Annotated in this window: 50 protein-coding genes and 2 tRNA genes (2 of these 52 cut by a window edge); 19 read left to right on the forward strand and 33 right to left on the reverse strand. The window is 45.3% G+C overall.

Annotated elements, in window-relative coordinates:
• The 9 genes from GC130_RS05900 to rpsA all read right to left on the reverse strand — a co-directional run.
• Positions 1 to 1,088: the 5' portion of a cytochrome c oxidase subunit II gene (locus GC130_RS05900; RefSeq protein WP_151997354.1), read on the reverse strand. The gene continues 7 nt to the left of window position 1, outside the view; the window shows 1,088 of its 1,095 coding nt (coding positions 1–1,088); the start codon lies at positions 1,086 to 1,088; the stop codon falls past the left edge of the window.
• A 23-nt stretch (positions 1,089 to 1,111) separates the two neighbouring features.
• A complete protein-coding gene (locus GC130_RS05905; RefSeq protein ID WP_151997355.1) occupies positions 1,112 to 2,404 on the reverse strand; it encodes a quinol:cytochrome C oxidoreductase in 1,293 nt (430 codons plus the stop codon).
• Positions 2,405 to 2,426: 22 nt separating this feature from the next.
• The gene (locus GC130_RS05910) at positions 2,427 to 3,056 is read right to left on the reverse strand and encodes a cytochrome c (RefSeq protein WP_151997356.1); all 630 of its coding nucleotides are present in this window, start codon (positions 3,054 to 3,056) and stop codon (positions 2,427 to 2,429) included.
• 13 nt (positions 3,057 to 3,069) lie between these two features.
• The gene (locus GC130_RS05915) at positions 3,070 to 3,594 is read right to left on the reverse strand and encodes a DUF3341 domain-containing protein (protein ID WP_151997357.1); all 525 of its coding nucleotides are present in this window, start codon (positions 3,592 to 3,594) and stop codon (positions 3,070 to 3,072) included.
• A gap of 4 nt (positions 3,595 to 3,598) precedes the next feature.
• Positions 3,599 to 4,966 (reverse strand): NrfD/PsrC family molybdoenzyme membrane anchor subunit, encoded by a 1,368-nt coding sequence (gene nrfD / locus GC130_RS05920; RefSeq protein WP_151997358.1) that lies wholly within the window; start codon positions 4,964 to 4,966, stop codon positions 3,599 to 3,601.
• Between the two features lie 10 nt (positions 4,967 to 4,976).
• A complete protein-coding gene (locus GC130_RS05925; RefSeq protein WP_151997359.1) occupies positions 4,977 to 8,090 on the reverse strand; it encodes a TAT-variant-translocated molybdopterin oxidoreductase in 3,114 nt (1,037 codons plus the stop codon).
• Between the two features lie 25 nt (positions 8,091 to 8,115).
• Positions 8,116 to 9,432, reverse strand: coding sequence for a c-type cytochrome (locus GC130_RS05930; RefSeq protein ID WP_151997360.1), 1,317 nt, complete (start codon positions 9,430 to 9,432; stop codon positions 8,116 to 8,118).
• A gap of 260 nt (positions 9,433 to 9,692) precedes the next feature.
• Positions 9,693 to 9,763 (reverse strand) — tRNA-Cys (locus GC130_RS05935).
• Between the two features lie 108 nt (positions 9,764 to 9,871).
• Entirely contained in the window at positions 9,872 to 11,827 is a 1,956-nt protein-coding gene (rpsA, locus tag GC130_RS05940; RefSeq protein WP_151997361.1) for a 30S ribosomal protein S1, read from the reverse strand.
• 253 nt (positions 11,828 to 12,080) lie between these two features.
• Between rpsA and GC130_RS05945 the strand changes: the two genes are divergently transcribed.
• Entirely contained in the window at positions 12,081 to 13,766 is a 1,686-nt protein-coding gene (locus GC130_RS05945; protein WP_151997362.1) for an amidohydrolase, read from the forward strand.
• A gap of 64 nt (positions 13,767 to 13,830) precedes the next feature.
• Here the strand turns inward: GC130_RS05945 and GC130_RS05950 are convergent, their stop codons facing one another.
• Complete coding sequence (locus tag GC130_RS05950) at positions 13,831 to 15,480, reverse strand: FAD-dependent oxidoreductase (protein ID WP_151997363.1); 1,650 nt, start codon at positions 15,478 to 15,480, stop codon at positions 13,831 to 13,833.
• A gap of 23 nt (positions 15,481 to 15,503) precedes the next feature.
• Positions 15,504 to 17,177 carry an FAD-dependent oxidoreductase gene (locus tag GC130_RS05955; protein WP_151997364.1) on the reverse strand — a complete coding sequence of 558 codons (1,674 nt, stop codon included), beginning with the start codon at positions 17,175 to 17,177 and terminating at the stop codon, positions 15,504 to 15,506.
• 166 nt (positions 17,178 to 17,343) lie between these two features.
• Here GC130_RS05955 and murB point away from each other — a divergent pair, with 166 nt between their 5' ends.
• On the forward strand, positions 17,344 to 18,360 hold the full coding sequence (murB, locus tag GC130_RS05960; protein ID WP_151997365.1) for a UDP-N-acetylmuramate dehydrogenase: 1,017 nt from the start codon (positions 17,344 to 17,346) through the stop codon (positions 18,358 to 18,360).
• Between the two features lie 6 nt (positions 18,361 to 18,366).
• On the opposite strand, the gene GC130_RS05965 is transcribed toward murB, so the two are convergent.
• The 4 genes from GC130_RS05965 to GC130_RS05980 all read right to left on the reverse strand — a co-directional run bounded on the left by GC130_RS05965 (position 18,367) and on the right by GC130_RS05980 (position 22,336).
• Entirely contained in the window at positions 18,367 to 19,257 is an 891-nt protein-coding gene (locus GC130_RS05965; RefSeq protein ID WP_151997366.1) for a carbon-nitrogen hydrolase, read from the reverse strand.
• A gap of 20 nt (positions 19,258 to 19,277) precedes the next feature.
• Positions 19,278 to 20,297, reverse strand: a complete 1,020-nt coding sequence (locus GC130_RS05970; protein WP_151997367.1) for an agmatine/peptidylarginine deiminase — start codon at positions 20,295 to 20,297, stop codon at positions 19,278 to 19,280.
• Between the two features lie 213 nt (positions 20,298 to 20,510).
• Positions 20,511 to 20,993 carry a dCMP deaminase family protein gene (locus GC130_RS05975; protein ID WP_151997368.1) on the reverse strand — a complete coding sequence of 161 codons (483 nt, stop codon included), beginning with the start codon at positions 20,991 to 20,993 and terminating at the stop codon, positions 20,511 to 20,513.
• A gap of 164 nt (positions 20,994 to 21,157) precedes the next feature.
• Entirely contained in the window at positions 21,158 to 22,336 is a 1,179-nt protein-coding gene (locus GC130_RS05980) for a sorbosone dehydrogenase family protein (protein ID WP_151997369.1), read from the reverse strand.
• 125 nt (positions 22,337 to 22,461) lie between these two features.
• Here GC130_RS05980 and GC130_RS05985 point away from each other — a divergent pair, with 125 nt between their 5' ends.
• Positions 22,462 to 24,393: an ABC-F family ATP-binding cassette domain-containing protein gene (locus GC130_RS05985; protein ID WP_151997370.1), complete on the forward strand. Its 1,932-nt coding sequence runs from the start codon at positions 22,462 to 22,464 to the stop codon at positions 24,391 to 24,393.
• Position 24,394: 1 nt separating this feature from the next.
• On the opposite strand, the gene GC130_RS05990 is transcribed toward GC130_RS05985, so the two are convergent.
• On the reverse strand, positions 24,395 to 25,195 hold the full coding sequence (locus GC130_RS05990; protein WP_151997371.1) for an ion transporter: 801 nt from the start codon (positions 25,193 to 25,195) through the stop codon (positions 24,395 to 24,397).
• Between the two features lie 146 nt (positions 25,196 to 25,341).
• On the opposite strand from GC130_RS05990, the gene GC130_RS05995 reads away from it, so the two are divergent.
• Positions 25,342 to 25,926: a toxin-antitoxin system YwqK family antitoxin gene (locus tag GC130_RS05995; protein ID WP_151997372.1), complete on the forward strand. Its 585-nt coding sequence runs from the start codon at positions 25,342 to 25,344 to the stop codon at positions 25,924 to 25,926.
• A 4-nt stretch (positions 25,927 to 25,930) separates the two neighbouring features.
• On the opposite strand, the gene GC130_RS06000 is transcribed toward GC130_RS05995, so the two are convergent.
• The 4 genes from GC130_RS06000 to GC130_RS06015 all read right to left on the reverse strand — a co-directional run bounded on the left by GC130_RS06000 (position 25,931) and on the right by GC130_RS06015 (position 30,212).
• Positions 25,931 to 26,704, reverse strand: a complete 774-nt coding sequence (locus GC130_RS06000; protein WP_151997373.1) for a hypothetical protein — start codon at positions 26,702 to 26,704, stop codon at positions 25,931 to 25,933.
• 8 nt (positions 26,705 to 26,712) lie between these two features.
• Positions 26,713 to 28,062: an LVIVD repeat-containing protein gene (locus GC130_RS06005; RefSeq protein ID WP_151997374.1), complete on the reverse strand. Its 1,350-nt coding sequence runs from the start codon at positions 28,060 to 28,062 to the stop codon at positions 26,713 to 26,715.
• 178 nt (positions 28,063 to 28,240) lie between these two features.
• Positions 28,241 to 29,677: a hypothetical protein gene (locus GC130_RS06010; RefSeq protein ID WP_151997375.1), complete on the reverse strand. Its 1,437-nt coding sequence runs from the start codon at positions 29,675 to 29,677 to the stop codon at positions 28,241 to 28,243.
• Positions 29,661 to 30,212: an RNA polymerase sigma factor gene (locus GC130_RS06015; RefSeq protein WP_151997376.1), complete on the reverse strand. Its 552-nt coding sequence runs from the start codon at positions 30,210 to 30,212 to the stop codon at positions 29,661 to 29,663. The genes GC130_RS06010 and GC130_RS06015 overlap by 17 nt, the downstream gene beginning before the upstream one ends.
• Before the next feature lie 112 nt (positions 30,213 to 30,324).
• Between GC130_RS06015 and GC130_RS06020 the strand changes: the two genes are divergently transcribed.
• Positions 30,325 to 31,635 (forward strand): type IX secretion system plug protein domain-containing protein, encoded by a 1,311-nt coding sequence (locus GC130_RS06020; protein ID WP_151997377.1) that lies wholly within the window; start codon positions 30,325 to 30,327, stop codon positions 31,633 to 31,635.
• Here GC130_RS06020 and GC130_RS06025 read toward each other — a convergent pair whose 3' ends face one another.
• The 4 genes from GC130_RS06025 to GC130_RS06040 form a co-directional block, all read right to left on the reverse strand.
• Positions 31,636 to 32,349 carry a CRISPR-associated endoribonuclease Cas6 gene (locus GC130_RS06025; protein WP_226940389.1) on the reverse strand — a complete coding sequence of 238 codons (714 nt, stop codon included), beginning with the start codon at positions 32,347 to 32,349 and terminating at the stop codon, positions 31,636 to 31,638. It lies immediately after the preceding gene.
• A gap of 214 nt (positions 32,350 to 32,563) precedes the next feature.
• The gene (gene ychF / locus GC130_RS06030; protein WP_151997379.1) at positions 32,564 to 33,661 is read right to left on the reverse strand and encodes a redox-regulated ATPase YchF; all 1,098 of its coding nucleotides are present in this window, start codon (positions 33,659 to 33,661) and stop codon (positions 32,564 to 32,566) included.
• Between the two features lie 16 nt (positions 33,662 to 33,677).
• Positions 33,678 to 34,766, reverse strand: a complete 1,089-nt coding sequence (locus tag GC130_RS06035) for an AI-2E family transporter (RefSeq protein WP_151997380.1) — start codon at positions 34,764 to 34,766, stop codon at positions 33,678 to 33,680.
• Positions 34,767 to 34,834: 68 nt separating this feature from the next.
• On the reverse strand, positions 34,835 to 35,182 hold the full coding sequence (locus tag GC130_RS06040; protein ID WP_151997381.1) for a DUF3276 family protein: 348 nt from the start codon (positions 35,180 to 35,182) through the stop codon (positions 34,835 to 34,837).
• A 241-nt stretch (positions 35,183 to 35,423) separates the two neighbouring features.
• Here GC130_RS06040 and GC130_RS06045 point away from each other — a divergent pair, with 241 nt between their 5' ends.
• Complete coding sequence (locus GC130_RS06045) at positions 35,424 to 36,329, forward strand: DUF58 domain-containing protein (protein ID WP_193217778.1); 906 nt, start codon at positions 35,424 to 35,426, stop codon at positions 36,327 to 36,329.
• 62 nt (positions 36,330 to 36,391) lie between these two features.
• On the opposite strand, the gene GC130_RS06050 is transcribed toward GC130_RS06045, so the two are convergent.
• Complete coding sequence (locus GC130_RS06050; RefSeq protein WP_151997383.1) at positions 36,392 to 36,739, reverse strand: 4Fe-4S binding protein; 348 nt, start codon at positions 36,737 to 36,739, stop codon at positions 36,392 to 36,394.
• 101 nt (positions 36,740 to 36,840) lie between these two features.
• Between GC130_RS06050 and GC130_RS06055 the strand changes: the two genes are divergently transcribed.
• Both GC130_RS06055 and acnA read left to right on the forward strand, forming a co-directional pair.
• Positions 36,841 to 37,851, forward strand: a complete 1,011-nt coding sequence (locus GC130_RS06055) for an acyl-CoA reductase (RefSeq protein WP_151997384.1) — start codon at positions 36,841 to 36,843, stop codon at positions 37,849 to 37,851.
• A gap of 165 nt (positions 37,852 to 38,016) precedes the next feature.
• Positions 38,017 to 40,755, forward strand: a complete 2,739-nt coding sequence (gene acnA / locus GC130_RS06060; RefSeq protein WP_151997385.1) for an aconitate hydratase AcnA — start codon at positions 38,017 to 38,019, stop codon at positions 40,753 to 40,755.
• A 41-nt stretch (positions 40,756 to 40,796) separates the two neighbouring features.
• Here the strand turns inward: acnA and GC130_RS06065 are convergent, their stop codons facing one another.
• Positions 40,797 to 41,435, reverse strand: a complete 639-nt coding sequence (locus GC130_RS06065; RefSeq protein WP_193217779.1) for an FMN-binding negative transcriptional regulator — start codon at positions 41,433 to 41,435, stop codon at positions 40,797 to 40,799.
• A 35-nt stretch (positions 41,436 to 41,470) separates the two neighbouring features.
• Between GC130_RS06065 and GC130_RS06070 the strand changes: the two genes are divergently transcribed.
• On the forward strand, positions 41,471 to 41,863 hold the full coding sequence (locus tag GC130_RS06070) for a DUF2784 domain-containing protein (RefSeq protein WP_151997387.1): 393 nt from the start codon (positions 41,471 to 41,473) through the stop codon (positions 41,861 to 41,863).
• Positions 41,864 to 41,944: 81 nt separating this feature from the next.
• Here the strand turns inward: GC130_RS06070 and GC130_RS06075 are convergent, their stop codons facing one another.
• From GC130_RS06075 to GC130_RS06085, 3 genes are all read right to left on the reverse strand, one after another.
• Positions 41,945 to 42,886: a DUF3078 domain-containing protein gene (locus GC130_RS06075; RefSeq protein WP_193217780.1), complete on the reverse strand. Its 942-nt coding sequence runs from the start codon at positions 42,884 to 42,886 to the stop codon at positions 41,945 to 41,947.
• 101 nt (positions 42,887 to 42,987) lie between these two features.
• Positions 42,988 to 44,676, reverse strand: a complete 1,689-nt coding sequence (locus GC130_RS06080; protein ID WP_151997389.1) for an AMP-binding protein — start codon at positions 44,674 to 44,676, stop codon at positions 42,988 to 42,990.
• A gap of 213 nt (positions 44,677 to 44,889) precedes the next feature.
• A tRNA-OTHER gene (locus tag GC130_RS06085) sits at positions 44,890 to 45,014 on the reverse strand.
• A 154-nt stretch (positions 45,015 to 45,168) separates the two neighbouring features.
• Between GC130_RS06085 and GC130_RS06090 the strand changes: the two genes are divergently transcribed.
• From GC130_RS06090 to GC130_RS06125, 8 genes are all read left to right on the forward strand, one after another.
• Positions 45,169 to 45,630 (forward strand): Lrp/AsnC ligand binding domain-containing protein, encoded by a 462-nt coding sequence (locus GC130_RS06090; RefSeq protein ID WP_151997390.1) that lies wholly within the window; start codon positions 45,169 to 45,171, stop codon positions 45,628 to 45,630.
• Positions 45,631 to 45,809: 179 nt separating this feature from the next.
• On the forward strand, positions 45,810 to 47,255 hold the full coding sequence (gene sufB / locus GC130_RS06095; RefSeq protein ID WP_151997391.1) for a Fe-S cluster assembly protein SufB: 1,446 nt from the start codon (positions 45,810 to 45,812) through the stop codon (positions 47,253 to 47,255).
• Positions 47,256 to 47,338: 83 nt separating this feature from the next.
• Entirely contained in the window at positions 47,339 to 48,100 is a 762-nt protein-coding gene (sufC, locus tag GC130_RS06100; RefSeq protein ID WP_151997392.1) for a Fe-S cluster assembly ATPase SufC, read from the forward strand.
• A 27-nt stretch (positions 48,101 to 48,127) separates the two neighbouring features.
• Positions 48,128 to 49,438, forward strand: coding sequence for a Fe-S cluster assembly protein SufD (gene sufD / locus GC130_RS06105; protein WP_151997393.1), 1,311 nt, complete (start codon positions 48,128 to 48,130; stop codon positions 49,436 to 49,438).
• Positions 49,439 to 49,440: 2 nt separating this feature from the next.
• A complete protein-coding gene (locus GC130_RS06110; protein WP_151997394.1) occupies positions 49,441 to 50,688 on the forward strand; it encodes a cysteine desulfurase in 1,248 nt (415 codons plus the stop codon).
• Position 50,689: 1 nt separating this feature from the next.
• A complete protein-coding gene (locus GC130_RS06115) occupies positions 50,690 to 51,133 on the forward strand; it encodes a SufE family protein (protein WP_151997395.1) in 444 nt (147 codons plus the stop codon).
• An 18-nt stretch (positions 51,134 to 51,151) separates the two neighbouring features.
• Positions 51,152 to 51,478, forward strand: coding sequence for an SUF system Fe-S cluster assembly protein (locus tag GC130_RS06120; protein WP_151997396.1), 327 nt, complete (start codon positions 51,152 to 51,154; stop codon positions 51,476 to 51,478).
• Positions 51,479 to 51,549: 71 nt separating this feature from the next.
• Positions 51,550 to 51,966 carry a BrxA/BrxB family bacilliredoxin gene (locus tag GC130_RS06125; RefSeq protein WP_151997397.1) on the forward strand — a complete coding sequence of 139 codons (417 nt, stop codon included), beginning with the start codon at positions 51,550 to 51,552 and terminating at the stop codon, positions 51,964 to 51,966.
• A 56-nt stretch (positions 51,967 to 52,022) separates the two neighbouring features.
• Here GC130_RS06125 and GC130_RS06130 read toward each other — a convergent pair whose 3' ends face one another.
• From GC130_RS06130 to GC130_RS06145, 4 genes are all read right to left on the reverse strand, one after another.
• Complete coding sequence (locus GC130_RS06130; RefSeq protein WP_151997398.1) at positions 52,023 to 53,648, reverse strand: PKD domain-containing protein; 1,626 nt, start codon at positions 53,646 to 53,648, stop codon at positions 52,023 to 52,025.
• A gap of 316 nt (positions 53,649 to 53,964) precedes the next feature.
• Positions 53,965 to 54,888, reverse strand: coding sequence for an NAD(P)-dependent oxidoreductase (locus GC130_RS06135; RefSeq protein WP_151997399.1), 924 nt, complete (start codon positions 54,886 to 54,888; stop codon positions 53,965 to 53,967).
• Positions 54,889 to 55,545, reverse strand: coding sequence for a phosphoadenylyl-sulfate reductase (locus GC130_RS06140; RefSeq protein ID WP_151997400.1), 657 nt, complete (start codon positions 55,543 to 55,545; stop codon positions 54,889 to 54,891). It lies immediately after the preceding gene.
• Between the two features lie 102 nt (positions 55,546 to 55,647).
• Positions 55,648 to 57,099 carry an NAD(P)/FAD-dependent oxidoreductase gene (locus GC130_RS06145; RefSeq protein ID WP_193217782.1) on the reverse strand — a complete coding sequence of 484 codons (1,452 nt, stop codon included), beginning with the start codon at positions 57,097 to 57,099 and terminating at the stop codon, positions 55,648 to 55,650.
• A 143-nt stretch (positions 57,100 to 57,242) separates the two neighbouring features.
• Between GC130_RS06145 and GC130_RS06150 the strand changes: the two genes are divergently transcribed.
• A complete protein-coding gene (locus GC130_RS06150) occupies positions 57,243 to 57,650 on the forward strand; it encodes a 6-carboxytetrahydropterin synthase (RefSeq protein ID WP_151997401.1) in 408 nt (135 codons plus the stop codon).
• A protein-coding gene (gene folE / locus GC130_RS06155) for a GTP cyclohydrolase I FolE (protein ID WP_151997402.1) crosses the window boundary here: on the forward strand, positions 57,613 to 57,671 show its beginning. Its footprint extends 652 nt past the window's final position; only the first 59 of its 711 coding nucleotides appear in the window; the start codon lies at positions 57,613 to 57,615; its stop codon lies beyond the right edge, outside the window. The genes GC130_RS06150 and folE overlap by 38 nt, the downstream gene beginning before the upstream one ends.

Raw genomic sequence — 57,671 nt, forward strand, 5'->3', positions numbered from 1 at the left:
GCTCCTACCATTTCTTCCTCTTCTTCAAGGCCAGTAACAGCCTGTACTTCTGGATTGTTTTCCATTCCAGAAGAAATTATAGCCACCTCTTTCAAGTGTTGAGGAACGCTCGAAAGATACGATGGATTTTTAGCCAGCCACGCCTGCTGCTCATTATACCACTTATAGTAATCGGCAGGCTCGTCAACAACGATGAGGTACCTCATCGCAAAGTGACCCTTTCCACAAATTTTATTACAAACCAACTCATAGTTGAATTCCGGGTTCCCAGTTTCCTCCCTCATATCTTGAGTGCTCTTTGTTGGCGTAAACCAAAAAGTAGTCGGCATACCGGGTACTGCGTTCATCTGCAGCCTGAAATGAGGAGCATACACACTGTGTATCACGTCTCTCGCTCTGATATTAAACTTCACCGGCTTTCCTTTAGGAACGTGAATTTCTCTCGGAATAAAGTCATCAAAAGATGCTTTGTCCTTGAAATCCATTCCCATAGCATTTTCAGCATCTATAAGACGGAAATCGAAATCCCCAAGCTGCTTGTCTTTGCCAGGGTAGCGAACAGACCAGGCAAACTGATACCCCATGACTTCAACAACTTCTGCCTCGTCGGGAGCCTTATCGGTAATGCTCACCCATGCTCTCCAGCCAGAAAAAATAAGTAGCGTCAAAACAATTGCGGGAACAATAGTCCACATCATCTCCAGCTTATTATTATCCGGATAAAACAAGGCCTGGTTACCCTCCTTATATCTGTACTTCCAGCCGAAACCGAAAAGTAAAATTTGGGTGATAACGAAAACAATTCCTGTTATCGCCATTGTAACCCAGAAAAGCTGATCTGTTACAGCGCCATGCTCCGACGCCAACGGCAGATTGTATCTGTCGAACTCCGTATATGAATAAATGAAGAACAGCAGTAACCCACCAATCAGGAATACGATACCCAGCCCTGCATTTACCCCGTTACTTTTTGTAACCTTTTTCTTAGAGTTACCTTTTAGCACATCAACAAGTGTGCTGACCCTGAACAATGTGAACAGGATGATCGCCACTAAGATTAAACCTATAATTACTACCGCATTGAACATAGCAGATGTTTTTACCTTTCCAGTTAAATATGATGATGTAAGCTTTCCTGCAACATAGGGTGATTCTTACCAACTAATGGTGCTTTAGAAAGGTTTGAAAGAACTACATATAAGAAAGCAGCGACGAAAACGGTCAGCATCCCTACTTCCACTAATCCAAAGCCACCATTATCCTTCAGTGTCCCTGGAGTAACCATCAAATAGAAGTCCATCCAGTGACCGAAAACCACTGCCGGGCAAACTATCTTAAGTATTCTCGAATGCCTCTTAGAGTCCCTGGTCATTAACACCAGAAATGGGAAGAAGAAGTTGATCGCAAGATTGAAGTAAAAGAACGGTGCGTAGTGACCGCTTTTCCACCTTTCCACAAAATATATCGATTCCTCAGGAATATTAGAGTAGTAAATCAGGAAGAACTGCGAAAACCAGATATAAGTCCAGAAAATACTGAAAGCAAACACAAACTTACCGAGGTCATGTAAATGATTGGCATCTACTATCTTCAGGTACCCTTTGTCTTTCAGCAACACAACTACAAAAGTAATAAGGGCCAGGCCACTCACCCACCAACTGGCAAATGCATACCATCCCATCATCGTGCTGAACCAGTGGGGGTCAATAGACATAACCCAGTCCCACGCAGCAATTGAAGAAGAGAAAGCAAAGAATACCAGAAATATGGCTGAAAGCTTGCGAAGTCTGAACCAGTAGGAGTCTCCACCCATTTCGTCCTCCTGAAACATAAGAGAACGGATCTTAGTGAAAATAAAATACCAAACACCAAAGAAAAACACGAGGCGAAACAACCAGAATACTGGCACCGACGGGTGTTCACTCATAGGCCAGTAAAAGAACCCCTTTTTGCCATCGAGAATAGGGTCAAAATCAGGAGATGCTGGATCGTACAAATCGTGGTGAGCCCAATGGAAGATATCATGTCCACCTAAAAAGTAGGTAACTAACATCAACACAAATGCAATAGGCAACCAGCCACCAAATGCCAATGGTATTCTTACGATACCGGCTGACCAGCCTGCTTGCGCTGCATATTGAATCGCCACAAAGAAAACGCCAATGAGAGCAAGTCCACCAAAGAAGACGTTGTTGATCCACAAATTAGCCCAAATTCTTTGCATCCAATTAAAAGCGTGATGCCCCCCTTCAGCTGCCTCAGCCGTCTCTGCACCGTGTGCATCATGTCCCCCACCTGAGCTCATCATAACGATGCCTAGCGCAAGTACTGCTAGCCCTACAACGAGGGTAATGATAAGCCTCTTCTTAGCAGTGGATGTAAATTCGTATCTTTCTTCAGTCATGGATATTGGCTTAAAGAATTAATTATTGTCTTTGAAGAGTTTGTACATACCTAACTATTTTCCACCTGTCTTCCACACTTACCTGAGAACCGTGCGCATACATTCTTCCTTTTCCGTGGGTAATTACGTGGAAAATGCGTCCGGCAGGTGCATCTTTTACCGCTGCAGAGTTATAAGCAAGCACCCCCTTGTACACTTTCCCTACAGGTCCATCACCTTGTCCGGTGTCTCCATGACAATGGCGGCAATAACGCAGGAAAAGCGCCTTACCGTCACTGATAACAGATGCAGTTGAATCCAAAGGATTCTTCATTACCCTGCCAGCAAGTGCGAATGAATCTTTAGGAATCCTGTAGGGAAGGTAACCGTTAGCATTTCTCTTCACCGTTCCTTCGACTGGCATTCTCATTGTCATGCCACTCGGGTTAAGTGGGTTAGAATTATAAAACTCAGCCGGACCTTCGTCGAGCGATGTCAACCATCTACCCGCCTCCTCGTCCTGCACTTGCGAAAGCTGCTCGTAAGGTACCGAATGATACATCTGAGGGGCGTATTCGACACCAGGGTAATCTCCCTTAGCGGCACATCCGGCCAACAATACCAACCCAGACAGTTGAAATAGTTTCTTAACAATATGATTATTTCCTATCATCTCCTGTGTCTTTTTAAAATACCTTCTCGTTTACCTCAGAAGCACCACTGTCCTTCAGACTTTTCTTAATATCAGCTTCTGAAAGCTTGTTTTTTGACAAATCGATGGCCATAATATGCTTATCGTCTGTACTTCTGATATCAAATATCTTCGGCTTTCCCCAGGGTTTGAGGTTACTTACCACAAAGAAAGTCCCAACCATGCCAAATGAAGCCAGAAGCACTGTAAGCTCAAAAGTTACCGGGATGAAGGATGGCAATGGAAGATAGTCTTTACCACCAATGATCATTGGCCAATCAACTGTCATCATGCCGATCTGCATTGTAAGGGCAAGGCTGGTGCCCAACAAACCGAAAAGAAAAGCAGCTATCGGAAGTCTTGACATCCTATAGCCAAGGGCGATATCCAACCCATGTACAGGAAAAGGTGTGAAAACCTCGTGGATTTTAACTCCCCCCTTCCTCACGGCTTTAACCGCATTCAACAGGGTCACCTCATTGTCATAAACCCCAAGTATGTATTTACTATCTGATGACATCGGATTATTTTTTTGCTTTTTCAGAATCAGAAATAATAATGCTCTTCACTTCAGCAATGTTGATCACCGGGAAATACTTAGCAAACAATAAGAACGCTGTGAAGAAAAATCCAAACGAGAACATATACATACCCACATCATACCTGGTTGGGTAAAACATGGCCCAGCTAGAGGGAAGATAGTCACGATGGATAGAAGTAACGATGATGACAAACCGCTCGAACCACATACCTATGTTCACAACAATAGAAAGCACAAATGTGGAAGCCAGGTTGGTACGAATCTTCTTGAACCAGAAAAGCTGCGGAGAAATAACGTTACAGGTCATCATGGAAGCATATGCCCACCAGTAAGGGCCAGACACCCTGTTGATAAAGGCATATTGTTCGTACTCAACACCTGAATACCAGGCAATGAAAAGTTCAGTAATGTATGCCACACCTACAATAGAACCCGTGATGATAATAACGATGTTCATCAATTCGATGTGCTCAATGGTAATATAATCCTCCAGCTTATACACCTTTCTGGTCACCAGAAGAAGCGTTAACACCATAGCAAAACCAGAAAAAATAGCACCTGCAACGAAGTAGGGAGGAAAAATCGTGGTATGCCAGCCAGGTATTACGGAGGTAGCAAAGTCAAACGATACAATAGTGTGAACCGAAAGTACCAGTGGTGTAGCCAATCCCGCAAGGATCAGTGCTACAGACTCATATCTGGACCATGTTTTGGCGGCGCCATCCCAGGCAAAACTCAAGGCACCATAAACGGCCTTCGCTATTGGCCCTGTTGCTCTGTCTCTTATAGTAGCAAAATCGGGAATTAGACCTATGTACCAGAAAACGAGGGATACAGAGAAATATGTACTAATAGCGAAAAAGTCCCATAGCAGCGGTGAGTTAAAATTCACCCAAAGCGATCCGAAAGTGTTCGGGAGTGGAATAGCCCAGTACATTCCCAACCACGGACGGCCCATGTGCAAAATAGGGAACATCAAGGCGCAGATTACAGCGAAAATAGTCATCGCCTCTGCCGCTCTGTTGATCGACATTCTCCACTTCTGACGGAAAAGCAAAAGGATGGCAGAAATCAGCGTTCCTGCGTGACCAATACCCACCCACCATACGAAGTTTGTGATATCCCAAGCCCAACCAACGGTCTTGTTAAGACCCCACATGCCTATACCATCCCAAACGGTGCGGTAAACAGCATATCCGCCAACGATGAGAAGTGCCAAAGCAAACGTAAAGGCCACCATCCACGTTTTGGTTGGCTTCTGCTCTACCCTGGAGCAAATGTCTTCGGTAACATCATGGACGGTCTTTCCATTGGTTACCAGAGGTTTTCTTACTGATGCTACTGCTTGCATAGTATCGATCTTAGGCTTGATTATCAGTTAATTCTTTATTTCTAATCTTGGTGAAATACCAAACATTTGGTTTCACGCCGATTTCCTCGAGCACATTGTAAGCTCTTTCTTCTTTCACTTCAGTGTCTCCTTCTTCAGTAGCAGAAAGGCGAAGTAGCTGAGAAATTCTGCTGTTAGAGTCTTTCATATCACCAAATACGATGGCTTCCGTAGGACATGCAGTAGCGCAAGCTGTTGAAATCTCTCCATCAACAGGGCGTCGGCCTTGCTTTTTGGCATTTAGCTTACCAGTCTGAATTCTTTGCACGCAGAAAGAACATTTTTCCATTACACCACGTGCTCTAACCACCACGTCAGGGTTCAACACCATTTTACCAAGCTCATTGTTCATGGCTGTGTTGTCAGGAAACTGACGGTTGTCGTGGTATTTGAACCAGTTAAAGCGACGTACTTTGAAAGGACAGTTGTTGGCGCAATATCTTGTGCCGATACAACGGTTATAGGTCATTTGGTTAAGACCTTCTGTGCTGTGGGTGGTGGCAGCAACCGGGCAAACAGTCTCACAGGGAGCGTTGTTACACTGCTGACACATCATTGGCTGGAAGGTTACTTCAGGGTTTTCAGATGCTTTTTCCAGCATGCTCAAGCCTTCCATCGACTTGTCTTCTTTGTTTCCCTGGCTGCTGTAGTACCTGTCGATTCTCAACCATGCCATTTCACGACGGTTGACAACTTCTTCTTTTCCTACAACCGGAATATTGTTCTCTACCTGGCAAGCCACTGAACAAGCAGCGCAACCAGTACAGGAGTTGAGGTCAATCACCATGCCCCAATGGTGGTTGTTGTATTCATGGCCTTTCCAAAGAGATACCGCATTAGGTTTCTTAGGGCCTGAATAGCTCGATATCATTGGCTTGTAACGGCCGGCAGATGCATCCGCTTTGTATTCAGCAAGTGTAGCCTCCTGAATAACTGTCTCACGCCCCATAAAAGTCTGGTGCGTTTGTGTCTGCGCAATTCTATAGCTTTCTCCTGTTGGCTCGATGGTTACGCCAGCAACAGAATAAACGATTCCTTCACTATTTGAGCTCAACAATGCAAAGGCATTCACCCCAACACCATCAGCTACTTTGCCTGCTTTCGTACGGCCGTAGCCAAGGGCTAATCCAACAGTGCCAGCTGCCTGGCCTGGCTGAACCACTACTGGCAATGTGACGGTTCCAATACCGGCCTTAACATTCACCTTGGTAGTAAAGCCTTCCTTCATCTCAATGCCCAGTTCGTTGGCAGTGGATTGAGACATGCTGATGTAGTTTTCCCAACAAACCTTAGAAAGTGGATCGGGCATTTCCTGCAACCATGGGTTGTTAGCCTGCTCCCCTGCTCCTATCGCTATACTCTCATAAGTTACCAGCTCTAAACCAGTACCTTTCTTGTATTTACCAGCTATTTTAGTACCAGCAGCATTTACATCGCCTGAAAACTCTACAGCACTCATCGTAGAGGTTGCATCACCCTCAAACACGCCGTTGTATAGACACTGATCCCAAAATGTCTGGAAGTCAGCAATCTCAGTTTGGCTGGCAAAATGCGTCTCTTTCCAATTTTCCTTGATGAAATCAAGATATGAAGTGGACACATTGCCCCAGGTTAAGAAAGACTGTTGTGCCTGGCGTGTATTAAATATATTGCTGATGGCAGGCTGCGAAAGGCTATACTGCCCTTTGGCTGGCTCAGCATCGTTCCATGATTCCAAATAGTGATTATCAGGAGCTACATAAGTCACCTGAGAGGTGGTTTCATCTACTCTATCGGAAGTTGATAGTGTAAATTTGGCCTTAGCAAGGCTCGAACCAATTACTGCACCTTTAGGGTGGTCGTATACCGGGTTACAGTTGAAGAAGATAACGCCGCTCACCAATCCCTGAGACAGGTCGGTGACGAAAACGTCCATCATAGCGTCGTCTCCCTGTTTCGTCATCACAGGAGCATCCCAGCTAAGCGTGCTTCCGTAGTTACCAAGCAGGTTATTAATTGCATTGACAACAGTTTGAACACTGATGTCATTTTCACCCGACACCACAATCGATGATCCCTTGCTGGCCCAAAGATCATTAGCTGCCTTGGTCAAAGTGGCAGTATCATCAACTTTGGCCACTGAAATGGCCGGTGCTCCTGCCTTAGCGGCAATGAGGTTGTATAAGTTGCCTACATAAAGACCAACCTCTGAAGGACGGATAGGCGACCTGTAGTCAGCGTTTGCTCCCGTAAGGGAAAGGTTGGATTCAAAGCTATAAAGCCTTGACATTTCTTTCTTCTTAGGCCCAAGTTTCCTGGTCTCAGCAAATTGCTTCGAAAAAGCCACCGGGTTCAACCATGTTCCCAGGAAATCAGCTCCAAAGGAAACAGTGGTCTTTGATTTATTGAAGTTGTAAGATGGTAAAGCACGAATACCAAATGATGAAAGATTAGCATTCAACGCTCCGCTATATGACGACGCATCGTAAGTAATTACCTGAGTGCTTGGGTAAGCTGCTATGAATTTAGCAATGGCCTTCTTTGTTGAAGGGCTTACGATACTATGGGTAACGATTTTGATTTGTCCGCCAGCCGCTGCAATCTCTCCTAGCTTGGACTTTACCTCAGCATCAAGCGCATCCCAGGTGACAGCCGCACCAGACTTCATCGGGTTTTGCAGCCTTTGCTTGTCGTAAAGAGAAAGCACACTTGCTTCTACCTGAGCAGTTGTTCCCCCGCCTGAGAATTTCGAAAGCTTATTACCTTCAATTTTGATAGGCCTACCCTCTCTTGTTTTAACTACCACACTACAGTAGTCGCTACCATTGATGTAGGTAGAAGCATAGTAGTTGGCAACACTAGGGTCGACATCCACTGGCTTATTAAGGTAGGGTATCGCCTTCCTTATCGGAGCCTCGCAAGCTGCCAAAGAAACGGCGGCGACTCCAAATCCCATCAATTTCAGGAAATCACGACGTGAGTTTCCATTTTCATTTTCACTAATTGGGAGATATTCTGGAAATTCTTTGTCAGCATTCTTAACGAACTCAGGGTCGTTCTTCAGTTGCTCAATTCCCTTCCAATATATTTTAGTATTTTCTTTCATGTTGTCCCAGGAGATGATTTTTCAATTAATAATGACACTTAGCACACTCCAAACCACCGTTGTCTTCGACGGTCATTGGCTTTTTGCTCTTCTTTTCGTGGAGCTCCACTAGTTTGTCATAATAAGCGTTATCCTTGGTATTTATTTGTGTTTCTCTGTGGCAGTTGATACACCAGCCCATTGTTAACGGAGCGAACTGGTACACTACGTCCATTTCCTGAATCTCTCCATGGCAAGTCTGGCATTCAAGCCCTCCTACCTTCACGTGCTGCGAATGATTGAAATATGCCAGGTCGGGCAGGTTGTGCACCCTCACCCATTCGATTGGTTGATTGTTATCAATAGCATTGTATATTTTTTGAATTTCTGGAGACATGCCTGTTTGACCTCCCACGTTTTGAATAACTGTATGGCAATTCATACAAATATTGGGCGATGGGATGTTGGCTGACTTGCTGGTTCTCACCCCCGTGTGGCAATAGTTACAGTCAATTTCCATTTGACCGGCGTGCAGCTTGTGGGAGAATGCTATGGGCTGCGCAGGCTGGTATCCTTGCTGCACTCCCACAGTGAACAGACCGTCGATAACACTCTTAAGCACAATGGCTGTGAAAATAAATACAGCAAAGCCCATGAAGGTGTTTCCTTTGAGGGTCTTACCCAGGTCGAACCTGTTCTGAACGACATCTTTGTCCGCTTCATCCAGGTCATCCTTTTGAGCAAGGTATTTTGTTAAAACTGAAACTATCAGTACAAGCACCAATAGGATCAAGGCCAATACTATCAGAAGGCCTATCAATATAATGTTGATATACTCTGATGGAACGCCTGAACCACCTCCCTGAGCCACCTGACCATCGGTCGTAGTAGTGGTAGGGTCAGCCGTTTCAGCCGGTTTTGTAGATTCCGCCTTCAAATAAGCAACAACTGATAAGATTTCTTCGTTTGAGAAATCAAACGAGGTCATTTGAGTCTTGTTGTACTCATTGTAAAGCTTAACGGCATAGTCGTCGCCGCTTTGGATTACCTTTTGGGAGTTCTGTACGAAGCTGATAATCCATGGCAAAGGTCTGCGAGTGTGAATATCACGCAAGGCCGGGCCCACAACCCGATCATTTATTGCGTGGCACACTGTACAGTTTTGTTTGAATAATGCTTCTCCGGCTGAGATAACCGCCGGGTCAGAAGGAATGCCGTCGTCCGCTCCGCCTGATGCAGCTTCACCGTCCTGAGCAAACGCTACAGTAGCGGAGAATATTAATGCAACGAGGGATAGACAAAAGGTGCGGGTTAGGTGTCTGCTTTTTTCCTTGAAAGGAGAGAATTTTACAGGTTTTAGCATCTTTTGTGTTGTACCTTTTAGAGTCCTTGCAAATCTAATATGGGAGTCAATCTTTTCAAAAACTTATTTAGAGGTAAATTTTTGTCCGATTTTGAACTACTGTGCAATAATATCTAAAACCTTTGAATACCAATTAATTAAAAGGCCTTATCAATGAAAAAATGATCTATTTAGAATAATTTTAAATTAGGCCGGGATTGAACATTTTGAGGAGGGGTTAAAATAAGAAAAGAGAGGCAAATAGCCTCTCTTTTTTATTGAGGTCGAGAGCGGATTCGAACCGCTGTAGGAGCTTTTGCAGAGCTCTGCCTAGCCACTCGGCCACTCGACCATTTTTGGGACTGCAAATCTAGAAATTATCTATATCAGTCCAAATGTTTCAATGGTAAAACAATCAAAATAAAAAAAGGTGCCGAAGCACCTTTTTTCTATTGTTCAGTTATTCTGATTTCTCATCAGCGGCGTCGGCTTCATCAGCCTTGGCTTTTTTTGCTTTTGGCTTGGCTGCTTCAGCTGCGGGCTTTTCTTCAGCCTTCGCTTTCGCCGCTGGCTTTTCTTCCTCAGCCTTTGCTGCTGCCTTTGGCTTTGCTGCCTCTTTCTTAGGTGCAGTAGCCTTGCTTTCCATCTGCTCTTTCAATGCTGAAAGTGCTTCAAGATCACCAAGGGTTGTTTTCTCAGCATCTTTGTTGATTCTGTCAACAGCCTTCGACTTTCCTTTCACATCTTTCTTAGCAGGAGCCGCCTTTGGTCTTTCCTGAGGCTGTGGCTCGCTAAAGATAGCAGTATGAGAAAGAGCAATGCGCTTCTCATCTTTAGAAAACTCCATTACCATGAAGTCAAGTGTTTCTCCGGCTTCAGCAACTGATCCGTCTTCCTTAGTAAGGTTTTTGGTAGTTGAAAATCCTTCAAGACCGTAAGGCAATTCAAGGATCGCTCCTTTTTCGCTCTTATTGATGATCGTACACTTGTGAACAGATCCTCTGGTGAATACAGTTTCGAAAGTATCCCAAGGGTTTTCTTCAAGGTGCTTGTGGCTTAGCGCCAGTCTTCTGTTGTCAACGTCAAGTTCAAGAACAACTACTTCAAGCTCGTCTCCTACTTTAACGAATTCAGATGGGTGCTTGATCTTCTTGGTCCATGACAAGTCAGACACGTGCACAAGACCGTCGATGCCTTCTTCAAGCTCAATGAACAAGCCGAAGTTAGTCAGGTTACGAACCACGCCTTTGTGCTTGGTACCTACTGCATAGCTAACAATAAGGTCTTGCTTGGTCCATGGATCTTCAGAAAGCTGCTTGATACCAAGTGACATTTTGCGCTCGTCTCTGTCGATAGTCAACACAACCGCTTCGATTTCATCGCCAATGCTGATGAAGTCTTGAGGGTTGCGCAGGTGCTGAGACCATGACATTTCAGATACGTGGATCAAACCTTCAACGCCAGGAAGCAATTCAAGGAATGCACCGTAATCTGCTACGTTCACAATCTTGCCTTTCACTTTAGAGCCAATTTCGATCTCTTTGCCAAGTGAATCCCAAGGATGTGACGTAAGTTGTTTCATACCCAGAGAAATACGCTTCTTCTCATCATCGAAGTCAAGTACAACCACGTTGACTTTTGCGTCAAGCTGAAGTACTTCTTCCGGATGATTGATACGTCCCCAGGAGATATCAGTAATGTGCAACAGGCCGTCAACACCACCAAGGTCGATGAACACACCAAAGTTGGTCATGTTCTTGATCACACCTTCGAGTACCTGACCTTTTTCAAGGTTGTTCAGGATTTCAGCCTTTTGCTTCTCAAGATCTTTTTCGATCAATACTTTGTGAGATACTACCACGTTGTCGTTGGTGTAGTTGATCTTCACAACTTTCACTTCCATTTTCTTGCCAACGAACACATCGAAGTCACGAATTGGCTTCACATCAATTTGTGAGCCTGGAAGGAATGCCTCAACACCATAGATGTCGACGATAAGACCACCTTTGGTACGGCGTTTCACCATACCTTCGATTACTTCATCGTGCTCATAAGCGTGTTGGATCGTTTCCCATGCCTTAACGATTTTAGCTTTTCTTCTTGAAAGAACAAGCTGCCCGTTGGCATTTTCCTGCTCCTCAATATACACCTGTACTTCGTCACCAACTTTCAACTCAGGTCTGTCACGAAATTCAGACAGGGCCACAAGTCCGTCGGATTTGAAACCGATGTTAACGATTACGTCACGGTCAGTAATACCTACAACCGTTCCGTTGATCACTTCTTTTTCAGTGATCGAGTTAAGAGTGCCTTCATAGAGTTTCTCCATTTCGGCACGCTTTGATTTTGAATAGCCTTCGCCAAATCCTTTGGCTGACAAGCCTTCCCAATCAAATTCTACTGCTGTTTCTCCCATAAAAATAAAGGTCCAAAATTACACTGTTGCAGCAGGACCAGCCCACAACAATATTTAGTTTAAACTCATCCAGAATGCCCGGAAGCCCATTCACCCGAATGGGAGCGCAAAATTAGACATTTTTCACTAAGATTAAAAATAGGTGTATTAATAATGCCTTAGTGCCTCCACGCCAGGAATAATTCTTCTTTGAAAAGAGAAACATAAGTAAGTATTTCGAGCTTACTCAGTTTTAACCCATTTGTAAAAGTATATGAAACCAACCATTCTACTCATTGTTATCGGCCTGGCCTTTACAGCGTGCCAGGAAACCCCCAAGGCCGACATGGTCATTTGGGGAGGTAATATTTACACCGCCGTGGGCGGACAGAAGGCAGATGCTGTGGCTGTAACCGGCGACTCTATTATATATGTGGGTAGCAAAGATGGCGCTGAAGATATGGTGGGGCCGGAAACTCAGGTGATTAATCTTGAAGGCAAAACGATGACACCGGGTTTTATTGAATCTCATGCGCATATTATGGGCGTGGGTTACAACCTGATGAACGTGGATTTGATGGCCACAACCAGTTACGAGGAGCTTGTGGCACAGGTGAAAAAAGCTGCAGACGAAACCCCGGAGGGTGAGTGGATACTTGGCAGAGGCTGGCACCAGGACAAATGGATAAAGCCAGCGGAGAGAATGGTCGACGGCTTTCAAACACACCATTTGCTAAGTGAAGCGGTTCCGAATCACCCGGTGTTTCTTTCGCATGCGAGCGGACACGCTGGTTTTGCCAATGCCAAAGCCATGGAACTTGCCGGCATCACCAAAGACACGAAGACACCAGACGGCGGTGATATCTTCCGTGACATCAACGGCGAGCCTACGGGACTGTTTAACGAGACGGCTCAGGGGCTCATTAGGGCTGCTATTCCTGAAACCACTATCGAAAAACAGCAAAGGGCGCTTGAGCTAGCTGTTGAGGCGTGTTTAGAATTGGGCATTACCAGTTTCCAAAACGCTGGAGCGGGCAAAGATGATATTGAGCTTTTCAAGCAGTTTGCTGAAGAAGGAAAACTCAAAATAAGGCTCTACACAATGTTGAGCGGGCATGACCAGGCTCTGCTGGAGGAATACTACGACAAGGGGCCTGAAATCGGGCTTGGCGACAATCACCTGACGGTTCGTTCGATCAAGCTGTACTCAGATGGTGCGCTCGGTTCAAGAGGTGCCTGGCTGCTGGAAGAATACAGCGACATGCCGGGGGTGTTTGGCCACAATGTGACGCCAATGGAAGAAATAGAGAAAGTGACCAACGAAGGGCTGGCCGCTGGCTTCCAGATTTGCACGCACGCCATTGGTGATCGGGGTAATCAGGAGGTACTGGATATCTATGAAGCCGCTCTGAGGAACAACCCTGAAAACGCCAAAGATTCACGGTTCAGGATTGAACATGCACAACACCTCGACCTGGCCGATATCCCAAGGTTTGCGGAACTGGGCGTGATTGCAGCTATGCAAGCCATTCACATGTCGAGCGACAGACCCTGGGCCATAAACAGGCTGGGCGAAAAAAGAATTGTGGATGGCGCCTACGTGTGGCAAAAGCTTTTGCAAAGTGGTGCTAAAGTGATCAATGGAACCGATGCGCCGGTGGAACCGCTTGCCCCACTCCCCTCCTTTTATGCATCGGTGACTCGCAAGACACTGAAAGGAACCCCTGAAGGCGGTTATGAAGCTGACCAGAAAATGACCCGGGAGCAGGCCCTGGTTTCTTACACGCTGGATGCTGCTTATGGCGCTTTTGAGGAGGACATCAAAGGGTCTATTGAAGTGGGCAAACTCGCTGATTTCACTGTCTTTGATAAGGATATCATGACTATCGACGAAAAAAACATTCTTGACACTCAGGTGATGATGACCATTGTGGGTGGAGAGGTGCTATTTGAAAGATAAAAATTAACCCCGGCCAAAAGCCGGGGTTTAACTCTCCACCTACCAAACTACTGAAACTTACTTTTCAATTTTGTGGCGTGCTATGGGTCAATCGCTGACCATCCTCAAGCAATTGCTTTTTCAAAGCGTCGTAATTGACAGCCTGCACGCTTTGACTGTTGTCGATGGCCAATGCAGCTGCTGTGGCTGCCGACTGGCCCAGTACCATGAACACAGGCTCCATTCTGATTGAGCCAAAAGCGATATGGCTGGCAGAAAGCGCCACAGGTACCAGCAGGTTGGTAGCCTGGTCTTTCTTCGGCACAATGGAACGGTAGGATATTGGATATGGAGGAAAACCTCCCACCTCTACATTGCCTTCATTTTTCACCATGCCATCCACTACTATGCGCTGACAGTTGTGGGAGTCCATGGTGTATGCAGCTAATCCTATGGGGTCAGTTATCACTTCCTCCCCAACACAGTTGGCTTGCGTCATGACATATTCTCCGATCATGCGGCGTACTTCCCTCACATACAACTGCGGCGACCAATTGCCGTTGCTGGTGTATTCATCTTTGGGGTAGCCCCAGGTTTTCATTTCTTCCCGAAGTTCCGCTGGCACCCGTGGATCAGAAGCGTAGAAATAAAGCAACCCCTTTGTGTAGTCCACATGCTCTTTCACGATGGCCTCCCTCTCCTCGTAGCTAGCCTCTGGATAGGCATGACTCATACCGATCATGTCAGTAGAAAACGCACCCCTGTTGTTAATGTCTGTCTTCTCATTGGGCATGTGGCTCCAGATAAAGTGGTTGTTCAGCTTTCTCCTGTCTGGCAAGGCCTCCAGAAGTCTCAACAGCAGTTCATATCTGGCAGGGTCGTAGTTGTCAGGCTCGGTGATTGGCACCATATTGTCCTGATTAGTCGTAAGGCAAATCCTGAAGTTGTATGTCTGCACCAAATCGTCGCCGCTGCCTTGTTCTTTCAACTCTGCGTCGGTTATGCCCCATAGCAGGCCGCTGGTTGGGTCACCTTTTTTAACGTAGGGGTCGATACCGTCGGGAAATTGATGCCCATCCAATAACTGCACTCCATTATAGGTCTCACCATAAACACTGTTAGCCTCACGGCCTACATGGTAGCTCACTCCTGCATCGGCCATCAGATCCCCTTCGTAGGTGGCATCAATAAACATTTTGGCTTCGTAGACTGTGCCGTCTTCCATCACAATTTGCTCAATGACCGCACCATCCATTGTGACGCCGGTCTCTCTATTTAGTCTTTTGTACACCAGCTCAATCTTCTCTTTTGCTATCATCTGTTCATAAACCTTCATTGCTGCCGAAGGCTCAAAAGTCCACATAGTAGGCTCACCTTCCACTGTGCGGGTTTGCCCACCATCCATATAGGCGGATGGCTCCTGCCATTTCCAGTTGGCGGGGTCGTTGTAATGGGTGCGGATATTGGCATAAAACTCCCGTGCTATGCCGCCGATGGCTTGTTTGTTGCCAATATCTGTTTGCCCCAGTCCGCCAGTAGTTAAGCCGCCAATGTGTTTTGATGGTTCGATAAGTAGTACCTTTTTGCCCATTCTGGACGCCTGAATAGCCGCTGCAATGCCGCCGGAGGTTCCTCCGTACACAACAATGTCGTATCCTGACGACTGTTCCTCGCTGGTGGAAGAAGAACAAGAAAAAATGAAAACTAAGGCAAGTAATAAGATGATATTTTTCATAAAGATTGTAGTTAGTCGGTTGTTTAGATGTCTTCCATTGTAAGCTTCTGAGTGTCTTTAATAAGTTGCGCCTTGAGCTTCTCATAGTCTACTCCCTGCACTGGTACATTGTCAGCTATTGCCTGCACAGCAGCAGTGGCAGCACTCTGCCCCAGGATCATGAAAACTGGTTCCATTCTGATAGAGCCGAAGGCAATATGCGTGCTTGATACACAAACAGGCACCAGCAGGTTTTCACATTCATTGGCCTTTGGTACGATAGCGCCATATGAAATACTGTAAGGCTGTGGTGCATGGACTCCAATGTCGCCTTCGTTTTGGACAAAGCCGTCTGCAGTTACGTACCTTTGAGAGTTGTGAGCATCCAGGGTGTAAGAGCCCATCCCCACTGGCTTAGGCACTACATTGTGGTTCAGCACGTCGTGCTCAGTCATTACGTGGTCTCCTATCATGCGTCTTGCCTCCCGCACGTAGATTTGATGAGGCCAGTTGCCATTGTCGGTAAATTCATCCTTTGCGAGGCCCCATTGGCTCATCTCCTTACGAACCTCTTCAGGTACATTGGGATCATTCGCCAGGTAATACATCAAGCCCTTTTGATATTTCTCGTGCTCAGCAATGATCTCCCTTCTTCTTGCGTAGCTGGCCTCGGGGTAGTCGTAGTTCATACCAATAAAATCTGTGCTGAAAGGGCCATGATTATTGGTGTCGGTCTTCCTATTAGGGATGGGGTCGAATTTCTGAAATGTTTCGCCCCAGCCGGCAGCATACACCCTGGCCAGCAATTCGTATTTTGACGGGTCATAGCCTTCCGGTTTGGCAAAAGGCACACGGCTGTCGGGGTGGTTGCTCAGGCACATACGAAAGCAATAAGCCTGTATCTTGTGGTCGCCAGAACTATTAGGGCCAGGCTTGTCACTTGAAATGTAGGGAAGAAGCCCGCTTGATGGGTCTCCTGGTACCACATAAGGGTCAATATTTTCTTTAAAATAGTGGCCATGATGAAATACACCAGCCTGCACACCATTCCACTCTTCGCCATACGCACTATTGGCCTCACGGCCTACGTGAAAGCTTACACCAGCACTAGCCATGAGGTCGCCCTCATAGGTGGCGTCGATGAACATCTTCCCGGTAAATGCTTTACCGCTAAGCGTTTTGAAAGAAATAATCCTACTATTTTCCTTCACCAAGCCGCCTTCCCGGTCAAGCCATTCGTCTCTGTAAATTTCGATTTCATTTTCAGCGATAAAATCCTCAAATACATTCTCGGCAGCATGAGGTTCAAATATCCACATGGTTCTTGAGTTGCCATCGATGGCTGGCGTTCCCTGCCCTTTGTTGCCATACTCCGACTGCAGCTGCCATTGCCAGGAGTCGGGTTTTTGGTAGTGCTGGTAGAGCCGGTGGTAAAATTCTCTTGACAAGCCTCCTATCACTTCTTTTCTGCCAGTGTCAGTGAAGCCCAGACCACCAGACGACAGTCCTCCGAGGTGGATATCGGGAGACACAATAATGACCGTCTTTCCCATTTTCTTGGCCTGTACGGCGGCGGTTACGGCTGCGGAGGTGCCGCCGTAAATGATAATATCAGCCTTGTACACTCCGGTTGGGGTATCACATGCACTTACTAGCAGGGCAGTGATCAAAAAAACACTGCGTGTTAGGCATAATTTGCGGCTTAGGAATACTGTCATTTTAAAAATGTTTGATGTGACGAAGTATGCATGAGGGAATGATCCTGGAATAAACCCAATTTCAAGTTTTTTCAGACTTACACCAATGGTTCTGCTGCAAGTGGTAAAAACTTATCCCTTCTATAGATGCGGATGATAGTTAAGCTTTCCTAATTTTAGGTTCGCTATGAAAATCGAAGAAAATAAGAGTTTACATCCCTATCACACGTTTCACCTTGATATCAGAGTCAAATATTTCACTGAAGCCAAATCGGTTGACGAGCTAAAGGAAATCATCAATTCAGAGATTTTCAAAAGTAATTCTCACCTAATTCTTGGTGGCGGCAGCAACGTTCTGTTCACGAAAGATTTTGAGGGTCTGGTAGTAAAACTTTCGTTGCCAGGTGTTCAGGTGCGAGAAGAAAGTCAGGATGAGGTAATTATAAAAGTAGGAGCTGGCGTGGTGTGGCATGAGTTGGTGATGCAATGCGTGGCGAAGGGCTGGGGAGGCATCGAAAATCTATCGCTGATCCCGGGGACGGTAGGTGCGGCGCCCATGCAAAACATTGGGGCTTATGGCGTGGAGATCAAAGATGTATTTCATAGCCTCGAAGCTTTGGAGGTTGAATCTGGCAAAACCAGAACGTTCAATAACAATGAATGTGAGTTTGGCTACCGGGAGAGCGTTTTCAAAAAGGGCCTAAAGGACAAGTTCATCATTACATCGGTCACTTTTGTGCTTCAAAAAGAGGCTAAAGTCAACACGACGTACGGTGCCATTAATGAGACGCTGGCAAGCTGGAATATCGAACACCCTACTATAGCCGATGTGAGCAGGGCGGTCATTCACATCCGCCAATCAAAGCTTCCCAACCCTGATGAAATTGGCAACGCAGGAAGCTTTTTTAAAAATCCCACTATATCAGGAGAGACTTATGAGCGGCTCAGAAATGAGTATTCGGACATGCCAGGCTATCCGCAGGAAGACGGCGCCATGAAAGTACCTGCTGGATGGTTGATAGAAAAAGACGGATGGAAGGGAAAAACTATCGGGCAAATTGGCGTACATAAAAACCAGGCACTGGTGCTGGTGAACTATGGCAACGGCAGTGGGCACGACATCTGGGAGCTGGCCCAGCAAATACAGGCTTCTGTAAAAAAGCGATTTGGTATTGAACTGTCGGCCGAAGTGAATATTGTATAGGCTAATCTATTTGCCCCACCGCTTCACAATGTCTCCATAAGCATCAATTCTTCTGTCTCTGAAGAAAGGCCAAATCCTACGAACATCCTCTGCCCTGCCTAAATCAACATCCAGCACGACATTCTCAGCCAGATCTGAGGGGCTTATATACAAAAACTCTCCCTGTGGGCCGGCTACGAAGCTATGCCCCCAGAACCGACTACCGCTACCCACACCGCTAAAGTCGGGTTCAAAGCCTACTCTGTTCACACTTACCACAGGCAAGCCATTGGCGACAGCGTGCCCTCGTTGGGAAATGATCCAGGCGTCTTGTTGGCGTTTTTGCTCTTCTTTGGTGTCGTGCGGATCCCAGCCAATAGCTGTCGGGTAGATCAGCAAGTCAGCACCCGCCATCGCCATCAGTCTCGCTCCTTCAGGATACCACTGATCCCAACAAACCAATACTCCCAGCTTTCCAACAGAAGTTTCCACTGGATTGAAGCCCATGTCTCCTGGAGTGAAGTAGAATTTTTCGTAGTAACCGGGGTCGTCAGGAATGTGCATTTTGCGGTAGGTTCCAGCAATAGTTCCGTCTTTTTCCAGCACCACGGCAGTGTTGTGATACAACCCAGGCGCCCTTTTTTCAAATAGGGATGTCACTAACACAATGCCCAGCTCTTTAGCAATGACACCGAACTCTTCTGTGGAGGGGCCCGGAATGCTTTCGGCCATATCGAACCGGTTGACGTCCTCCGCCTGGCAAAAGTAGACGCCTGTATGGAGTTCTTGCAACACCACTAATTGTGCACCTCTTCTGGCACATTCCCTTATGCCGGCAATGCTCTTAGCCACATTGTCTTTTCTCACTTCGGAGCAAGATTGCTGCACGTAGCCAACTTTCAGTATTTTCTCTGCCATAGTTTTTCTGGTTTTGAAATCTATACAACTACTCCCACAGGGTATTGCATGGTTACACAATGTAAGGAGCCATGCTGGAGGATCAAAGGCCTGCAATCGATCCCCACAATTTCGTGCTGAGGAAAGGCCTTTTGAATGATGGCTGCCGCCTCCTGATCTTTAGGCGAACGGTAAAACGGAACCAAAACAGCCCCATTGATGATGAGATAGTTAGCGTACGTAGCAGGTAGACGGTTACCATCATCGTCAAATGCCACATCGGCCATCGGCAGTGGAATCAGCTCATAAGTGATTCCGTTCGAATTGGTCAGGTTTTGCAACTCTGCCTCCATTTTTTTCAACGCCTGGTAGTGCTCATCGGCGGTGTCATCGCATTTCACATACAGTATTTTATTGCCAGGCACGAGCCTCGCCAGTGTGTCAATATGTGAGTCGGTATCGTCGCCTGCCAGGTACCCATTATTCAGCCAAAGTACTTTTTTAACTCCAAACAACTCTTTCAACTTGTCTTCCACTTCCTGCTTCGACAGGTGTGGGTTTCTGTTGGGAGAAAGTAAGCATTCAGTAGTTGTGAGCAGCGTCCCTTCTCCATCAGATTCAAAAGAGCCTCCTTCGAAAGCCAAACCCGCATGCCGCATGGGCACTTTTCCAAAGATTCCTCTTTCGTGAAGTCGCCCGGAAATCAGATTGTCTTTGTCAGCAGCAAATTTCAATCCCCAGCCATTGAAAACGAAATCCAGCAAAACCGGTTTTCCGTCCTCCTCAATGCTGATAGCACCATGGTCTCTGGCCCAGGTATCGTTGGTCGGCAACTCTACCAAAATCAGGCCCGCTGACTCCGAACCAATCTGCTTTCGCACAGCCTCGCTGTCCTTGCACACCACCACCAGCTTTTGCCGTTCCAATATCTCTCTGGCTATCGCTACAAAACATGGCACCACAATGTCCATGTCCTCAGCCCAATCGCTCTCTTCATGTGGCCATGTTAGCTGCACCGCACTTTGCTGTTCCCATTCTGCCGGAAGGCGTCTGTTTATCATGGTGCAAATATAGATTTCTGGAAATTAAATGAAGAATAAACAAGGGAGCTCAAATAACAAATAGCAAGCATCAAAACTCAAATAAAAACGGAGCGAAGAAACACGAAACTCCAAAAAGCACTGCACAACCATGCTTACTACGGCAGGCTTATATTTGCCATTTGGAGCCTTGGTGCTTAATTGAAATTTGAGTTTTGGTTCTTGGGATTTCCACTAAATCATGTGCGTCACATTGGTCAATGTGCCTTCGTACTTCACGGCCTCCACACCAAACTTCCTGAGGAAGTCGATTCCTTCGTCGTTGGGAATACCCTTGTGTTCGGCGTACGACTTGAGGTAAATCACTTTCGAAATGCCCATGGTGTAGATAATCCTGGCGCAGGAAAGACATGGGGACAGCGTGACGTAAATGGTGGCACCGTCAACCGTCGCCTTATTTTTCACTGCGTATAGTATTGCATTCTGCTCGGCATGAATCGCCAATGAGCAGCCGCCTTTCGAATCCCGGGGGCAGCCTACCTCCGGCCACTCCAGATCGCAGTTGTGCGTGCCCGCTGGCGGCCCATTGTAACCTATAGAAATGATCCTGGTTTCCTTGGTAAGCACAGCCCCCACATGCCGCTTGATACAATGAGACCGCTTGGCAAGGTTCACTGCCAATTCCATATAAATGTCGTCAAATGCGGGTTTTTCCATCAGGATGAGGGGCCTTGCCAGGTTTTGAACTTTTACCGGAGATATTTGGTTTAATTAACACTGATTGAACACCTTACATTTCTGTGAGGTCAAATCTTTTGGTTTAGGTTAGGTGGTGAAAGGAGGTACTTAGTACCTCCTTTTCATTTTACTTTCTTTGCCGCTCAGGCCTTATAGGTAACTCTGTAAATCACCCCAGCCTTGTCATCAGATATAAGCAATGAACCGTCAGGCATTACCTGTACGTCTACCGGACGCCCCCAGGCTTCCTGCTCTTCTTCATCAAGCCAGCCATCTGCAAAAGTTGAATAATTAACGGCTTTGCCGTTTTCTACTTTCACCAACCCTATTCTGTAACCAGACTTCTTGCTCCTGTTCCATGAACCGTGCTGTGCAATGAATATGCTGCCCTTGTATTCTGCAGGGAACATATCGCCATTATAGAATCTAAGACCGAGCGGCGCTACGTGAGCACCAAGCTTTTGAGCTGGAGCTACGAAGTCAGAACAAGAAAATTTGGATCCGAACTCCGGGTCAGAGATATCTCCGGCGTGGCAGTAAGGGTAGCCAAAGTGCATCCCAGCCTCCGTGGCTTTGTTTAGTTCGCAGTCGGGCATGTCATCACCCAGCATGTCTCTACCATTGTCGGTAAACCACATATTGCCTTCAGCATCCCAGGTCATGCCTACAGTGTTTCTCACACCTCTGGCAAAAATCTCACGGCCCGTACCATCCGGGTTCATTCTGGTGATGGTGGCGTAAATTTCTTTCTCGCTTTCGCAAATGTTGCAAGGAGCGCCAACTGGAACATATAGCTTGCCGTCAGGGCCAAAAGTGATGTATTTCCAGCCATGATGCTCGTCGGTCGGGTAGTCGTCATAAACAACAACCGGCTCACCTACGGCTTCAAGATTTGCCTCCACATTTGGGTATTTCAAAAGTCTGCTGATCTCACCAACGTACAAATCACCATCTTTGAAAGCTACCCCGTTAGGTGTCTTCAGGCCAGAAGCGACAACAATTGTCTTATCCGCTTTGCCGTCCTTGTCGGTGTCCTGAATGGCGTATATTTTATCTCCACCCCGGTTACCTACATATATCGTCCCACTCGGGCTGATCGCCATGGACCTGGCATTATCTATGCCACTGGCATAAATTGAAATTTCAAAGCCCTCAGGTAGATTGATTGTACTAAGGCTATCGCCATCATTGGTCGTTGCGCTATCAACAACCTCCTCCTCTGATGTAGCGGCCTCCTTAGATGACTCCCCACAGGAAGAAATTGCAACTGACAATACACCTGCTACAAGGTAAAAAGCTAGTCGAATTGGTTTCAATATCATGATTACGGTTATTTTTTCAATCTGAACACATAGTTAGCCAATTTGGTTGAGAAATAACCTGAAAATTGACAAAAGGTCTTTGTCAAAACTTTCGTTATTCGTCGTAAGGGCTCTAAATTTGCCGAATGATCTCAATCAATAATTTGAACTACAATATTGGCTCAAGAGTGCTTTACGACGGAGCCAACCTGCATATAAAACCCAAAGACAAAATAGGGCTTATCGGTCTTAACGGAACGGGTAAGTCTACACTGCTCAAAATGATTGTTGGTGACCTTACTATCGACGGTGGGGACATCAGCCAGAGTAAGGACTGCACCGTAGGCTTTCTTAACCAGGATCTCCTCTCTTACCAATCTGCTGAACCCATTTTGGACGTGGCAATGAAAGCCTTCGCCGAGGCTGTGGACATTCACCACAAAATAGACAAGGTGCTGGCAGAAATGGAAGCCAACTACAGCGACGATCTGGTAACGAAGCTTACCAAACTTCAGGAAAGATTCGAGGCACTGGATGGCTATGCTATTCAATCAAAGGCTGAAGAGATATTGGAAGGTATCGGCTTTAGCACCAAAGACCTTACCAGACCGCTAAAGGAGTTTTCTGGTGGATGGAGAATGCGGGTGATGCTGGCAAAGCTGCTGCTTGAAAAGCCTTCCCTGCTCATGCTCGATGAACCTACTAACCACCTTGACCTTCCGTCCATTCAATGGGTAGAAAGCTACCTGAAAACCTATGAAGGAGCGGTGATAGTGGTTTCTCACGACAGGCATTTCATCAACAACACGGTAAACACGATTGTGGAGGTAAGCAATGGCAAACTCAATCTTTACAGCGGCAATTATGACTTTTACCTGCAAGAGAAGGAGCTGAGAAACGAAATTCAAAAGAATGCTTTTGAGAACCAGCAGCAAAAGATCAAGCAGACGGAGAAGTTCATTGAGCGATTCAAGGCCAAGGCTACCAAAGCCCGCCAGGTGCAGAGCCGTGTGAAGGCACTGGACAGAATGGATAAGATAGACGATGTGCTGGATGAAAACGCAAAAGTCAACTTTCGCTTCAACTTCAATAAACCCAGCGGCCGCCATGTCATTCAGCTTACTGATGTATCCAAAAGCTACGGCGATCTCGTCATTCTCAAAAACACCAATGCTCACATCGAGCGAGGCGATAAAATTGCTTTGATCGGAGCCAACGGCAAAGGAAAGTCCACTTTGCTGCGTATCATAGCCGGCACGGACAAAGTGAATGGCAAAAGGGAGGAGGGCTACAATGTTATCAAGTCGTTCTACGCACAGCACCAGTTGGAGGCCTTGAACATCGAGTACGAGATTCTCGAAGAAATGAAAGCTTCAGGAACGGACAAAACGGAAATGCAACTGCGAAGCGTGCTGGGGTGTTTTCTTTTCTCCGATGAAGACGTTTTCAAGAAAATTAAAGTCCTTTCCGGAGGTGAGAAATCAAGAGTAGCGCTGGCCAAAACGTTGATTTCTGAAGCCAACTTCCTACTGCTTGATGAACCTACCAACCACCTCGATATTCAGTCGGTAAACATCCTCATTCAGGCGTTGCAGCAGTATGAGGGAACGTTTATAGTCGTATCCCACGACCGCTACTTTGTGACAGAAATCGCCAATAAAATCTGGTACATCGAAAACAACGAAATAAAGGAGTACCCAGGCACCTATGAGGAGTATATGTGGTGGAAGGAGAAGCAAGCGGCAGTGGTGCCCTCCGTGCAGCCCCAGGTGAAAAAAGAGGAACCTAAGCCAAAACCAGCGCCGAGCCAGGTCAATAATCTATCGATGGAGACCCAGAAGGAGCTAAAAGCCCTGCGCAAAAAAATGGATGGAATCGAAAATGAAATTCTCGAAACCGAGCTAAAGATCGAAGAAGCAGAAAAAGAGCTTGCCTCGCCCGAGGTATTCGAATCGCCCGATGCTCTGGCCCAAAGCAACGAAAAATACCAACTAATCAAAGCGGAGCTTGAAAGGCTAAATGACCAATGGGAGGAAACCGGAATGAAAATTGAAGAGCTGGAAAAGCAATTGGCCTGATTCAGCCCTTCACTTTTTTCTCAATTCTTGCTACCTGTGCTTTTAGCTCCTCCAGAAGGTGCTGAAGCTCCACATTTTCTTCGTGCACAAACTCTTTGAGCTTTCGCTCTTCCTCGGCTATATCATGCTGGTGTAGCTCATTCATGGTGTTCACCACAATAGCGATAAAAATATTGAGCGTAGTGTACGTGGCAAGAAGTATGAATGGAACGAAAAAAAGCCAGGCATGAGGAATTTCTTGCATTACAGGCCTGGCTATGCCCGAGGCCCAGCTCTCCAGGGTCATTATCTGAAACAGCGTAAACATGGAGGCTCCAAGGTTACCAAACCACTGTGGAAACTGCTCTCCATAAAGGCTGGTGCCAATAACAGCGAAAATGTAAAAGATGATCATTACCAGCACACCTATCCAGCCAATGCTGGGAATTGATTTTAGCAGGGCCTCTATAATAATTCTCAGCTTCGGTACATTCTTCAGTAGCCTTAAAGTACGAAGAATCCTGAGCGTACGGAGAATAGACAAATTACCGGCTGAGGGGATCAGCGCAAGTAGCACGATGGAAAGGTCAAAAATATTCCAGGCTTCGCCAAAGAATTTGGCCCGGTACACCCCCAGCTTCACCAATAGCTCGACCACAAAAACTCCTAAAATAACTTCATCGAGCAGGTAAAGCCAATCTCCGGTAAAAGCCATTATGGCGGGAGATGTTTCAAGCCCAATTGTGATTGAATTCAGTACGATAAGTCCTATGATGAAATACTGAAAACGATCACTTTCAAGAATCTTCTTTACTTTTTCCACTCTGCAAACTCTTTAATATTCAACATGCACTAAGCGGATGCAAAAGTAGTTTCAAAAACTGAATCATGAACGCATTTCTTGTAAAATACATGTTTTGTTAAAGGGAACTTCTTTTTATTTTTCGATCTGAAAAAATCTGATCAAAAATGAAGGCAACTATTATCAATTCCATCTTTCTTGCAGGACTTTTTCTTGGTTGTTCGCAATCACAAACGGTGAGTGACGGGCCAGCATTTGCTGACCTCCCCCCCAGCGCAGTACGAACACCCTACCCTGGCAATGAATCTCTTGTGAAAGTACATGTGCTCGACATCAACGATAAGATAATAGCGGAGGGCGACTACTTGAATGGGCAAAAGGAAGGGAGCTGGACAGAATACTATCCGACGGGCGTGGTGAAAATGGTTACCAGCTATGTAAAAGGCAAAAAGCAGGGCCCGCAGGTGATTGTAGATGAAAATGGGCAGGTGACTGAAAAGGCCTATTTTTTCGATGGGCAGTTGCATGGCACCTATGTTAAATACAACAGAAAAAACATAAAGGAAGAACGTGCCTATCAGTTCGGTAAGCTAAATGGTATGCTAAGACTCTATCACGACAATGGCAATCTGATGGAGGAGAGCCCCTACGAGAATGGCGTGAGGGAAGGCATTGCGAAATGGTACAATACCGACGGCGAGGTAACAATCGAATACCTGTACAGAAATGGGGAGTGGATCAAAGACGAATGAGATTCTAGAAAGCCATTGATACTCCTAAATATACTCTTCGGATAGTTCTGGCTATGTTTTCGAAGCCACCGGTTGTTCCCCACCAATTGGGGATACTGGCTTCTGAATAAATATTCTGGATCTTATACCCAGACTTCAAATACACTGCATTGTTCCGACCGGCGATTTTCAAACCACCGCCAATGTGCAACAAAAAGCCACCTCTCACTTTGTCGTAATTTCCCCAGTCATTCGACCTTGCCCAGCCCAGGCCATAGCCCACGTTTGAGAAATAAAAGGGGGTTACCCGGCTTCGATAAAGGTCTCCAGTGAGGCTTAAAAACACCGGCATAATCCTGAAATCACCCGCCTGCTGGTAGCCAACACCGATGCCCGGCTGCAAAAAGCGATTGACAACATAGGCATGGTTTGTTTCAAGATACAAGTACGGCGAAGCCGCATCCCACTGATTGGCCTTGCCAAAATCGAGGCCGAACTCAGCTGAATGCCAAAACATTCCTTTGGTTGGCATTTTTAGAGAGTGAATAATTTTCGTGTTCATCACCCTGTCGGCATCCACTATGAGGGTGTCTCCCGTAGTTCGGAGAAAAACAAAGTCCCCAGCTGCATTGTATTCAAGCACTTTGCCCCGCACCACGCCTATTTTTTCTATTCTGGCCTTGTCCTTTACCTGCATCTGTGCCATAAGCTGTGCAGACGTAAAAAAATAAAAGAGACAGCCCCACAGGAGCCATCCCTTCCGGTTGAAAATGATATTTTTAGTAGTTTGATTACTCATCTGTCAGGCTACAAAGCTAACACAGGTATCGTACTCAACAACTCCAGCTTTCCCTCACAGTCATACTCATATTGGTACAGGCCGTCTTCTCCTATCATCATCAGTACACCATTGAGCGGAATGACGTCAAAAGCATGCATATTGGTGTAGTTGGCCACCAGATGGTCATCTATGGTGGTCAGATCGGTTTTATCAAAAAGCTTGAGGCCAAACTCTCCTTCACAGATGAAGAGGCATTTGCCATCTACGCCCAGTCCATGCGGGTTTTGCATGGGGTAAGTCTGAAACGACTTTGGATTTCTTAGATCAGATATGTCGACAATTTCCAGTTGATTGGTGAAACCTTGACAAGCATTGCCTGACCTTAGTGTTACATAGGCGTAGTCGCCCTCCACTACAACCGGGTCGCAGCTTTGAATGTGCTCGTAGGTAGACAGGTGCTCAGGGGCCTCAGGATTGGCATTGTTGTAAATATGCATTCCGTTGTTTGCGCCAATGAACAGCTTATCTTCATAAGGAAACAACGTTTCAATTCCCCAGCCAACATCTACCCTGGCACCCGACTGCGGATCGTCAAGTTGCGTGATGTCGAATAGATACAACGAACTGGCGTCGATAGTGTAAAGGAAGTCTTCATAAATGGCAAACCGGGCCATTGAACCGCCAACACCGGCGGCGGTGGTTGCGGGGGCATTGCTTGTGGAGTTGGCCATCAAAGTAGCCCCGCCAGATGAATTAAACTTTACAAAAGAAGCATCGGCAGCTTCAGCATAAAAGAACATATCTCCTCCCCCGTTCGAAGCACAATCCATTTCAGTAACCTCCTCGATTGTAGCCTCCTTATATGAAGTAATAACCCCCTGCCAGGAGTCAAAATTAAATGGAAGGTTGCTAAATGCCTGAAAAGCTCCTTCTACCCTTTTCACCATTTTGATGTCGTTGACATTCGAGATGTCAAACACCAGTAAGTCAATATAACTGTCGGCATACAAATAGTTTCCTTTAGCAGCCATATCAAAGTTACCAGGGATGGTAACAAAAGAAAGCTGACTGGGTGACGATGGGTTGGTGTTGTCAATAATGTGAATGCCCTCACCTACTTCGTTGATAAAAAGCATCCCATCCTTGAAATAGATCTTTCCGGGCTGGTTAACAGATTGCGGAGCGCCAAATGCCACTGCGCTTCTTATTTCATCCGTTGTGGTGTATACAGGTTTGAAATAGGTATACGACCTGTCTACTTCACAGGTGTCGGTGCAACCGGTTGACAGAAGACCTATGACAATCAATATCACAATTGACGTAAAGGTAATTCTGGCAATGTCTCTAACTTCGTGGGGGTGAAATTCTGTATTCATCTGAATATAATTTTTTTTAAGCGGCCAGATGGAATAGCCCAAACCCTTTGAGAATGAAAATCTCATGTTCGATGAATTTTTTCATGTCCGTTGGCAATGGAATTCGCTATGGCTATTTCATATACTAAAAGAATAGGTATGATAAAATGACACCGTTGTATAGCGATTGGTTGGAAACCTACCTCAGCTCATACCGAACGCCCGCCTGCACTCCCCATAGCCTTGGCGCACTCGCATACCCATCAGTGTTCTTGGTCAGGCTTGTGATCGCCTGGCGGTAATACGGCTCCACAACGACTTTATAGTGGCTGTTGATTGCGTAATTAACCTCCAAACCGAGAGTCCCATTCAAATACACGCTCCGGTAAGGCGATTGGTCTCCAGATTTTGTTCTCACATCCTCAAGGTCTTTGCCTTTTATCACACTCCCGAGCAAAAACTCATTGGAAACACCGGTGTTCAAAACGATCCCGGCCCGCCTGTCCAACAGAATCACACCGACCTTAACCGGCACAGAAATAAACTCATACGTATTGGTGATTTTCGTTCTTTCCCCATCGTAGGAGTACTGTGAGGATGAAAACACATTCTGAATGTCATCACTCAATAAACTTACCTGATTCAACGCATAACGCTTATCGTTCGACTCGTCGTTCAACACCAGGTTGGTACTTCCGTTGCTATTGTACCTTCCATATTGAAGCCCTGTGTGCACCAGAATCTTCCTGAAAATGCGCTTACCAATGCTTGCTCCAAATGAGAAAGTTCCGCCCTGTGCATTCGACTCATTGTATGTTCTGGAAGAAACAGCTCCAACCAGCCCATTGGCGGCGTTAAAATCATTTGTCTTTAGCTCTCCACTGTTTTCCGCAACAAGAGAGGCTTCGTCTGCGCTGGCAGAAGCAAACAAGTTGCCTCCCGACCGGAAACCATAATTAGGGTTAAAAGTACCGCTTCCAACTCCGAGACCTGCCAATAAAGGCTGATCTCCGATCTCCCTCTTTTTTCTTTGCATGGGCCGCACCACTCCATACAAGTGATTAATCTCCAGTTTCGATAAATCGCTGACCAGCCTTTCTGAACGAAAGATGCCGGTTACAGTAGGAATGGCAGCATCAAACGTATTTTCACCAGGTGCTGAGGTTTCCTCTGCTGGAATTGCCACCTGCCGGGTTGCTTCACTACTGCTATTGCCAACTGCAGTTACCGCCAAAAAGGGCTTAGTATCCTTTTGATAAAAATCAGGTTTATCTTCTTTGTTGAGTGTGGATGTTGTGGAAGCCACTTCATTTTCCATCTTCATGTCCCTGAGTTCAGGGTTTTGTGCGACCTGAGAATTGACGACGTTCTCTTTGGTGTTGCCCGCAACCTCATTTTCCACAAGAGAAGAGGTGCCATTGAGCAAAAGTGCTACCCCCAAACCAACGGCGACGGTTGTCATGGCGGCAGCTGCCCATCTGTAGTAAAAGATGGCCTTTCTGTACTTCCCTTCTTTTTGGGTGGCAAGCCTGGCTTCCACTCTCTCCCACACCATAGGAGACGGTGGCACGCTGGCTCCGTCAAAAGCCTGTCGCCACTGGCTTTCGAAAAATTCGTTGTTATCTGCGGCTTCCATAATTTGTACTTTCTAATTTCTCAAGTTTCTCCTGTAGCAGCTGCTTTGCTCTGGCATACTGCGACTTGGAGGTTCCCTCGGTAACACCAAGGAGCTCTGCTATTTCATGATGCTTATAGCCTTCAATAGCATATAGGTTAAATATTGTCTGGCACCCCGATGGAAGATCCTGAATCATTACCATTAAATCTTCCAGCTGAAGTCCCGCAAGCAGGTCGTGATTCGCCGATGGCTGTCGTAACTCAGCCACATCTACCATAGGATACATATAAAGCTTGTTGCGCTGATGATTGAGCGCAGTATTAATCACGATCCGCTTGATCCAATAAAATAGCGATGACTCCTTACGGAATGTTTTGATGTGGTTGAATACCTTCACAAACCCTTCCTGCAAAACATCTTCAGCTTCCTGCTGCATTTTGCAGTACCTCAAACAAATGGCATACATCTGCCCACTATACTTTTGGTATAGCTGATATTGCATGTGTCTGTCCTCTTTGGCACATCCCTCTATCAACTCTTCATCAGTAGGCATTCTGTGAGTTATCGGTTTAGGTTTTGACTTTTATGACACCAGGTCTGAAAAAATGGTTGGAATTATGCAGATTTGTAGAAAATGAATTTAGTTGCCGTTCGTTTAGCTATCGATGAAACATCTCAACTACTTCTTACTCCTGGTCATTTCCTGCTTATTTTTCACTGGCTGCCTTCCCCTCGAGCAAGTTGCCAATACCAGCACTTCCGACGCAGTTTTAGAGCTCAGCGACAGATCATACGAAGATAACATCAGGTTGGTTCGCCTTTTTCCAAATTCTGGAAAAACTGAAGACAGTATGCAGCCCCCTATCATGCATATCAGCCAACCTTCAACGCTCACACTCAAATTTGATGAAATTCTAAGTGACTTCCAGCAATACAATGCATACATCGTGCACTGTAATTTCAATTGGGAGCGATCAGCACTTACCGACATGGAGTTTCTTAACGAATACAACTCCTACCCTGTCAACAACTATCAGTACTCTCAAAGCACCATCGTTCCTTACACGCAGTACACGCTTGAGCTTCCGAAAGTAAAAAAATCAGGGAACTATGTAGTGGTAGTGTATCGGGGGACAAACAAATCTGACATCATATTAAGCAGGCGATTTATGGTGTTTGAAGGCGGAGCAGACATTCAAATGGAGGTTCGGATTTCGTCCAGCGTAGAGGAAAGAGAAGAAAATCACCAGGTGGAGTTCTCTGTCAACTATGGTGGACTAACGTCTACCAATGCTTACAACGACTTTAAAGTAATGGTGCGCCAAAACAGAAGGTGGGATAACGCCATTCTCAACCTGAAGCCTACCCTGGTGAGGGAAGACCAGAGCTACATGGAGTACAGAAATTTCACTCTTCAGAACAATTTCAAATCAACGAGGGAATTCAGGTTCTTCGATATCCGATCGCTGAGCTACAACGGGCGCAATGTGGGCAAAATAGAAAAAAGCCAAAATGAAATAAGGGCACTGCTTTTGAAAGACGCCTCCCGATTCAGCGAGCCCTACAGCAGAATGCAGGACCTTGATGGTAACTTCTTCATCGGTTCCACAGAGCCTAACACCAGTGATCTACAGACCGACTATGTGAAGGTGATGTTTTTCCTGGAAGCAGAAAAAATTGAAGCAGCCGATGTGTACGTAATAGGTGGTTTTAACGACTGGCAGAAAACCCCTCAGAACAGGTTGGTATACGATGACCTCTCTGGCATGTACACGGCATCTCTACTGTTAAAACAGGGGTTTTACAACTACATGTATTGGGCAAAAGGTAACGGTATTGATCCCTACATGTTTGAAGGCTATAACTTTCAGGCTGAAAATGAATATGAAGTGTTCGTTTACTTTAAAACTCCCGGATCATTTATTGATCGCCTCGTCGGCTACCAAAGTATCATTCACAACGGCCCAAAAAACTGATCAAGCCGTAGTTTCAGCGAATTCGTAAGTAACCGCTCTCTTGCTTGGATCGGCATTGGCAATGTCGAGCATGCCGAAGCCTTTGTGGCAAAACTGCCCCAGCCCACAAGTGAAAATAAACTCCTGAACCACCTTAGGCGCATAAAGCACAAAAGGAAAGGTATAGCCTCTTATCTCGTACTTCAAATCCTGGTCGTACAGAGGGTATATCCTGGCGAACTTCTTTTGGCTTTCCCTGATCTTGTTCAAATAGTCCTCGTCAGGTACTAGCTGAAACTTGCCAATGCCCTCAATCTTCTGAGGATCTTCTCCGGCTTGCTCCATCCTTTGAATGGTGGATTCAAAAAGGAGATCCGAGAAGGTGTCTGTTTCTGGTGAAATGAATTTCTTAGCTTCTGCGTCATACAAAGACGGCTGAAGCACTACTATAGGCGAAATGCAAATATACCTTGAGGCATCAGTTATTTCCGGATGATCCTCCAGCTCCACTGCCTCTGGCTCTAGCATTAAGTTGCCAATATCTACCTTAGGAAAGGTAAACAACACCCTGAGGAAATAGTCGATAAAAGCCTTGTTATTGCTTGCAACGACAAGCGTAACTCTCCGGCTGTAAAAATGCAAACCTTGCCTGCTTATCTTTGTCTGTCCCTTAAGGCCGCTGAAATTGTAAAAAGGGTAGTCAATAAACTCCTTCTGACCTCCTTTTACGAGCATTCCCTTAATAAGCTGAGCTAAAAGATACTGGTGATGGAAAGGAACAAACCCTCCCTTATTTTTAACTTGAAAAACGATACGTACCCTCAATAGCGTAAAAATTATATAGAAAATAGGCCTGAACAATCAAACTCTATTTTCCTAGTACTTAAAATGTTCATGAGAAAAACAATAAATTCAAAAAATTGTTCATCCCGGGGCATAAAAGAGCTGGTTAAACATTAAATCTGAAGTGCATGATATCGCCATCCTGCACTTCGTATTCTTTGCCCTCAATATAAATCTTACCGGCCTCTTTACAAGCATTTTCGGAGCCATATTTCTCGTAGTCGGCCAATTTTATTACCTCCGCCCTGATAAATCCACGCTCGAAGTCGGTATGGATAACCCCAGCTGCTTTTGGCGCCTTCCAACCTTTTTCTATTGTCCAGGCCCTTACTTCCTTCACTCCTGCTGTAAAGTACGTAATCAGGTCAAGTATATTGTACGAGGCCTTGATAAGTCTATTCAATCCCGAATCTTTCAGGCCGTACTCTTCTAGAAAGAGTGCCCTTTCATCCAGGTCTTCTAATTCTGCAATCTGCGACTCAATAGCCGCACAAAGGATGACCACTTCGGCGTTTTCTTCTGCCACGGATGCCTTTAATTTCTCCACCCATTGGTTGCCCGCTGGCAGCGATCCCTCATCTACATTGGCTACATAAATAACCGGCTTTATGGTGAGTAGCTGCAAATCTGCCACTGCTTCTTTCCCAGCGTCAGTCGTATCAAGCACTCTGGCATTCTTGCCAGACTCCAAATGCTTCTTATAAGCCTGCACATATCCCAGCTCGGTCCGGGCCTTTGCATCACCCGACTTCGCTATCTTCTCAAGCCGCTGAATTTTTTTATCTACGGACTCCAGGTCTTTCAACTGAAGCTCGGTGTCAATCACTTCTTTGTCTTCCACGGGGTTTACCGTTCCCGACACGTGCACTATGTTATCGTCTTCGAAGCACCTTACCACGTGAATAACGGCATCTACTTCCCGGATGTTCCCAAGGAATTTATTGCCCAGCCCTTCTCCTTTGCTGGCACCTTTCACGAGGCCCGCAATGTCCACAAATTCGATAAAAGTCGGAATGATTTTTTCGGGATGAACCAACTTCTCCAGCACCTGTAGTCTTTCGTCAGGCACAGTGATAACGCCCACATTAGGCTCAATTGTACAAAACGGGTAATTGGCCGCTTCGGCCTTAGCATTCGAAAGAGCATTAAACAGTGTTGACTTGCCTACATTGGGCAGTCCCACAATCCCACATTGCAATCCCATGAAATATGATCAATTGTTACTTTTTGAATATTTGATACCCCTTAAAGCCAGCATAAACCTCAATTGTAGACACTCTTAAGATTGTGTACGTAGGGATGGCTGCTATCATTCCGGGGATACCTGCAATTGTTGCGCCGGCAAAGATAATAACAAATATTTCTAATGGATGGGCTTTTACGCTTTTTGAGAAAATGAGGGGCTGCAACAATATGTTGTCGGCAGCTTGCACAATACCAAACACAGACAGAATCTTCACTACAACAATCAAAAGATCCTGAGAGAGGCTAATATCTCCATTAGTTGAAATGCCCACGACTATACCAAAACTGGCGCCAAGCATTGGCCCGAGGTAGGGAATAAGGTTCGCTACTGCTGCGAATACTGCTATTGTTAAAGCATATTTCACACCCAGTATTGACAAGCCCAAAGACGCAATGCTGAAGATAGAGGCCATCTGGAAAAGCAGCCCAATCAAATAGTTGCTCAGAAGTTTTTCAATCTTAAACATCGCTGCTATAAACACCTCAAAATATTGGTTAGGTATCAGCGCAATGATTTGCCTTCTTAAAATCCCGTTCTCCAGCAAAAGAAAGAAGGTAATGAACGATACAGCCAGGAAACCAACCAAAAGCCCCCCGGTCACCGATATCAGGTTATTCAACAGGAGCGTAAAGTCAACCTCCGAGAGCAATCCAAAAAGACTCTCTCTGATCGACTCAAAAAGAAAGCCCTCCTCCTGAATTGTCAGCTTGTTCTCAATAAGAAATTGTTCTATACTATTAAAAGGCTGACTGACTGATGTAAGTACGGAGTCGTAGCTTATTTGCGAAAGCACCTTCACCTGTTCGCTGAAAAGCGGGATAAACAGCATCACAAAGAGCGTTACCACCACGATAACTATAGAAAATGAGAAAATGATGGCAATTGGCCTTGGAATTCTGTTGTTGAGAACGTGGATCTGATGAATGGTATTGGTTAGTGGCCTGAGCAAAGTGGCTAATACCAATGAGAAGATCAGATAAATAAATATGTTGGAGAAGTACCAGCTAATAAACACCAGAAAAACCAGCATCAAAAGCAGGTAGAGCAGCATTCGTCTAACCATGTGCCTAAAGTAAAAAAAGAAAGCCCTTGTATACCAAGGGCTCGCAAAATATTGTTTGAAGAATCAGATCAATCCCACTTCAACTCTGTATCATCTTCAGAAACATCTTCGTCGCCCCCGGCCTCCATTTTCACCTCGAACTGTGAAAAATCAACGCCAGGCAGAAGTTCCGTTTTTACGTGATTAACTGAGTCATTCAACGCATCAATAAACTTATCGAAGTCTTCCTTGTACAGAAATATCTTGTGCTTTTCGTAGAAAAACCCATCCTCCTTAAATTTCCTTTTACTTTCTGTAATAGTCAGGTAATAGTCGTTGGATTTTGTGGCTTTGATGTCGAAGAAATAGGTTCGCTTACCTGCCCTTACTTTCTCAGAATACACTTCACCTCTGCTTTTATCCTTATTCTCTTCCACTTGATTCCGGTTTAGGTTTGGTCAAAAATAAAAGTTTATCGGAAATACCCGATTATTTGTTGAATACAATCGTTCAAAATAGAAAATACGCAAAACACTCACCAGGATCATTCAGCCTCTTTGCAATAATGGGAATGAGTAACCCAAACAATATTTGTTGGTTATCCGAAAAATAACAAGTTAATTCATGACAATCAATAATTAGAGACATTCACTTAGTCAATGTTATTAATTAATTCAAATGAAGGTTGATTTCAGCAAGGTAAAGGAATATGGGGGGCTAGAATTTTTAGCCAGGCAAATGGTGGAAGGATTCATCACTGGAATGCACAAATCACCCTACCACGGCTTCTCAGTTGAGTTTGCTGAGCACCGACTGTATAATACTGGAGAAAGCACCCGACATATCGACTGGAAGGTGTTCGCCAGAACGGACAGGATATACACCAAGCGTTTTGAAGAAGAGACCAACCTGCGCTGCTACATCGTGTTGGATCATTCCTCGTCCATGTATTATCCCGAAAAAACACACGGCAAAATTAAGTTTTCCGCTCTGGCTGCGGCGGCTTTGGCTTATTTGCTGCACAAACAACGTGATGCCGTCGGTCTTTTCACCTTTGCAGAAGAAATTGAGCTTCAAACACAGGTAAAATCTACGTCCAGCCATATCCAAAAGCTTTTCATTTTGCTCAATGACCTGCTGGAAAGCACTCCTACTCTCAAAAAAACCAACGTTGCTGAAGTGCTGCATCAGGTGGCAGAAAAAATCCATAAACGTTCACTCGTGATCATTTTTAGTGACATGTTTCAAAACTACGCTGACCACGAGCAAATATTTTCAGCATTGCAACATCTGAAACACAATCGCCACGAAGTGTTGATGTTTCATGTTACCGACAAGTCAACTGAAATTGATTTCTCTTTCGAGGATCGGCCCTATGAGTTTATGGACCTGGAAGGTGGTGAAAAAATCAAGCTGACGCCATCACAGGTAAAAGAGTCGTACCATAAGGCCGTGGCAGAGTTTGCCAGCACCCTCAAGCTAAGATGCGGTCAGCTAAAAATAGACCTGGTTGAAGCCGACATTCAGGATGATATCAACAAAATATTAACGGGCTACCTTATCAAAAGGACAAAGCTTAATTAAAACGGTTCGAAACAACATAAAAAAAGCGGCAAAAGCCGCTTTCATTCCTATATATTCGAATGCTATTCGTCGTGTAGCCAGGTCTTCTTGGTGGTGAGTTCTTCCACTGTTTCTCTGTAGTCAGGATCGTCCACACAACAGTCTACAGGACATACCGCTGCGCATTGAGGTTCTTCGTGAAACCCGGTGCACTCCGTACACTTTTGAGACACTATATAATAGAACTCATCAGAAAATGGCTGTTGAGCCTCATTGCCGTCTACCACGGTTCCATCTTCAAGCTCAACCTGAGTGAGTTTGGTTCCACCAGCCCAAGTCCACTCCACACCGCCCTCATAGATAGCAGTATTGGGGCATTCTGGCTCGCATGCACCACAGTTGATACACTCATCGGTGATCATTATTGCCATATTGATACTTAATTTTTGATTCTACAATTACCTTTACCAAACAAAAGTAGAAATGGAATGTTTGAGTTCCAATTTATTTTTGCTTTGCAAAATAAACGAAAATGAAGTTAGAGGAAAGAATAAATGCAATAGCCGCTCTTGGCGACTACTTAAAAGAGCTGGACGAGACATCGAAAAACGACCTGTTTCTGCGTGCTGCCAACGAGAACCCTTGGTTCACGCAAGAGAGCCTTCACCTGGCCTGGCAAGGCATCCTCAATTTTCTAACAAAGGAAAAACTAACCCAGTGGACGTCTTCCTATTCATTTGCGGAAAACAAGCAAAAAAAAGTGGGGCTCGTAATGGCGGGCAACATTCCCATGGTGGGCTTTCACGATCTTCTCTCCGTTATCGTTGCCGGGCACAAGGCGTTGGTAAAAACCAGCTCACAGGACAGTGCCCTCATTCAGTTTATTATTAATTCGCTTAACGAGATACAACCAGAACTGGGTGGGCGAGTAGCTGTGGTAGACAGGCTCAACGACATGGAAGCCGTTATAGCCACCGGTAGCGACAATTCGTCCCGCTATTTCGACTACTACTTTTCCAAGGTACCCAACATTATCAGAAAAAACAGAAGCTCTTGTGCGATCATTTCAGGTGAAGAATCTCCGGAGGAGTTGCTGGCACTTGGCGACGATCTGTTCAGCTATTTTGGCCTTGGTTGCAGAAATGTATCGAAGCTTTATGTACCCAAAAGCTATGCATTGCCCACCCTGCTCGACGCCATTCAGCCTTTCAATCAGCTACTGGAACACCATAAGTACCGAAACAACTACGATTACCACAAGTCCATTATGCTCGTGAATGGAGAACCCCACCTTGACTCTGGATTCTCCCTTTTCCGGGAAAGTACTGACCTTGTTTCTCCGGTCTCGGTGGTGTATTACGAATTCTATGAAGACGAAGCTGCCTTGTCACAAAAACTAGTGGCTAATGAGCAAAAGATTCAGGCAATCGCTTCACGAAGAGGTCAGTATCCCAGGTCGCTTCCTTTCGGAACACTTCAAAAACCTGAGCTGTGGGACTATGCCGACGGCGTAGATACGCTTAAGTTTCTTTCCGGGTTATAACGAGCTAGACAATGGGGGCACAAGAGTGAACTTTTATCCGGAACTACTACTTGTGATAAAAGGAAAGAGCAATAATTTTTATAAATCGTGCCATTGCCCATAGTTCCGTTTCTTTTACACACTAATTCAATTAAATTTGATTTTTAAGATATAAACCACAGAAAAATGAGTAAAGATTTCTTTGGAATAGAGAAAGAGCTAAAAACACCTCTAGGCACACACAAATATTATAATTTGAGGGACTTGAGCAAGAAGGACGCTAGAGTGGCGAAACTGCCTTACTCTATCCGTATTTTGCTTGAAAATGCCATCCGTAACTACGACGCATTTGCTGTTACAGAGCAGCACCTTGAAACGCTTCTGAATTGGAAACAAACTCAGGGCAAAAAGGAAATTCCTTATACACCTGCGAGAGTATTAATGCAGGACTTCACCGGCGTTCCGGCTGTAGTCGATATTGCATCTATCAGAGCGGAAGTAGCCCGCAAAGGCAAAGACATTAGTAAAACCAACCCGCTTGTGCCAGCCGCTATGGTCATTGACCACTCAGTAATGGTAGAATATTTTGGCACACAACTGTCCTACGGCAAGAACGTAGACCTGGAGTACTCAAGAAACTCCGAAAGATATAAGCTCCTTAAGTGGAGCCAAAAAGCCTTCGATAACTTCACCGTTGTACCTCCCGGGATGGGCATTTGCCATCAGGTGAACCTGGAGTATCTGGCAAGTGGTGTGATAGAAAGAGACGGCTATCTTTTCCCCGACACACTGGTAGGCACCGACTCCCATACACCAATGGTGAACGGTATTGGCGTACTTGGTTGGGGTGTGGGTGGTATTGAGGCTGAAGCTGCCATGCTTGGCCAGCCAATTTACATGACCCTTCCTGAAGTAATCGGCTTGAAGATCAGCGGCAAAATGAAGGAAGGCATCACTGCAACAGACCTTGTGCTGACAGTGACTCGCTTGCTTCGTGACTATGGGGTAGTGGAAAAAATCGTTGAGGTATTCGGCCCAGGTCTTGCCAACCTTACTGTCCCCGACAGGGCTACTATCTCCAATATGTCTCCTGAGTTCGGCTGTACGGATACGCACTGGCCGGTAGACGACCAGACATTGGCGTACCTGACCAGAACCAACAGGCCTGCCAACCATGTGAGCATGGTGGAAGCCTATTGCAAAGAAAACATGCTTTGGAGAGATAACTCCGAGCAAATTGAATACACCGACGTAATCGAGCTGGATCTTGGCAGCATCGAGCCAACTATCTCTGGCCCGAAACGTCCTCAGGATAAGATATTCCTGAAAGAAGCAAAAGAAAAGGTTATTGGTGTGCTCAAAGACGTTCACAAGCGTGACTACGTGGCACCGGATCTTCGAAATGGAAGCTCATGGCTTTCTGATGGAGGGGCTGTAGCCACTGAAACTAAAACCGGTACCGGACTTCGCTCGGTAAAGATGAAATCTGGCTCAATGACTTACGAGCTCAGCGACGCTTCAGTAGTTATTGCAGCCATTACTTCTTGTACCAACACTTCGAACCCAAGCGTAATGATTGGGGCCGGGCTTGTAGCTCAGAAGGCGGTAGAAAAAGGCCTGGACGTTAAGCCATGGGTAAAAACCTCCCTTGCCCCCGGCTCAAGGGTTGTAACGGAATACCTGAAAAAAGCGGAGCTACTCCCCTATCTGGAAGCCCTCAAGTTTCACGTAGTAGGTTACGGCTGCACCACTTGTATTGGTAACTCAGGCGATATGCCTCCTGCTATCCAAAAGGCCGTGATCGACAATGACCTGGTGGTAGCTTCAGTGCTTTCCGGCAACAGAAACTTTGAAGCCCGCATCCACCCGAACATCAAAATGAACTTCCTGGCATCACCCATGCTGGTCGTTGCATTTGCCATTGCTGGACGAGTCGATTTTGACATGAACAACGAACCACTGGGGCTTGACCCGAATGGTGAGCCTGTTTTCCTGAAGGACATTTGGCCGTCTCAGGCTGAGATCAATGAGATGATGGAAAAAGTGGTTACTCCTGAGGACTACAAGAAAACCTATGACACCGTATTTGACGGTGACGAGGCCTGGCAAAAACTGGATGCGCCCACAGGCAATCTTTACAAGTGGGACGAGACGTCGACATATATTCAGGAAGCGCCTTTCTTCAAAAACATTTCGGCAGATGTGCCTGAGCCAACCAATATCAAAGGTGCCAAGGTGTTGCTTCAACTGGGCGACATGGTCACGACTGACCACATCTCTCCTGCTGGTAAATTTCAGCCGGAGCACCCTGCTGGCCAATATCTTGTCAACAATGGTGTTGAGAAGCCTGATTTTAACTCTTACGGCTCACGTCGTGGCAACCATGAGGTGATGATGCGGGGAACTTTTGCCAACGTCAGAATCAAAAATAAACTAGCCAGCAAAGAAGGTGGATGGACAAAATACCATCCAACCGGCGAGGAAATGTACGTGTTTGATGCCTCCATGAAATATCAGGAAACAGGTACGCCGTTGGTGGTGATCGGTGGTAAGGAATATGGATCAGGATCCTCCAGAGACTGGGCTGCAAAAGGAACGACCTTACTTGGCGTAAAAGCGGTTATCGTGGAAAGCTTCGAGCGTATCCACCGGTCGAACCTCGTTGGAATGGGCGTTCTTCCTTTGGTATTTGCCAACGGGCAAACGCAAGACACCCTGGGGCTGAAAGGAGATGAGTCTTACGACATCCTTGGCCTTGAAAAGGATTTGACTCCCAACAAGGTGGTGGACGTAGTAGCAACGAGGCCGGATGGTTCGAAGATAGAGTTTAAAGCAGAACTAAGACTGGACTCTAATGTCGATATCGCCTATTGGAAAAATGGTGGTATTTTGAACTATGTACTAAGAAATTTCCTTAGGGATTAAGGATTACGAATTTCAACATTAGTTTTAGCATGAAGCCGGGCTTATAGTCCGGCTTTTTGTTTTTGCGTCGGGCGGTTTTCCTCCATCAACCTGGCCAACTCATGATCGTGGGGGTTTGCGCTTTTTTTTAGTTGCTCAATGATATTGGCATGATCCTTCTCATTCCTGTTTTGGCTCAGCTTGTAGGCAGCTTCCACGTTTTCTATTTTTATTCTGAAGCCTTTGATTCCCCGCAACTCCTTCTCCCTATAGTCCGCAGTCATATCTTCATATTTACGTCCTCCCGGGATGTTCGATTCGTAACTATCCATCAGTTCCTTCACATGCTCCTCCAACTCTGGCCCGGAAAGCAGTGCGGCTGATCCGTAGATATGAACGGCCTGGTAGTTCCAGGTGGGCACATTCTGCTTTTCATACCAGGACGGCGAAATATATCCATGGCTCCCCTGAAAAATGACAAGGACCTGATCCGCTTTTTCAAGCACTGACGTTAGCTCATTAGCAATGGAAAGGTGGCCTGTCAAAAAATAACTGCCGTCCCTTTCCTCAAGCCAAAATGGTATATGGCTTGCTAGTGGTATATTTGATTGGCTTGCTATGAGAATCCCGAACGGGTTCGATTTGATGAAGTCTAAGACTTTATCAGCATCAGTCATTTGAAAATAAGGAGCTACATACATATCGCATACTTGATTAATGATGCAAACTAATACGTATGTTACAATTTCTTGACTATTTCTTAACAGGATTTCACACCGTTTTTGTGCTGTTTGTGCTGTTTGGTTGGATACCTGAAGCAACACGGAAAGCTCATTTGATAGCATTGGCGCTCACTATTGCAGCATGGCTACTCCTTGGAATTTGGTATGGGATAGGCTATTGCCCGCTCACCGACTGGCACTGGGACATTAAAAAAGAACTCGGGGAAAAACATCTACCCAACTCATTTACCAAGTACATTTTCGATCAGGCAACCGGGCTAAGTGCCAATAAACGCATTGTTGACATTTTTACTGCCGCCGGACTTGTGTTTGGAATCGTTATGGCTGGTGTTAAGTTTTCCCAAAAAAGAAGGATCGAACGTTTGAAACAAAAAAGGGAAGGCTAACGCCTTCCCAAAAAAATTCTTTACCCAGCTAAAAAAGTATGGAGTAAATGTAATTAATTCTTTCTTAAATGCAAAAAGCTTCTATTTTTTCAGCTTGTCTCCCATCTTCACAGTTAACCCGATCCCGAAAAGTTGTTTGAACTGTACCCTTGGGCCGACCCCTGTTTGCACACCTGCTTCGTCGAATTGAGCGATTTTTATGTCATCATCATAAATAAGCTGAGTAATAAAGCTTGTGCTTAGCCACTCGTTTACCTTCAGGATGATGATATTTTCCCAGTTCACATCGATGTTTTGCGGATTGTTCAAGTAGTTGGAGAACATTTCCAGCCTCGATTCAATGTTGACATTGGAAACAACCTCTTTTTTGTAGTTCACCTTCAAAAAACTACCAAGTTCAGCCCTCGCTTTCTTTCCAGCAGTTAACACTGTCACGCCGTCAGTATCAAAAACAGCTCCCTCAACACCAAAGGCGCCTGCATTGGCCAATCTTTCGTCGTTCACAAAGGTGAACTTTCCCGTAACAGGTGCAAAATTGACTGAGAAACTGGGATTTACCTTAATATCAACACCAGTAGCTACCAAAGCGTAGCCTGGAGCCATAAACTTTGAAATATACTCTTCATCTCCAGGGGCGGAAAATCCTGGCGCAAATTGAGTTCTAAAATCAATCAATGAAGAGAAGTACAGCCTGCCGTCTTTTGCCTGCGACATCTTTCTACCAAACTTACTTACAATGTTTATTTTGTCATTTGTCTTTTGAAAATCGGCGTCGCCTTGTTTGATAAGCCCATAGCCCAATTCAAGATAGTTCTCCCAGGAATTTCTATCCTTAGTATAGTTGGCAAAAGTGGTCATGTAGCCACCAAGAGAAATAGAATTCTGGCCGCCAGCAGCCCAGTTAGTAAGACTTACCTGAGTAAAAGAAGCAGTTCCAAGGAATCCCTTCTTCCAGTATGTGGTGTCTGTTGGCGCTGCATCTTGTGCCATACCAGAGCCCAAAACCGCAAATAACAATAACATTAGAAATAGACTTTTCTTCATCACAAATTTTTGAAATATAGTTTAACAGTTCAGCTATAAAATGCTCTGGGCTGGAAGAAAAAGCGTCAAATATGGGTATATTATTTATAAGAATTCACTTTCTCATCATTTTCTTTTAAAATTCTCCTCAAAATTTTGCCAACATTAGACTTGGGAAGTTCTTTCACAAACTCTACGTGCTTCGGCACTTTGTAGCCCGTCAAGCTCTCTCTGCAAAAGCTTACGAGTTCTTCTGCGGTAAGGCTTTGATCCTTTTTCACTACAAAGATTTTCACAGCCTCGTTTGACTTCGGGTCAGGCACTCCTATAGCGCCTACCTCAAGCACCTTAGGGTTGCTGGCTACCGTATCTTCAATTTCATTCGGATAGACATTGAAGCCGGAAACAAGAATCATTTCTTTCTTCCGGTCAACAATTTTCACAAAACCATCCTTGTCGATAATCCCTATGTCGCCGGTTTTGAACCAACCGTCAACAAACACTTTCGCCGTTTCATCCGGCCTCTCCCAATAGCCACTCATCACCTGAGGGCCTTTGGCACATATTTCTCCAGGCTGGCCAACTGGCACTTCCTTTCCATCGTCATCCAGCAATATGATTTCGGTGCTCGGTACAGGCAAACCAATAAATCCATTTCTATGAGTGCCATCCAGTGGGTTGCAGGCAAGTACCGGAGAGGTTTCACTCAATCCATATCCTTCTACCAGAGGGCAACCAGTCACTTCCCTCCATCTTTCAGCCACTGCCTTCTGCACGGCCATGCCACCGCCAATCGCTCCCTTAAGCTTACTAAAGTCCAGCGTTTTGAAACTCTCCTGATTAAGCAAGCCGTTGAACAGTGTATTAACGCCAGTAATAATGCTAAACGGGTTCTTTTTCATGTCGGCACAAAAAGCCTTCATGTCTCTCGGGTTTGTTACGAGCACATTTTTTGCTCCCACATGAAACATCAGCAGGCCATTTACTGCAAGCGCAAAAATGTGATAAAGAGGCAACGCAGTAATGACCACCACCTCCTCACCTTCTACGAAAATTGGCTGAAACCACTGCGTCGTTTGCAAGGTATGCGCAACCATGTTACGATGCGAAAGCGTGGCACCCTTAGACACACCTGTGGTACCTCCTGTGTATTGCAGAAACGCCACGTCCTCTCCCTTGATCTCCGGCTTATCAAATTGTAGACTGGCACCTTCCTTCATGACTTGCTTTAAACTAACCGCACCAGGAATACGAAACGGCGGGACCATCTTCTTTATACGCTTCACCACGAAGTTTACTATGGGGCCTTTGAGACCTTTCAAGAAGTCACCCAACTCAGTAACAATGACATGTTTTATATCAGTGTTGGCTATTATTTTTTCCAGGTTGAACGCAAAATTGGCAACAATCACAATAGCCTTGGCGCCCGAGTCCTTGAATTGGTGCTCCATTTCCTTATGTGTGTACAAGGGATTGGTGTTAACTACCACCAGACCAGCCTTGATGGCTCCAAACATGACGATGGGGTACTGCAGGCAGTTTGGCATTTGGATAGCTATGCGGTCTCCCTTTTTCAGGCCCAGTTTTTTCTGCAGATAGGCAGCAAACTGTGTGGACTTCTCATCCACCTCCCTGTAGGTAAAGCCTTTGTCCATATTGAGAAACGCAGTCTGATCTGCATATTTCTTCATGGACTCAGCAAGCATTTCAACTAATGACGTATACTCATCGGGGTTAATTTCTTTGGCAACACCAGCGGGGTAGTGCTTGAACCAGGGATAATCTTTCATAGTTCTAATATCGTTTAAGTAGAGTTGCCAATATGACTATCGCTAGGGCATATTGTTTACTCATCCGATATAAGCTATTAACGGCAAAAAATCAAATGATTAAGTATTGTTGCACGAAGCCTGTGGCGTGAAAGTCAATAATTGAAAATAAAAAAAACCGGTAGAACGAAATTCATACCGGTTTCCAAATAAACAACATTAACCCAAAAATGATGGCTGTAGGAGAAGGATTCGAACCTCCACGGAGCAGTTAGGTCCACACGAGCTCTATGTGGACTTTATTCCTTATCCCCACCCCCGAGACAGGAGGGCATGGCTGCCAATTTCATCACCCTACATTGTGATCTGCAAGTCAATTCATCTAATTGACTGCAACAAAATTAACAAGAGTTTGATTTTATTAAAATATTTTTAATAAATTTGATAAAAAAATGTACAACACATAATTTCGAACCTCTCATAATAGTAGATTATTAAATCAGGGTAGTTAAAATGAGTAAAAATTACGAAATTGATAATGTAGACTTGAAGATTCTGAACCTTTTGATGGAAGATGCCAAGATTCCATACACTGAAATTGCCAAAAAGGTGTTCGTTTCGGGGGGTACAGTTCACGTGAGAATGAAAAAACTTGAAGAAATGGGCGTTGTTCAGGGCACCACTCTCAAGTTAGACTATTCCAAACTAGGGTACGATATTACGTGCTTTATCGGTATTTACCTTCAAAAAAGCTCTCTATATGATGAGGTCGTTGAGCGCTTGAGGGAAATTCCCGAAATTGTAACCGTCAACTACACCACCGGTAACTATAGTATCTTCGTCAAGCTTCACTGCAGAGACACCAAACATCTGAGAGAAGTGCTTCATGACAAGATTCAAAAGGTGGAAGGAATTGAAAGGACGGAAACCCTGATTAGCCTCGAAGAAAGCCTGAGCCGCCATATCAGTTTTTAGTACCCATTTCGGAAACTATTTAGCCCGATAAAGGTTTTACTATGAGTGCCATAGTTTTGAAACCTTTATCGGGTTTAATTTTCATACCCCTTTTGCGAAAAAAATGACTCCTCAAGTCTTGGGGTAGTAATTTATGTTGTACATTTGCTTTAATTATAATCAGTCTAAATAAGTAGAGGATGAGTAAGGACAACCAAATACTGGAAGAGCTCACCAAATCAGATTATAAATACGGATTTCACTCCGATATTGAAACTGAGTCGGCACCCAAAGGTCTTAATGAAGATATTGTCAGGTTTATTTCTGCAAAAAAGGAAGAGCCTGAGTGGATGCTGGAATGGAGACTTTCAGCTTACCGTCACTGGTTGACTTTGAAAGAGCCAACCTGGCAAAATGTCACTTTCCCGGAAATTAACTATCAGGACATCATTTTTTATGCTGCTCCCAAGCAAAAGATATCGCCTAAGAGCCTCGACGAAGTAGATCCTGAGCTGAGGGCTACCTTTGAGAAGCTTGGCATTTCGTTTGACGAACAAAAAAGACTTACAGGTGTGGCGGTCGACGCCGTGCTGGACAGCGTTTCCGTAGCTACTACTTTCAAGAGTAAACTTGGCGAACTGGGCATTATCTTTTGTTCTTTCTCAGAAGCGGTGAGAGAACACCCCGAACTAGTTAAAAAGTATATCGGGTCAGTAGTACCTGTCAACGATAACTATTTCTCCGCTCTTAACTCTGCGGTATTTTCGGATGGTTCTTTTTGCTACATACCTAAAGGTGTGCGTTGCCCAATGGAGCTTTCCACCTATTTCCGGATCAATGCCATGAACACAGGGCAGTTTGAACGGACGCTGATTGTGGCTGAAGAAGGATCCTATGTAAGCTACCTGGAAGGCTGCACCGCTCCTATGAGGGACGAAAATCAGCTTCATGCGGCTGTTGTTGAGATTTTTGCAGCCAAAGATGCTGAAGTGAAGTACTCGACTGTGCAAAACTGGTACCCGGGAAGCAAAGAAGGCAAAGGCGGCATTTACAACTTTGTTACCAAGCGTGGCCTTTGCTCTGGCGACGGTTCTAAAATATCGTGGACACAGGTAGAAACCGGGTCGGCAGTGACCTGGAAGTACCCTAGCTGTATCCTGAAAGGCGACAATTCCATTGGAGAGTTCTATTCAGTGGCTGTTACCAATAACTATCAGCAGGCTGACACTGGCACCAAAATGATCCATATTGGTAAAAATACCCGTTCCAGGATCGTTTCGAAGGGTATTTCTGCGGGCAAAAGCCAAAACAGCTACCGTGGACAGGTGAAGGTAATGAAACGTGCCGAAGGTGCGAGAAATTACTCTCAATGTGACTCACTGCTACTTGGCGACAAATGCGGAGCACATACCTTCCCATATATCGACGTGGAGAATCCACTGGCAATTGTAGAGCACGAAGCTACGACGTCGAAAATCGGAGAAGATCAGATTTTCTACTGCAACCAGAGAGGAATAGCCACAGAGGATGCAGTGGCGCTTATCGTAAATGGTTTCGCCAAAGAGGTGATGAATCAACTGCCTATGGAGTTTGCTGTTGAGGCTCAGAAACTTCTGGCTATATCCCTCGAAGGCAGCGTGGGCTAAGCAGAAACTCAGCAGACGAAAATTATGTTTTTATACGCCTGAAAATAAGGTCAGGCAAAAGTGAAAAAGAAAAGTAATTGACAATGTTAAAGATAAAGAACCTTAAAGCTTCGGTAGAAGGAAAGATGATCCTCAACGGAATTAACCTGGAAGTAAAGCCAGGAGAAGTTCACGCTATTATGGGTCCGAATGGTTCAGGAAAAAGTACGCTGGCTTCTGTTTTGGCCGGTCGGGAAGACTATCAAATTGAAGGTGGAGAAGTAGAATATATTGGCAAAGATCTTTTGGATCTTTCTCCTGAGGAAAGAGCCAGGGAAGGTGTTTTTCTTGCCTTCCAGTATCCCGTAGAAATACCCGGTGTAAGCACGACCAATTTTCTGAAAGCCGCTCTTAATCAAGTAAGAGAGCATCACGGCAAACCAGCACTCGACGCTGTTTCGTTTCTTAAATTGATGAAAGAAAAAATGGCACTGGTGGAGATCGACCAGGCGTTGCTTAGCAGGTCGTTGAACGAAGGCTTTTCTGGTGGAGAAAAGAAAAGAAATGAGATTTTCCAAATGGCGATGCTTGAACCGAAGTTGGCCATTCTGGACGAAACGGATAGCGGGCTTGACATTGATGCTTTGAGAATTGTGGCCAATGGCGTCAACAAACTCAAGACAAGAGACAACGCCACTATTCTGATTACGCACTATCAGAGGCTGCTCGACTACATAGTGCCTGATTTTGTGCACGTTCTTTACAAGGGGCGCATTATCAAGTCAGGAGACAAGAGCCTGGCCTTACAACTCGAAGAAAAAGGGTACGACTGGATCAAAGAAGAAGCTGACACAGTTTCTGCTTAGTTCTTTTAACCTGAAAATTCGTAAGTAATGACAACCCCAAACGAATACATTAACACCGTCGGCAAGGCATTTGAAAAATTTGAGGCCAGCTTAAATGGCAGCAAATCAACTTTCCTGCACGAGCTAAGAAAAGAGTCCCTGGCCGCTATTCTCAAATCGGGACTACCCGGGCCAAAGCATGAAGAGTATCGCTACACCAACTTTGGCAAGGCACTTGAAAAGAGCATAGCTTACGAGGGCATCGTAGCCGAAACTGCCGCTGCCAGCGCCCCCACCCCTCTTGACAGTTTTGAGGGCTATAAGCTTTACTTCGTCAATGGTAAGCTGGATGCTTCCCGTTCAGATTTGGGAGATTTAAGTGAAAAAGTTACTGTTACCTCTCTTGCATCGGCTGTTAAAGAACAAGGCGATTTGAAAGAATACCTGGGCAGCATTGTTAAATCGTGGCCGGATGCTTTTTCGCACCTCAACACGGCATTTGCGAAAGAAGGTGTTTTTATTCGAGTCAAGAAAAACACCATTCTGGATAAGCCGCTGTATATCATCCATTCAAATGACACGTCGGCTACTGAGGTGCTTGCACATTACAGAAACCTGGCAATTGTAGAAGAGGGGTCTCAACTAAAGGTGATAGAGGCTAATTTCTCCACCGGAGCAAATACTTCATATACTAATACCGTTTTGGAGATTTTCTGCAAAAAAAATGCCTCCGTAGAATGGAGTAAACTGCAGCTCGAAAACGAAACTGCGCTGCGGATTGACAATTCGCTGGTATATCAGGAAAGAGATTCCAAGTGCACAATCAATACCATCACGCTAAGTGGGCAGATGGTGAGAAACAACCTCTACATTGCCCTGGATGACGAGAACACCGAGGCACATATGTATGGGTTGTACCTGATTGATGGAAAAACGCATGTAGACAACCATACGTCTGTAGACCATAGAAAGCCTAATTCATTCTCCAATGAATTGTACAAAGGCATCATGGATGATCAGTCGCACGGGGTTTTTAACGGAAAGATATTTGTCCGTCAGGATGCGCAAAAAACCAATGCCTTTCAGCAGAACAATAACATTCTGCTAAGCCCCAATGCTGTGATCAACACCAAGCCTCAGCTCGAAATATGGGCTGATGACGTGAAATGTTCGCACGGTTGCACCACAGGCCAGCTGGATAACGAACAGTTGTTCTACCTGCGAGCCCGTGGAATTTCAGAAGACAAGGCAAGAGCCATGCTTCTGCACGCATTTGCAGGCGACGTGATAGCGAACATATCCGTGGGGCCTGTCAAAGAATACCTCGAGCAGTTAATTACCGATAAAATAGAAAACTAGCCATGGGCAGCCCAGCTTCAACAATAGATTGGTCATTGGACATTCAATCAATACGGAAGCAATTTCCTGTGCTACATCAGGAAGTGAACGGCAAGCCTTTGATCTATTTCGACAATGCTGCGACAAATCAGAAGCCTGTATCTGTCATAAAAGCGCTGGATCACTACTATGAGACAGACAATGCAAATATCCACAGAGGCGTTCATACTTTAGCCGAAAGAGCTACCGCTGATTTCGAGGGCACAAGAAAGAAAGCAGCTGCTTTTCTCAATAGCAACGAGGTAGAAGAGATCATTTTCACCAAAGGAACGACAGAGAGTATCAATCTTGTGGCGTCCACCTGGGGTAGAAAATTCGTAAACCCGGGTGATGAAATCATCATCAGCACGCTGGAACACCATTCCAATATTGTGCCGTGGCAAATGCTTTGTGAAGAAAAAGGAGCTGTCCTGAAAGTGATTCCTATCAATTCCAAAGGGGAAATCATCGTTGAGGAGTTCAAAAAGCTCCTATCAACTAAGACAAAACTTGTTTCTGTCGTGTTCGCTTCCAACGCCTTGGGTACTGTAAATCCTGTCGCAGAAATAATCGCCCTTGCGCATCAAACTGGAGCCATAGTTATGTTAGATGGTGCGCAGGCATCGGCCCACCTTGAAGTGGATGTGCAGAAGCTTGATATCGACTTCTTTGCTCTCTCCGCACATAAAATGTATGGCCCAACAGGAGTCGGCGTACTCTACGGCAAAAGAAGCTTATTGGAAGCAATGCCTCCCTATCAGGGTGGTGGAGAAATGATCAGCGAGGTAACCTTTGAAAAGACAACCTACAACGCCATTCCTTATAAGTTTGAAGCCGGCACGCCGAACATCGCTGATGTGATTGCTTTTGGGGCAGCCATCGACTTTGTAAACGAGCATGGCAAAGAACGAATTGCTGCTCATGAAGAAGAACTGCTCCATTATGCGACAGCAAAGCTTGAGAATATCCCTGGGGTAACGATAGTAGGCCAGGCAGCTGATAAAGTCAGTGTTGTGTCATTTCTTGTCAACGGCTATCATCCACTTGATGTGGGAATGTACCTGGACGCCAGAGGCATTGCAGTGCGCACGGGGCATCATTGTACGCAACCTCTGATGAAACATTTGGGGATCGAAGGAACGGTAAGGGCCTCCTTTTCTGTTTACAATACCAAAGAGGAAATTGACCGACTGGCAGAGGCGGTTACCCTGCTTGCCGGTAGAAAAAATTAGAATGGCGGAGACTATAAAAGGCATTCAGGATGAAATTATCTCCGAGTTTGATATACTTGGAGATGATCGTGAAAGCAAGATATTCTACATTATGGAGTTGGGCGCTACGCTTCCAAAAATGGAAGAAAGCGAAAAAGTAGAACACAATATTATCAAAGGCTGTCAGTCGAAAGTATGGCTCACGGCAGCGCTGGCTGGCGAAGTAATAAAATTCAGCGCCGATAGCAACACTGAAGTTACCAAAGGGCTTATCAGCCTATTGATACGAGTATTGTCGGGACAGAAACCGCAGGATATCATGCAAGCCGAGCTTTTCTTTATTGAAAAGATAGGCATGGGACAGTTGATCGGATCCCAAAGATCGAACGGGCTTTCGTCGATGATCAAGCAAATGAAGCTATATGCGCTGGCCTTTCAGACTAAGTTGGCCGGAACAAATACATAAACACAAACGCTGAGAACTATGGAAAACCAAAATCAGCAGGAAGCGGATTTAAAGGAAAAGGTAATTGCCGCCATCAAAACGGTGTATGACCCGGAAATTCCTGTGGACGTATACGAGTTGGGTCTGATCTACGAGATCAGTATATTTCCCGTCAACAACGTTTTTGTGTCTATGACATTGACATCCCCTAGCTGTCCTTCAGCCGAGGCCATCCCCAGTGAGGTGAAGGCCAAAATTGAAGAGGTAGAGGGAGTAAACGACGTGGAGGTTGAGCTTACGTTCGACCCGCCATTTACGCAAGATATGATGAGTGAGGCCGCCAAATTGGAACTAGGCTTCATGTAAATTAGTTTATTCATCCAGCGGCCGTTTAAGCCGTCATTCAGAAATAAATAGAACTTTAAAAAGATAAGGAAATGTATCCCGAACCACTAGTTGCCCCCATGAGGACAGACCTTACCAGTGCAGGATTCACTGAGCTAAGAACCTCCGAAGATGTTGAAAATCACCTTGAAGACCACAAAGGCACTTCGCTAATTGTTATCAACTCGGTGTGTGGATGTGCGGCTGGAGCAGCCCGTCCCGGAGTGAAGATGGCTCTAGCCAATAGTGCTAAGAAGCCTAACTTTTTAGGAACTGTGTTCGCTGGTGTAGATAAAGAGGCTACTCAGACTGCCAGGGAATATACTTTGCCTTACCCCCCTTCGTCTCCGTCAATCGCACTGTTTAAAGATGGTGAATTGGTTCACTTCGTAGAAAGACACCACATTGAGGGCCGCAATGCTCAAATGATTGCAGCTCATTTGGTTGATGTTTTTGAAGAATATTGCTAAGGTTTCAAGAGAATAATATAAAATCATAGCAAAAGCTGGCTCAAAAGGCCAGCTTTTTATTTTGTTAGTTTCACGGAAACGGTTGATGTGGTCATCAGGTACCGCACCCTGCCCTGCCATTGAAAGGAAGCCAGTGCCCTCACTTCATAGTCATTTGGAAGTATATAAGTGTGGCTCACTTCGTTGCCGCAGGCAAAGTAACCGTCTCCAAAATCCCAATAGAACTCGGCATTGGCCGGATATGCGCCTGCCAAATGAGATTTAAATCTGGAAGCCTCATTGATTACTCCCGACACCTCTTCGTCCATTTTGAGCTCCAGAAATTCGTTCAATTCATACTCGTGGTCAATTTCATAGATTGTTCGGCTAGTGGACGCCTCCAAAATTGATAGCTTTATGTCATAGGTGCCATGAGCATCATAACAATGACTGACTGATTGCCCTTCTCCACCAAAACTATCCCCAAAATCCCAGCGGTACTTTACATCTCCATTATTACTCTCCGACTGGTACTCCAAATCGACACAGAGATTGCACGTAAGTTTGTGCGAAAAAGCGTTTTCGTTCGTGAAGATTTTTTCCGCAAGACAGATATCCTCACCAGTCAGTTCAGAGTATAACTCCTCCGACGTGGTAACAAATGAGTAAATATCCTGATTTCCCTGCTCGTTGCCAGAGACGAAGTATATCTTTTCCCCAATTGGTGGGAGGCTAAAGTGCTTGTTGTCATGCCGGTCATTAAATTGATTACCCAGGTTCTTCGGCCCTGACCATTCGTTCCAATTCTCTCCTTGTTTAACTGAATAAAAGATATCGAGACCTCCGTAACCTTCCTGACCGTCAGAGGAATAGAAAAGAAAACGGCCATCTGGAGAAAATGACGGAGAGGTATCTTCTCCAGGCGTATTCAAGGCACCAAGGTTGATAGGCGCATCCCATACTTTTTTACTTACTCTGTGGCTGATATAGATATCTCTTCCACCCCTTGAGTCGTCCATTTCTGCAGAAATTAGCATGTGCTTGCCGTCCTCAGAGACAAAAAAGTCAGCGTATCCGGACTTGTTCTTGAAACCCTTTATAGTAAAATTGGCAGGGGTAGTCCATTTGCCATTTCGAAGTTCGGAATAGGAAAGACCCTCGCCTGAAATCTCTCCATTCTCGTAAGTATTACCCAAAATCAAATTAACGACCCCTTCTTCCACCGTAATAGAGGTGACAAAATTAGGCCCTCTGTTATTCAATGGAGGTGGCATGCGCTCAACTTTTGTCCAGGTATGCGTCTTTGGATCCCAGGTTGCAGTCCAAATATCCTCGGCGTCTTTGGTGCCTCCAACGTTGTCGGGGTGGTTGCTTCTGCTAAAAAAAAGCCGTCCTTCGCCCGGCTCTACCAGGGGCCCATGCTCATCGTAAATACTATTAACTCCGTATTCATTATTTTTCTCGACCGAGGCAATATTTCTCTTATCTACCTTTCCAAGAGGAGACCCCGCCGGAGCGTGGTGTTTTGCACTTACCTCAGAGTCGGAGAAAATTATTTTATTTTGGGCCTGCCCAAAATGAAACGCAGAAGCTAGAATTACGGTAAGAAAAACCCCTTTTTTAACAAAAAGGAAAGTTGTCAGCTCCGACCACTTAATTAAAGAGAACCCGAAATGGCTTTTTGAAATACAATCTGTTAGCATTTATTGCAACTATTTGGTCAGTGTTTTGAAATCAGAGATTCAAAGCCATGTTTCAATCTACGATTTACTTAAAAAAATCATTATTACCCATATAAAATTGGATTAAACCAATGAGTGGGGCAAAAAAATTGTTATCTAAAAATCAAGACGAGAGCTTTAGCACCCTCTTGTAATTCCTCAATGAAATTCCCGACATTTATGACTTGAGGCAGCCCGACATTAACTACTCTATAACACAACGATTGGCAAAAGGTCAACGATCAGATACGTAACAAACCAGCTTCAGATCGAACATAGCGAATGAAATCCCGGCAGGTTAAAAAGAGAACTTCTCCTTGAACTCAAGCAGTTCCTGCCTCAGGCTTTCTGGGTGAGGCATGTTGATATAATCTGCCAGCAGGGTCTCAGGGCTCACTTTTAATTCCATAAGGCTGATGTGCTGGTTAATGAAAGTATACTCAAGTTCGGGAAACATCTCTTTCATAGCATCCACTATGTCCAGAATGGGCAAGTTCTTATCAACAACATTATAGATTCCGGAGGGCACCTGCTTCAGTAAAGTTTCCTTGATAATCTCGGCAACGTGCGTCACATGTATAAAAGCCCTGGCTTGTTTGCCGTTGCCAAAAATCTGGATTCGATTGCCGAAGTTGGCATCAAACATAAACCGGTTGATGACGGCGTCGAACCTCATGCTCTTATTGTAGCCATACACATTACCACACCGTAATATAACAGCGTCCTTGTTTGCACCCAGGCGAACCACGTGTTCCTCTCCCCTATGCTTCGAAATACCATAGAAAGTCGACGGATCAGTGTCGGCTCGTTCGGTGGCGAGCTCCTCACTGGCACCATAAACGGCGGTACTGCTGGTGTATATGAGTTTCTTCACATTGTCCATCTCTTCAACTGCATACACCAGCTCGGCCGTTCCCCAGTGGTTCACCTGCTCGTAAAAGTGTGAGTCGGTATTGGCAAATGGCGTCGTTACCCTTGCCGCTAAATGGATCACGGCATCCACTTCTTTCAAATGCTTTCTTAGGGTTCTGCTGTCAAGCAATTCAGCTGACACCAGCTTTATTCTTTCGTGGCCAGGGTACTTTTGACCAAAGAAAAAATTGAAGTTGCCTTTGCTCAGGTTATCATACACAATGATCTTCTCAACCTCGGGCTGTTGGCACAAATTCCCTACCACCTGGGTTCCAATATACCCGGCTCCTCCTGTAATTAATACTCGCATCTATTTACTGATTAGGTCGGTATGTAAACCGCATTCTGTCTTTTTCATCCCAAACCATCTGGCTTCACGTTCCTGCATTTCAGGATCCACTTTACGGGTGCAGGGCTCACAGCCTATACTCATATAGCCTTTGGCATCCATTGGATGCCTCGGCAAATTGTGCTCCCTGATGTACTGGAAAATCATTTTGGCATTCCAGTCCAGCATAGGATGGAACCGAAACGTGTTATGCGGAGCCGGTTGCTCCACTTTCATAGCCGCCCTTACGGCGCTTTGATCCGCTCTTACTCCATTGATCCAAATGTCGTGCTCTTGAAGCAAAGCATCAGTTGGTTGCGTTTTATTGATGTAGCAGCAGTAGTCTGGGTCACTTGTAAACAATAGTTTACCATCATTACCAACCTGCATGTTTCTTGGCATGCTCGATTTTACATCAAGCACTTTCATTCCAAACTCCTTGGCCACCTGATCCTTAAAAGCGATAGTGTCCGGAAAAAGATAGCCTGTATTGATAAAATAGACTGGGATTGAGTTGTCTATCCTGCTCAGCATATGAAGCATTACCAGGCTGTGCGTTTGAAAAGAGGAGGTTGTAAATAACTTCTTCCCCTCTGCCGTATACTCTTGAATTTTTGTTTCTAGCTCTTGAAAAGTCACTTCCTTACAGTTTAAAAAGTGAAACCCCCATTCCCGGAGAAAAATTCCGAAAGCGTATGAGAAAGCAAGATTAATACAAAAATCGTTTGGATTGAAAAAAATTCAGAGCCAATCCCTCGAAAGTTTTTCAGCTGCAATGATCCCACTCAAAACTGTTCCCGGAATTCCCTGCCCAGGATAGGCGGTGTCACCACACAAGTAAACTCCTTTCGGCCCAAGCCTGCTGTTGACCATTTGCCAGGGCTTGATTTTCATATATTGTGGATAACCGCCCACGAAACCCCATTTTCTTCCGGTCCACTTTTCCCAGGCCTTTGGCCCAGAGTTGTGTTTGTAAACGATATCCTTTCGTTCCAGAAAACCATGGTGCTCGAGGGTGTCGATGATTTCCTTTTCCAAAATATCACTGGCAATTTCAGTGTCTCCAGGGTGTGGAATGTGCGTTGTGACCGACGCCACCATCAGACCCTCCACGTCCGAACGGGTTTCGTCAAGCGGGTGGCTTAAGCTTAAAAAAATGCTTTTGGATTTTATCCCACTTAACGGTGTGTGCAGGTGAATCTGGTAGTGAATAGCATCGAATTGTCTTCTAGGCCTAAAACCAAAACTAAGCTGAAAGGCACTGTTCAGCATCTGCGATGGCATATCCTTTGCTCCTCTCTGCAGCACCTGTGGAAACAACTCCCTAAGATTGTTAATTGGGATAGCCCCTATCACAAACCTGGAATCAAAAGTGCCCTTTGAGGTGCCAATAGTGTACCTCTCTCCGTCGGCTACTATCTTCTCTACCCGGCACCTCAAAGCAACTACTCCTCCCCTGCCCTCAATATAATTTACCAAAGGGTTTACAAGATTGATCATGCCCCCATCCAGATAATAATTGCCATAGTTAGTGTAGCATAGGGCTGTTGCCCCAAAAAGCACATTCACCTCCTCCATCTGATTTTGAGCAGTGATAAGGAGCTGTTCATTGACGAATGCAACAAATCTTTCGTTCTGATCAAGCCCATATTTTCGAAGGAGACCAGCCATAGAATAAAAGCTCCACCGGGCATAAGTAAAATCGGTTATTCGTGCATTGGAAGCCAATTTTACCAGGTCAGAAAAGGACGAAGAGGGAAACTCCCTGAATCGAAGCGAGGCATCCCACACAAACCGGCTAACTTTGTAACAAAACTCCCAAAATGGGCGTTGGCCTTTGCTTCCAAAAATCCGTTCCGCCTCCTTTATCCAGTCTTCAATAGCTTCATAACGGTTAATGACTGTTCCGTCTGCCAACACCACCTGCATGGGCAAGGCAAGCTTTCTGGCAGATAGCGGGATGCCTGTCTTGTCCAAAAGATGCTTCAGGGGCATTCCTTCATCCAGGCCAACCAGTGTGGTAGCGCCAGTTTCAAAAACGAAACCCTTGCGCCAATACGAACTTGTGCATCCTCCTGGCAGGTAATTTTGCTCTAACACAGCCACCGTTAGTCCTTTCTGGGCCAACAGAGCAGCACTTGTTAAACCACCCATTCCACTTCCAACCACACATACATCCACTCTATTCTTCATGCTTTGTAGGATTGTTTAATCTATTGTTAAAAAAGTTAAACAAGTTGGCTCCTCATAATGTTTGCTGACTAATTGATTCTATTAACAGGAATTATTGCACTTATTTACCAAATAAACGTTTATAGAATTTCAAATACTCCTGAATGAAGGTAGCAGTCTACAGAAAAGAACATTTTAATGCAGCCCACAGGCTCAACAATCCGGCCTGGAGTGAAGAAAAGAACAGAGAGGTTTTTGGAAAGTGCAATAATGGCAATTATCACGGACACAATTACGATTTGGTGGTAAAGCTGGTGGGAGACCCTGACCCTGAAACAGGGTACGTATTTGATATGAAAGTATTAAGCGATCTGGTGAAAGAACATGTGACGAGAAAATTTGACCACAAGAACTTAAACATCGACGTGGAAGAGTTTCGCTCGTTGAATCCAACTGCTGAAAATATTGCGATTGTAATCTATGACCTGTTGAGAGCCAGGATTGACAGCAAACTTGATTTAAAAATTACCCTTTATGAAACAGAAAGAAACTTTGTTGAGTACCCAGCCTAGCCAGGCATTGGACATAGACGA

This window comes from Imperialibacter sp. EC-SDR9, assembly GCF_902498805.1.
GTDB lineage: Bacteria > Bacteroidota > Bacteroidia > Cytophagales > Cyclobacteriaceae > Imperialibacter.

What these genes read in the sequence shown, in the direction of transcription:
- sufB (WP_151997391.1), top strand. Translation starts at nt 45,810, where the DNA reads ATGAGTAAGGACAACCAAATACTGGAAGAGCTCACCAAATCAGATTAT.
- GC130_RS05950 (WP_151997363.1), bottom strand. Translation starts at nt 15,480, where the DNA reads ATGAAAAATATCATCTTATTACTTGCCTTAGTTTTCATTTTTTCTTGT.
- GC130_RS06075 (WP_193217780.1), bottom strand. Translation starts at nt 42,886, where the DNA reads ATGTTATTGTTATTTGCGGTTTTGGGCTCTGGTATGGCACAAGATGCA.
- GC130_RS05975 (WP_151997368.1), bottom strand. Translation starts at nt 20,993, where the DNA reads ATGGAAAAACCCGCATTTGACGACATTTATATGGAATTGGCAGTGAAC.
- GC130_RS05965 (WP_151997366.1), bottom strand. Translation starts at nt 19,257, where the DNA reads ATGGCAGAGAAAATACTGAAAGTTGGCTACGTGCAGCAATCTTGCTCC.
- GC130_RS06000 (WP_151997373.1), bottom strand. Translation starts at nt 26,704, where the DNA reads ATGAGTAATCAAACTACTAAAAATATCATTTTCAACCGGAAGGGATGG.
- GC130_RS06135 (WP_151997399.1), bottom strand. Translation starts at nt 54,888, where the DNA reads ATGCGAGTATTAATTACAGGAGGAGCCGGGTATATTGGAACCCAGGTG.
- GC130_RS05915 (WP_151997357.1), bottom strand. Translation starts at nt 3,594, where the DNA reads ATGTCATCAGATAGTAAATACATACTTGGGGTTTATGACAATGAGGTG.
- GC130_RS06015 (WP_151997376.1), bottom strand. Translation starts at nt 30,212, where the DNA reads ATGCCTACTGATGAAGAGTTGATAGAGGGATGTGCCAAAGAGGACAGA.
- rpsA (WP_151997361.1), bottom strand. Translation starts at nt 11,827, where the DNA reads ATGGGAGAAACAGCAGTAGAATTTGATTGGGAAGGCTTGTCAGCCAAA.
- GC130_RS06125 (WP_151997397.1), top strand. Translation starts at nt 51,550, where the DNA reads ATGTATCCCGAACCACTAGTTGCCCCCATGAGGACAGACCTTACCAGT.
- murB (WP_151997365.1), top strand. Translation starts at nt 17,344, where the DNA reads ATGAAAATCGAAGAAAATAAGAGTTTACATCCCTATCACACGTTTCAC.
- GC130_RS06070 (WP_151997387.1), top strand. Translation starts at nt 41,471, where the DNA reads ATGTTACAATTTCTTGACTATTTCTTAACAGGATTTCACACCGTTTTT.
- GC130_RS05945 (WP_151997362.1), top strand. Translation starts at nt 12,081, where the DNA reads ATGAAACCAACCATTCTACTCATTGTTATCGGCCTGGCCTTTACAGCG.
- GC130_RS06115 (WP_151997395.1), top strand. Translation starts at nt 50,690, where the DNA reads ATGGCGGAGACTATAAAAGGCATTCAGGATGAAATTATCTCCGAGTTT.
- GC130_RS05930 (WP_151997360.1), bottom strand. Translation starts at nt 9,432, where the DNA reads ATGCTAAAACCTGTAAAATTCTCTCCTTTCAAGGAAAAAAGCAGACAC.
- GC130_RS06005 (WP_151997374.1), bottom strand. Translation starts at nt 28,062, where the DNA reads ATGAATACAGAATTTCACCCCCACGAAGTTAGAGACATTGCCAGAATT.
- GC130_RS06090 (WP_151997390.1), top strand. Translation starts at nt 45,169, where the DNA reads ATGAGTAAAAATTACGAAATTGATAATGTAGACTTGAAGATTCTGAAC.
- GC130_RS05905 (WP_151997355.1), bottom strand. Translation starts at nt 2,404, where the DNA reads ATGACTGAAGAAAGATACGAATTTACATCCACTGCTAAGAAGAGGCTT.
- GC130_RS05980 (WP_151997369.1), bottom strand. Translation starts at nt 22,336, where the DNA reads ATGATATTGAAACCAATTCGACTAGCTTTTTACCTTGTAGCAGGTGTA.
- GC130_RS06065 (WP_193217779.1), bottom strand. Translation starts at nt 41,435, where the DNA reads ATGTATGTAGCTCCTTATTTTCAAATGACTGATGCTGATAAAGTCTTA.
- GC130_RS06055 (WP_151997384.1), top strand. Translation starts at nt 36,841, where the DNA reads ATGAAGTTAGAGGAAAGAATAAATGCAATAGCCGCTCTTGGCGACTAC.
- GC130_RS05970 (WP_151997367.1), bottom strand. Translation starts at nt 20,297, where the DNA reads ATGATAAACAGACGCCTTCCGGCAGAATGGGAACAGCAAAGTGCGGTG.
- GC130_RS05925 (WP_151997359.1), bottom strand. Translation starts at nt 8,090, where the DNA reads ATGAAAGAAAATACTAAAATATATTGGAAGGGAATTGAGCAACTGAAG.
- GC130_RS06010 (WP_151997375.1), bottom strand. Translation starts at nt 29,677, where the DNA reads ATGGAAGCCGCAGATAACAACGAATTTTTCGAAAGCCAGTGGCGACAG.
- GC130_RS05985 (WP_151997370.1), top strand. Translation starts at nt 22,462, where the DNA reads ATGATCTCAATCAATAATTTGAACTACAATATTGGCTCAAGAGTGCTT.
- GC130_RS06050 (WP_151997383.1), bottom strand. Translation starts at nt 36,739, where the DNA reads ATGGCAATAATGATCACCGATGAGTGTATCAACTGTGGTGCATGCGAG.
- ychF (WP_151997379.1), bottom strand. Translation starts at nt 33,661, where the DNA reads ATGGGATTGCAATGTGGGATTGTGGGACTGCCCAATGTAGGCAAGTCA.
- GC130_RS06020 (WP_151997377.1), top strand. Translation starts at nt 30,325, where the DNA reads ATGAAACATCTCAACTACTTCTTACTCCTGGTCATTTCCTGCTTATTT.
- GC130_RS06110 (WP_151997394.1), top strand. Translation starts at nt 49,441, where the DNA reads ATGGGCAGCCCAGCTTCAACAATAGATTGGTCATTGGACATTCAATCA.
- sufD (WP_151997393.1), top strand. Translation starts at nt 48,128, where the DNA reads ATGACAACCCCAAACGAATACATTAACACCGTCGGCAAGGCATTTGAA.
- GC130_RS06130 (WP_151997398.1), bottom strand. Translation starts at nt 53,648, where the DNA reads ATGCTAACAGATTGTATTTCAAAAAGCCATTTCGGGTTCTCTTTAATT.
- GC130_RS06150 (WP_151997401.1), top strand. Translation starts at nt 57,243, where the DNA reads ATGAAGGTAGCAGTCTACAGAAAAGAACATTTTAATGCAGCCCACAGG.
- GC130_RS06080 (WP_151997389.1), bottom strand. Translation starts at nt 44,676, where the DNA reads ATGAAAGATTATCCCTGGTTCAAGCACTACCCCGCTGGTGTTGCCAAA.
- GC130_RS05910 (WP_151997356.1), bottom strand. Translation starts at nt 3,056, where the DNA reads ATGATAGGAAATAATCATATTGTTAAGAAACTATTTCAACTGTCTGGG.
- sufC (WP_151997392.1), top strand. Translation starts at nt 47,339, where the DNA reads ATGTTAAAGATAAAGAACCTTAAAGCTTCGGTAGAAGGAAAGATGATC.
- nrfD (WP_151997358.1), bottom strand. Translation starts at nt 4,966, where the DNA reads ATGCAAGCAGTAGCATCAGTAAGAAAACCTCTGGTAACCAATGGAAAG.
- GC130_RS05995 (WP_151997372.1), top strand. Translation starts at nt 25,342, where the DNA reads ATGAAGGCAACTATTATCAATTCCATCTTTCTTGCAGGACTTTTTCTT.
- acnA (WP_151997385.1), top strand. Translation starts at nt 38,017, where the DNA reads ATGAGTAAAGATTTCTTTGGAATAGAGAAAGAGCTAAAAACACCTCTA.
- GC130_RS06035 (WP_151997380.1), bottom strand. Translation starts at nt 34,766, where the DNA reads ATGGTTAGACGAATGCTGCTCTACCTGCTTTTGATGCTGGTTTTTCTG.
- GC130_RS05955 (WP_151997364.1), bottom strand. Translation starts at nt 17,177, where the DNA reads ATGACAGTATTCCTAAGCCGCAAATTATGCCTAACACGCAGTGTTTTT.
- GC130_RS06045 (WP_193217778.1), top strand. Translation starts at nt 35,424, where the DNA reads ATGAAGGTTGATTTCAGCAAGGTAAAGGAATATGGGGGGCTAGAATTT.
- GC130_RS06120 (WP_151997396.1), top strand. Translation starts at nt 51,152, where the DNA reads ATGGAAAACCAAAATCAGCAGGAAGCGGATTTAAAGGAAAAGGTAATT.
- GC130_RS06025 (WP_226940389.1), bottom strand. Translation starts at nt 32,349, where the DNA reads ATGCTCGTAAAAGGAGGTCAGAAGGAGTTTATTGACTACCCTTTTTAC.
- GC130_RS06145 (WP_193217782.1), bottom strand. Translation starts at nt 57,099, where the DNA reads ATGAAGAATAGAGTGGATGTATGTGTGGTTGGAAGTGGAATGGGTGGT.